The organism is Paenibacillus sp. sgz302148, assembly GCF_056120465.1.
Map to the genome: position 1 here is coordinate 634,386 of NZ_JBVYOJ010000001.1, position 57,671 is coordinate 692,056.

45 protein-coding genes and 3 pseudogenes (2 of these 48 cut by a window edge) are annotated in these 57,671 nt (G+C 48.4%); 9 read left to right on the plus strand and 39 right to left on the minus strand.

All coding sequences use genetic code 11. From position 1 onward, the window contains the following. The 3 genes from AC0LWM_RS02900 to AC0LWM_RS02910 all read right to left on the minus strand — a co-directional run. On the minus strand, window positions 1-740 hold the 5' portion of the coding sequence (locus AC0LWM_RS02900) for an ABC transporter permease (RefSeq protein WP_474673390.1). 232 nt of this gene lie to the left of the window's left edge; only the first 740 of its 972 coding nucleotides appear in the window; its start codon is at window positions 738-740; the stop codon falls past the left edge of the window. Window positions 741-858: 118 nt separating this feature from the next. Beyond that, window positions 859-2,562: a sensor histidine kinase gene (locus AC0LWM_RS02905; RefSeq protein WP_474673391.1), complete on the minus strand. Its 1,704-nt coding sequence runs from the start codon at window positions 2,560-2,562 to the stop codon at window positions 859-861. Further along, on the minus strand, window positions 2,559-4,106 hold the full coding sequence (locus AC0LWM_RS02910) for a response regulator transcription factor (RefSeq protein WP_474673392.1): 1,548 nt from the start codon (window positions 4,104-4,106) through the stop codon (window positions 2,559-2,561). Before AC0LWM_RS02910 ends, AC0LWM_RS02905 begins: the two co-directional genes overlap by 4 nt. Before the next feature lie 217 nt (window positions 4,107-4,323). Here AC0LWM_RS02910 and AC0LWM_RS02915 point away from each other — a divergent pair, with 217 nt between their 5' ends. Beyond that, window positions 4,324-6,078: a glycoside hydrolase family 35 protein gene (locus tag AC0LWM_RS02915; RefSeq protein ID WP_474673393.1), complete on the plus strand. Its 1,755-nt coding sequence runs from the start codon at window positions 4,324-4,326 to the stop codon at window positions 6,076-6,078. Window positions 6,079-6,176: 98 nt separating this feature from the next. Here the strand turns inward: AC0LWM_RS02915 and AC0LWM_RS02920 are convergent, their stop codons facing one another. The 18 genes from AC0LWM_RS02920 to AC0LWM_RS03005 form a co-directional block, all read right to left on the minus strand. Next, complete coding sequence (locus tag AC0LWM_RS02920; protein ID WP_474673394.1) at window positions 6,177-7,901, minus strand: sensor histidine kinase; 1,725 nt, start codon at window positions 7,899-7,901, stop codon at window positions 6,177-6,179. A 3-nt stretch (window positions 7,902-7,904) separates the two neighbouring features. Then, a complete protein-coding gene (locus AC0LWM_RS02925) occupies window positions 7,905-9,491 on the minus strand; it encodes a response regulator (RefSeq protein WP_474673395.1) in 1,587 nt (528 codons plus the stop codon). Window positions 9,492-9,556: 65 nt separating this feature from the next. Further along, window positions 9,557-11,179, minus strand: a complete 1,623-nt coding sequence (locus tag AC0LWM_RS02930; protein WP_474673396.1) for an extracellular solute-binding protein — start codon at window positions 11,177-11,179, stop codon at window positions 9,557-9,559. A 62-nt stretch (window positions 11,180-11,241) separates the two neighbouring features. Beyond that, complete coding sequence (locus tag AC0LWM_RS02935) at window positions 11,242-12,135, minus strand: carbohydrate ABC transporter permease (protein ID WP_474673397.1); 894 nt, start codon at window positions 12,133-12,135, stop codon at window positions 11,242-11,244. Window positions 12,136-12,159: 24 nt separating this feature from the next. Continuing rightward, window positions 12,160-13,035 (minus strand): ABC transporter permease, encoded by an 876-nt coding sequence (locus tag AC0LWM_RS02940; protein WP_474673544.1) that lies wholly within the window; start codon window positions 13,033-13,035, stop codon window positions 12,160-12,162. 80 nt (window positions 13,036-13,115) lie between these two features. Next, window positions 13,116-15,575 carry a glycoside hydrolase family 2 protein gene (locus AC0LWM_RS02945; protein WP_474673398.1) on the minus strand — a complete coding sequence of 820 codons (2,460 nt, stop codon included), beginning with the start codon at window positions 15,573-15,575 and terminating at the stop codon, window positions 13,116-13,118. Between the two features lie 177 nt (window positions 15,576-15,752). Further along, window positions 15,753-16,703 carry a sugar phosphate isomerase/epimerase family protein gene (locus AC0LWM_RS02950; protein WP_474673399.1) on the minus strand — a complete coding sequence of 317 codons (951 nt, stop codon included), beginning with the start codon at window positions 16,701-16,703 and terminating at the stop codon, window positions 15,753-15,755. Further along, window positions 16,700-17,476 (minus strand): HAD family hydrolase, encoded by a 777-nt coding sequence (locus AC0LWM_RS02955; RefSeq protein WP_474673400.1) that lies wholly within the window; start codon window positions 17,474-17,476, stop codon window positions 16,700-16,702. Before AC0LWM_RS02955 ends, AC0LWM_RS02950 begins: the two co-directional genes overlap by 4 nt. Before the next feature lie 31 nt (window positions 17,477-17,507). Next, window positions 17,508-18,311, minus strand: a complete 804-nt coding sequence (locus tag AC0LWM_RS02960; protein WP_474673401.1) for a DeoR/GlpR family DNA-binding transcription regulator — start codon at window positions 18,309-18,311, stop codon at window positions 17,508-17,510. A 9-nt stretch (window positions 18,312-18,320) separates the two neighbouring features. Then, complete coding sequence (locus AC0LWM_RS02965) at window positions 18,321-19,346, minus strand: ABC transporter ATP-binding protein (protein WP_474673402.1); 1,026 nt, start codon at window positions 19,344-19,346, stop codon at window positions 18,321-18,323. Continuing rightward, complete coding sequence (locus tag AC0LWM_RS02970; protein WP_474673403.1) at window positions 19,343-20,152, minus strand: ABC transporter permease; 810 nt, start codon at window positions 20,150-20,152, stop codon at window positions 19,343-19,345. Before AC0LWM_RS02970 ends, AC0LWM_RS02965 begins: the two co-directional genes overlap by 4 nt. Next, window positions 20,149-20,997, minus strand: a complete 849-nt coding sequence (locus AC0LWM_RS02975; RefSeq protein ID WP_474673404.1) for an ABC transporter permease — start codon at window positions 20,995-20,997, stop codon at window positions 20,149-20,151. Before AC0LWM_RS02975 ends, AC0LWM_RS02970 begins: the two co-directional genes overlap by 4 nt. Window positions 20,998-21,036: 39 nt before the next feature. Next, complete coding sequence (locus AC0LWM_RS02980) at window positions 21,037-22,146, minus strand: ABC transporter substrate-binding protein (RefSeq protein WP_474673405.1); 1,110 nt, start codon at window positions 22,144-22,146, stop codon at window positions 21,037-21,039. Window positions 22,147-22,337: 191 nt separating this feature from the next. Further along, complete coding sequence (locus AC0LWM_RS02985) at window positions 22,338-22,499, minus strand: hypothetical protein (RefSeq protein WP_474673406.1); 162 nt, start codon at window positions 22,497-22,499, stop codon at window positions 22,338-22,340. A 107-nt stretch (window positions 22,500-22,606) separates the two neighbouring features. Beyond that, on the minus strand, window positions 22,607-24,142 hold the full coding sequence (locus tag AC0LWM_RS02990; RefSeq protein WP_474673407.1) for a recombinase family protein: 1,536 nt from the start codon (window positions 24,140-24,142) through the stop codon (window positions 22,607-22,609). 69 nt (window positions 24,143-24,211) lie between these two features. Then, window positions 24,212-24,370 carry a hypothetical protein gene (locus AC0LWM_RS02995; protein ID WP_474673408.1) on the minus strand — a complete coding sequence of 53 codons (159 nt, stop codon included), beginning with the start codon at window positions 24,368-24,370 and terminating at the stop codon, window positions 24,212-24,214. Window positions 24,371-24,510: 140 nt separating this feature from the next. Beyond that, a complete protein-coding gene (locus AC0LWM_RS03000; RefSeq protein WP_474673409.1) occupies window positions 24,511-25,872 on the minus strand; it encodes a rhamnosyltransferase WsaF family glycosyltransferase in 1,362 nt (453 codons plus the stop codon). A 154-nt stretch (window positions 25,873-26,026) separates the two neighbouring features. Next, the gene (locus tag AC0LWM_RS03005) at window positions 26,027-26,683 is read right to left on the minus strand and encodes a class I SAM-dependent methyltransferase (protein ID WP_474673410.1); all 657 of its coding nucleotides are present in this window, start codon (window positions 26,681-26,683) and stop codon (window positions 26,027-26,029) included. A 217-nt stretch (window positions 26,684-26,900) separates the two neighbouring features. On the opposite strand from AC0LWM_RS03005, the gene AC0LWM_RS03010 reads away from it, so the two are divergent. Beyond that, window positions 26,901-28,064 (plus strand): glycosyltransferase family 4 protein, encoded by a 1,164-nt coding sequence (locus AC0LWM_RS03010; protein ID WP_474673411.1) that lies wholly within the window; start codon window positions 26,901-26,903, stop codon window positions 28,062-28,064. Window positions 28,065-28,078: 14 nt separating this feature from the next. Further along, window positions 28,079-29,062 carry a CgeB family protein gene (locus AC0LWM_RS03015; RefSeq protein ID WP_474673412.1) on the plus strand — a complete coding sequence of 328 codons (984 nt, stop codon included), beginning with the start codon at window positions 28,079-28,081 and terminating at the stop codon, window positions 29,060-29,062. Window positions 29,063-29,127: 65 nt separating this feature from the next. Here AC0LWM_RS03015 and rfbD read toward each other — a convergent pair whose 3' ends face one another. From rfbD to AC0LWM_RS03060, 9 genes are all read right to left on the minus strand, one after another. Then, window positions 29,128-29,970 carry a dTDP-4-dehydrorhamnose reductase gene (rfbD, locus tag AC0LWM_RS03020; protein ID WP_474673413.1) on the minus strand — a complete coding sequence of 281 codons (843 nt, stop codon included), beginning with the start codon at window positions 29,968-29,970 and terminating at the stop codon, window positions 29,128-29,130. After that, complete coding sequence (gene rfbB / locus AC0LWM_RS03025) at window positions 29,967-30,992, minus strand: dTDP-glucose 4,6-dehydratase (RefSeq protein WP_474673414.1); 1,026 nt, start codon at window positions 30,990-30,992, stop codon at window positions 29,967-29,969. The genes rfbD and rfbB overlap by 4 nt, the downstream gene beginning before the upstream one ends. Before the next feature lie 32 nt (window positions 30,993-31,024). After that, on the minus strand, window positions 31,025-32,257 hold the full coding sequence (locus AC0LWM_RS03030) for a glycosyltransferase family protein (protein ID WP_474673415.1): 1,233 nt from the start codon (window positions 32,255-32,257) through the stop codon (window positions 31,025-31,027). Continuing rightward, window positions 32,250-33,035: a hypothetical protein gene (locus AC0LWM_RS03035; RefSeq protein ID WP_474673416.1), complete on the minus strand. Its 786-nt coding sequence runs from the start codon at window positions 33,033-33,035 to the stop codon at window positions 32,250-32,252. Before AC0LWM_RS03035 ends, AC0LWM_RS03030 begins: the two co-directional genes overlap by 8 nt. A 17-nt stretch (window positions 33,036-33,052) precedes the next feature. Continuing rightward, on the minus strand, window positions 33,053-33,880 hold the full coding sequence (locus AC0LWM_RS03040; RefSeq protein WP_474673417.1) for a beta-keto acid cleavage family enzyme: 828 nt from the start codon (window positions 33,878-33,880) through the stop codon (window positions 33,053-33,055). A gap of 160 nt (window positions 33,881-34,040) precedes the next feature. Beyond that, the gene (locus tag AC0LWM_RS03045) at window positions 34,041-36,317 is read right to left on the minus strand and encodes a family 43 glycosylhydrolase (RefSeq protein ID WP_474673418.1); all 2,277 of its coding nucleotides are present in this window, start codon (window positions 36,315-36,317) and stop codon (window positions 34,041-34,043) included. Window positions 36,318-36,418: 101 nt separating this feature from the next. Beyond that, complete coding sequence (locus AC0LWM_RS03050) at window positions 36,419-37,963, minus strand: extracellular solute-binding protein (protein ID WP_474673419.1); 1,545 nt, start codon at window positions 37,961-37,963, stop codon at window positions 36,419-36,421. A gap of 35 nt (window positions 37,964-37,998) precedes the next feature. Further along, a complete protein-coding gene (locus tag AC0LWM_RS03055; protein WP_474673420.1) occupies window positions 37,999-38,892 on the minus strand; it encodes a carbohydrate ABC transporter permease in 894 nt (297 codons plus the stop codon). Window positions 38,893-38,896: 4 nt separating this feature from the next. Continuing rightward, entirely contained in the window at window positions 38,897-39,838 is a 942-nt protein-coding gene (locus AC0LWM_RS03060) for an ABC transporter permease (protein ID WP_474673421.1), read from the minus strand. Between the two features lie 563 nt (window positions 39,839-40,401). Between AC0LWM_RS03060 and AC0LWM_RS03065 the strand changes: the two genes are divergently transcribed. Next, complete coding sequence (locus tag AC0LWM_RS03065) at window positions 40,402-41,601, plus strand: MFS transporter (RefSeq protein WP_474673422.1); 1,200 nt, start codon at window positions 40,402-40,404, stop codon at window positions 41,599-41,601. 87 nt (window positions 41,602-41,688) lie between these two features. On the opposite strand, the gene AC0LWM_RS03070 is transcribed toward AC0LWM_RS03065, so the two are convergent. Continuing rightward, entirely contained in the window at window positions 41,689-42,132 is a 444-nt protein-coding gene (locus AC0LWM_RS03070) for an Lrp/AsnC family transcriptional regulator (RefSeq protein WP_155620600.1), read from the minus strand. Between the two features lie 171 nt (window positions 42,133-42,303). Here AC0LWM_RS03070 and AC0LWM_RS03075 point away from each other — a divergent pair, with 171 nt between their 5' ends. Further along, entirely contained in the window at window positions 42,304-43,470 is a 1,167-nt protein-coding gene (locus AC0LWM_RS03075) for a serine hydrolase domain-containing protein (RefSeq protein WP_474673423.1), read from the plus strand. Between the two features lie 106 nt (window positions 43,471-43,576). Here the strand turns inward: AC0LWM_RS03075 and AC0LWM_RS03080 are convergent, their stop codons facing one another. After that, the gene (locus AC0LWM_RS03080) at window positions 43,577-43,876 is read right to left on the minus strand and encodes a glycoside hydrolase family 95-like protein (RefSeq protein WP_474673545.1); all 300 of its coding nucleotides are present in this window, start codon (window positions 43,874-43,876) and stop codon (window positions 43,577-43,579) included. A gap of 6 nt (window positions 43,877-43,882) precedes the next feature. Continuing rightward, window positions 43,883-46,003: pseudogene (locus AC0LWM_RS03085) on the minus strand (glycoside hydrolase family 95 protein); the annotation flags it as partial. A 195-nt stretch (window positions 46,004-46,198) separates the two neighbouring features. Here AC0LWM_RS03085 and AC0LWM_RS03090 point away from each other — a divergent pair. Next, window positions 46,199-47,692, plus strand: coding sequence for an MDR family MFS transporter (locus AC0LWM_RS03090; RefSeq protein ID WP_474673424.1), 1,494 nt, complete (start codon window positions 46,199-46,201; stop codon window positions 47,690-47,692). A 136-nt stretch (window positions 47,693-47,828) separates the two neighbouring features. Here AC0LWM_RS03090 and AC0LWM_RS03095 read toward each other — a convergent pair whose 3' ends face one another. Continuing rightward, on the minus strand, window positions 47,829-49,136 hold the full coding sequence (locus AC0LWM_RS03095; protein WP_474673425.1) for a recombinase family protein: 1,308 nt from the start codon (window positions 49,134-49,136) through the stop codon (window positions 47,829-47,831). Window positions 49,137-49,228: 92 nt separating this feature from the next. Between AC0LWM_RS03095 and AC0LWM_RS03100 the strand changes: the two are divergent. From AC0LWM_RS03100 to AC0LWM_RS03110, 3 genes and pseudogenes are all read left to right on the plus strand, one after another. Beyond that, window positions 49,229-49,729, plus strand: a pseudogene (locus AC0LWM_RS03100) (DUF444 family protein); the annotation flags it as partial. Between the two features lie 3 nt (window positions 49,730-49,732). Beyond that, on the plus strand, window positions 49,733-51,181 hold the full coding sequence (locus AC0LWM_RS03105; RefSeq protein WP_474673426.1) for a SpoVR family protein: 1,449 nt from the start codon (window positions 49,733-49,735) through the stop codon (window positions 51,179-51,181). 135 nt (window positions 51,182-51,316) lie between these two features. Then, window positions 51,317-52,063, plus strand: a complete 747-nt coding sequence (locus AC0LWM_RS03110; RefSeq protein WP_474673427.1) for a YheC/YheD family protein — start codon at window positions 51,317-51,319, stop codon at window positions 52,061-52,063. Between the two features lie 22 nt (window positions 52,064-52,085). Here AC0LWM_RS03110 and AC0LWM_RS03115 read toward each other — a convergent pair whose 3' ends face one another. The 5 genes and pseudogenes from AC0LWM_RS03115 to AC0LWM_RS03135 all read right to left on the minus strand — a co-directional run. Next, on the minus strand, window positions 52,086-52,808 hold the full coding sequence (locus AC0LWM_RS03115; RefSeq protein WP_474673428.1) for an aspartate/glutamate racemase family protein: 723 nt from the start codon (window positions 52,806-52,808) through the stop codon (window positions 52,086-52,088). A gap of 176 nt (window positions 52,809-52,984) precedes the next feature. Continuing rightward, window positions 52,985-53,551: a Uma2 family endonuclease gene (locus AC0LWM_RS03120; RefSeq protein WP_474673429.1), complete on the minus strand. Its 567-nt coding sequence runs from the start codon at window positions 53,549-53,551 to the stop codon at window positions 52,985-52,987. A 41-nt stretch (window positions 53,552-53,592) separates the two neighbouring features. After that, window positions 53,593-53,994 (minus strand): DeoR/GlpR family DNA-binding transcription regulator, encoded by a 402-nt coding sequence (locus tag AC0LWM_RS03125; protein ID WP_474673430.1) that lies wholly within the window; start codon window positions 53,992-53,994, stop codon window positions 53,593-53,595. A gap of 44 nt (window positions 53,995-54,038) precedes the next feature. Further along, window positions 54,039-56,189 (minus strand): DNA topoisomerase III, encoded by a 2,151-nt coding sequence (locus AC0LWM_RS03130; protein ID WP_474673431.1) that lies wholly within the window; start codon window positions 56,187-56,189, stop codon window positions 54,039-54,041. Window positions 56,190-57,089: 900 nt separating this feature from the next. Next, window positions 57,090-57,671: pseudogene (locus AC0LWM_RS03135) on the minus strand (ABC transporter ATP-binding protein) (its annotated part continues 261 nt past the right edge of the window); the annotation flags it as partial.

Sequence of the window (57,671 nt, forward strand, 5' to 3'; positions counted from 1 at the left end):
ATCGACATGACGAGCATAATGCTGATGACCGGCATGAGCAGAGGAAGCGTAATATAAATCATTCGCTTGAACCGGCCTGCGCCGTCAACGACGGCAGCCTCGTGCAAATGCGGATCGATGCCCGTAATCGCCGCAAAATAAATAATCGAGCTCCAACCGAAGCTTGCCAAGATCGACGTTGTAACAAGAATCGACCGAAAATAGCCGGTGTCGGCCATAAACAAGATGCGATCGACCCCGAAAAGGCCAAGTATCGCATTGATCGGTCCATCAAGGGAAAGAATGCTCATGAAAATACCACCCAGGATGATCCATGAAATAAAGTGGGGCAAATAGGAAGCCGTCTGGACAACTTTCTTGAATTTGAGGTTCTTCACTTCACTTAATAAAATCGCGAATAAAATCGGAATGGGAAATCCCCACAGCATGCGGTACAAGCTGATCAACACCGTATTTTTAAGTACAAGATAAAAATCCGGATCTTGAAACGCTTTTTCAAAATGAGCGAGGCCGACCCACGGACTACCGAAAAAACCTTTCGTAATTTGAAAATCTTCAAACGCCAGCAATAGCCCGTAAATCGGCACATAATTGAAAATCGTGACGTACAGTACGGCAGGAATCATCATGATTAACAAGACCCGGTATTTTTTGAACGCGTAACGTTTGGACCCGGCATCCTTGGTTTCCGGCTTTTTTTTCCATTCAGGCTGTCCGGAAAGCGCTGCCGTTTTGCTCATTTTTTCATCTCCTAACTTTGTTTTATGAATGCGCATTCATTTCTTGGTGAAAGTATAGCATGGGGTGTACCTGGCTTCATTATCACTTATTTGATTTCCTTTTCGTTTTTTTGACCATTCAAACGGATGCCGCGTCCATCGCAGTCTGAGGGATCGTGATCATCATGGCTGTGCCCCCGCTCCCATAACTTCGAACGGTTAACCCGTATCCAACGCCAAAAAAAAGCTCGATTCTTTCGTGCACATTTCTCAAACCATATCCGGCGGAGCGAGGTGTCATCATCTTTCGGACAACCTCCTCTTCCATCCCGGGTCCGTTATCCATAATCGAAAATTGAACGGTACCTTCCCCAAGACAAGCTGAAATCGTGATGACCCCACGTCCATCGGTTTTCCGGTGAACGCCATGCTTGATCGCATTTTCCACGAGCGGCTGCAAGATCATATTGATCGTGTAAAATCGATTCACCTCTTCATCGATTTCGTAGATGACATCAAAGCGATAATCATCCGTGATAAGCATAATGTCCAAATACGATTTCACATTCTCCAATTCATTTCGAACCGTTGTAAAATTGTCCCCTTTGTTGAGCGCCGTACGGTAATACTTGGACAACGACGTCACGATTCGGCTTATTTCATACGATTTCGTTTTTAGCGCTTTCCAGTTGACGGACGAGAGCGTGTTATACAAAAAATGCGGATTCATCTGCGCTTGCAGCCGGTGCAGCTCCTTCCGGCGCACTTCCTGGATCAGCTCTTTGATACGGAACAGCATATTGCCGAATCGATCGATGAGCTCGCCGATTTCGTCTTTGGACGTATTCTGTATATCCAGCTCAAGCCCGCCGTTCTCCACGCGTTTCATCCAATGATTGAGCCGGTAAATGCGCCGCAGCATTCCATTAGCAAACAGAGAAATGATAATAAGCATAATCCCTATACAAATGCCGAGCACTATGTAGGTCGCGTACAATATTGGTGCAGCGTTTCCGGATATTTGGTCAATCGGCACGTAACAATGGATCGTCCAATCCGTATTCGGAATTTTTTTCTGGATCACCATCCAATCGATCCCGCCCGTCGTGGCGATATCATTCTCTTGACTTGGCAGAGCGGCTGAAGGAAACCAACTGTTCGCGCGTACATTTTTCAATAAAGTTGTACCCTTCGAATCCGAAACGATGAGTCCGTAATCATTCAGAAGCTTCATGGAATCCATAAAAATACTATCCGTATTCATATGCATGTATAATACATGGTGGCCTGGCATGAACGTTTCCGGAAATTTGCTCACCGCGTAAGCCGCGTGCTGTGGTTCATCATAATACCAGCGGATGCTGAATTTGCTCAGCGCATCGTTATACCAGCTTTGATCGGATACCGCTTCGGCCGAGCGCAAATAATCGCCGTATTCCGGAACGGGGCTTTCCGTATAGATCGTCAGCTTGTCAATCCCGTGGTAAGTCGTTAGCATCATGCTGAAATACGGATCCAAATATTCTTTTAACTGATGGGACATAGTCGATAAATCTGCCGCTTCGCCGTCAGGAATGGACACTATATTTTGAAGCATGCGATTAACGACAATCAATTGAATCAAATTATTGTACAAGTCCATTTTGTACGTAATGCTGTTCACGGCCGTGCCAATGTTTCTTTCGATGCCTTGCTTCGCTTGATTGCTGAGCAACTCCTTCGATTGACCGTACGAATAAATGCCAAGAACCATCATCGGTATGATCGTAACGATGAGATACGACATAAACAGCTTCTGCTTAAATTTGAAACGCGCGAAAATTCGGATCGACTTTGTCATCATAGGCCGTGCTCTTCCCTGTATTGAGATGGAGTTTTCCCATAGTTGTTTTTGAACAATGCCGAGAAATAAGCAAAGTTGGGGTAGCCAACCTCCTTGCCAATATCCGTAATTTTTTTGTTCGTCGTCAGGAGAAGTTCGCCCGCCTTTTCCAGCCTAATCGCCGTGATATGTTTGATAATGCTTTTTCCTTTGTACTTCTTGAACAGGCGGCTCAAATAACCCGGACTCAAATACACCCTTCCGGCGATGCTCTCGAGCGTGATTTCACTGCTGTACTCCCGATCGATCATGAGTACTACGTCTTCAATTACTCGGCGAAGCAGCTCCTGGGGCCGATCCGCGCTCGATACCAAATCTTCACCGATCGACTGCATCGCCTCCAGAAGCGCGCGAAGCGAAGAAGCATGATAGATTCTTTCCAGGCTCATCATGTATCCGTTTACATTTTGCTCTGTCGGACGGCCGATGATCGACTTCAATAGTTCGGTACACACATATTTGACGTAGTTTTCCGAGACGGTTTTTCCCCCTTGGAGCATCTCGATCAACAGAACGATTTTATCGCTTTCAACTTCGATTCCCTTCAACCACTCCACCATGTCCAGCAGAACGTTACGGGTGTATAAGGAAATGTCACGGTCTCCCGATCTGACCTCACCCGAGTACAACACAGCCCCTCGTTCCATAAAAAACCTATTGGCGAGCATCGTTTCCATCAGATTATATTCTCTGCTAATTTGCCCGAGATTTTCGATAAGCCCGCTGATGACGATCGTTACGTCAACATGATAATGATCTTTAAACCATCCGGCTAGAAACGTTCCCATCTGTATCAAATCGCCTTCGGTTTCCTCGGGTTTGCCTTCATACAATAACACGCTCTGGACCTCGTTCAAGTTCACGAGATCGGCTTTCCCGCCGGTCGCTCCCTCCAGAATCGGTTCAACTGCGCCAAGCTCGATCGTGTCAAAAAAACGGGTTCCCGCATGCATCATCGCCATCCGCACGTAGCGGTAACCGCTGAAATGGATGACCGTGCCCTCGCGATCTTCTTCCGCGGCAGCTCCCCGGCCATGAATCAAATCGTACAAAAACTTTTGTTTCTCGTAACGGATTCCTTTCCAATAAACTTCCTGGATTCTTTCGTTTTGCTTTTTTTGCCGCCGTTCTTCGTCGCACATTTCAATCACGCCCGACACGACACGCATAAATTCGCCGATTTCCACCGGCTTCAGGATGTAATGAATCGCTTTCAAATCGATTGCTTTCTGGGCATACTCGAATTCACCGTAGGCGCTCATAAAAATAATTTTGGTATGGGGCGACAGCTTCTTCACCTGCTGCGCAAGCTGAAGCCCGTCGAGCTCTCTCATTCGAATGTCCGTCAGCATCATATCGATATTCCCTGAGTCGCGGATGTATTCCAGCGCCGCTTCCCCGCAATCCGCTTCGGCGATTTCAAGTCCCCAGTTAAATTGCTCCGTCAAAAATTTGACCCCTTCCCTTTCGGAACGGTCGTCATCGACAACTAACATTTTATACATGGTTATTCACCCTTTCGCAGCATGATCGAAAAGATCGTAGCATGAATCGGCAGCCATCATCAATGACGGATTTCGAGACAACTTTTATCCTGATTTATGCCCGTTTTTGTAAATCGAAATTAAAAGTAATTATATGAAAATATACGAAAGGTATGATATACTATAAACGAAGTGATAAGTTCACAAATATACGTAAAAATAAACGGAGGGCTATTCTGTGTCTATATTTGCTGTGGAAGGGAATCAATTTGTTTTTGACGGCAAGCCGGTCAGGCTTATTTCCGGCGCAATCCATTATTTCCGCATCGTTCCCGAATATTGGCGGGATCGACTGCTGAAACTGAAGGCTTGCGGCTTCAACACGGTGGAAACGTATGTGCCGTGGAACTTACACGAGCCCAAGGAAGGACAATTCAATTTCGAAGGCATCGCCGACATCGTCAAGTTTATCGAGACGGCAGGCGAGCTGGGGCTGCATGTTATCGTTCGCCCAAGTCCGTATATTTGCGCGGAGTGGGAATTCGGCGGAATGCCGGCATGGCTGCTGGCCGATCCCGGCATGCGTTTGCGCTGCTACCACAAGCCGTTCCTCGATAAAATCGACGCTTATTACGACGTCCTGATGGCGAAGCTTGTTCCGCTGCTCTGCACGAACGGCGGGCCGATCATCGCGATGCAGATCGAGAACGAATACGGCAGCTACGGCAACGACATCCAATATCTTGAACACTTGCGGCAAGGCAAAATCAAGCGCGGCATCGATGTGCTGCTGTTCACCTCCGACGGTCCTGGAGATTTCATGCTGCAAGGCGGCATGGTACCGGGCGTGCTCGAAACCGTAAACTTCGGCTCCCGTCCGAAGGAAGCATTCGCCGAGCTGCGCATCTACCAGCCGGAAGGCCCGATCATGTGCATGGAGTATTGGAACGGCTGGTTCGATCACTGGTTCGAGAAGCATCATACCCGCGACGCGGCCGATGTGGCGAAAGTATTCGACGACATGCTGGCGATGGATGCATCGGTCAACTTCTACATGTTCCACGGCGGAACGAACTTCGGCTTCTGGAGCGGCGCGAACGACGACGGCACGTACATGCCGACGATTACAAGCTATGACTACGATGTGCCGATCAGCGAATCCGGCGATGTAACGGAAAAGTTCTACGCCGTGCGCGAAGTCGTATCCAAGTATGTCGACCTTGGGCCGCTTGAGCTGCCTGAACCGATCAAGAAAATTGCTTACGGCCAAGTCAACATGACGCAGCAAGCGCCGCTGTTCGACTCCCTGGACAAGCTGTCGGCGCCGGTGCAAAGAACGTGCCCGGATCCGATGGAGCTGCTGGGGCAAAACTACGGCTTCATCCTGTACACGACGCGGATTTCCGGCCCTCGCGGCGAAACGAAGCTGAACCTCCAGGACGTGCACGACCGCGCGCAGATTTTCGTAGACGGCGAGTATAAAGGTGTCGTCGAGCGTTGGAACAAAGATGCGGAGCCTGTTACTTTCAGTATCCCGCCTGAAGGCGTCACGCTCAGCGTGCTCGTCGAGGCTATGGGACGCAACAACTACGGCCCATACTTGCGGGACGTGAAGGGCATTACGGAAGGCATCCGCTTCGGGGCACAGTTCCTGTACCATTGGACGATCCACACGCTGCCGCTGGAAGATTTGTCGAAGCTGGAATATAAGCCGACGGCTGCACAATCGGACGGCAAACCGGCCTTCTACAAAGGCACGTTCCAGGTTGACGAAATTGCGGACACCTTCCTCGAGCTGAAAGGCTGGAACAAAGGCATCGCCTACATCAACGGCTTTAACCTAGGCCGCTATTGGGAAACGGTCGGACCGCAAAAAACGCTGTACATCCCGGGTCCTCTTCTCCGCCAGGGAGAAAACGAACTTGTACTGTTTGAGCTGCATGGCGCCGAAGAACCGGTCGTCACGCTTCGCGACAACGCGATTCTCGGGTAAATAACCCCACAAAGTGGGGCTTGGCTTCGAAGTTGATTCCCCGAAACTTATAATAGGATGGAGGGCTGATTCATCGGCTCTCCATCCTTTTCTCTGATTTAACTTCTAACAGACAACTCCCGATACAAAGGAATGACGATGCGAACCGTCGTCCCGAGTCCCACTCCACTTTGAATCGTAACGCCGAACGATTCCCCGAATTGCAGCTTGATCCGATCATTCACATTCCGAATCCCGTAACCGACGCTTTGATCCTTACTCCCGGAAATTTTGCTTATCGTCTCCTCGCTCATCCCGATCCCGTTATCTTTGACTTCCATCACGATCGTCCCTTCCTCCTGGTAAGCAACGATCTGTATATGAAGGCCCTCTTCGTACATGGCATGCTCCAAGGCGTTTTCCACAAACGGCTGCAAAATTAGCTTTAATGTATCGTATTCCAAGACAGAAAAGTGAATGTCAAAATCAACGTCAAGTCGGTCGACATGCTTAATCTTTTGGATGCCGATGTACGAACGGACCTGCTGTATTTCGTCGCGAATCGGGATGATCGATCTCCCCCGGTTCAACGTCAGACGGTAGAAAGTCGCCAGTTCGCTGACCATGCGGTGCAGCTTTTCCGTTTCGCCCAATCGGGCGAGCCGGCTGATCGAAGACAACGTGTTGTACAAAAAGTGCGGCTTGATTTGAGCCTGAAGCGCATCCAGCTCGGCTTCTTTTTTCTGCAGGTTGCTGATGTAGACCTCTTGGATGAGGTTTTCTATATTTTCAGCCATCTCATTGAACGCAGTGGCGATTTGCGCAAACTCATCATTGCCGGCATATCGGATTCGTTTCGCAAAATTCCCTTCCTGAAACGCTCGAAGCGAAAGAACAATTTTTTTGATATGCTTGGAAAAAGAATTGGATACAACCGCGCCGATCGCCACGAGTACCGCAAAACTGATAAAACAGACGAGCAGCGTGACGTTTCTTACTTTTTGGGCCGCATGTTCAAGCTCCTGAAGCGGAACAAGCGCCATCACACGCCAGTTCAGTCCTTCGATAGGCTCGCTAATCTGCATATAAGCCCCCGCCTTCGCTTTCCAATCCTTGGGGAGCGGATTGCTCCGGCTCTCGTAAACCGTTTCGTTCTTGCCGTTGATCACGGCCAAATTACCGGGGATGCCGTCTCCGCTGGCGCTATAATTCAGGTTTCCGAATATATCGTCCATTTTGACGGTAATCCGCATAATGCCGATCTCTGTGATCGTTTGAAAATCCATCATTTTTCGGAGCAATGAAACATTGCCGAACTTCGAATCCGTTTCGACCTGTGTCCATAAGGATTCCGAATGCATGTCTTGAAACTTCTTCACCCAATCCAGCTGCTCGACTCTTGTGTATTGAATCAGATCATACCGTTTTCCATGCAAGAGCGGGTCTTCGCCGGTCTCCGTATCATAGATTTCCGGCAGCGTTTCGTTATTCAAAAACAAATCGAGCGCGACGTTATTCGTCGACAAATTCAACGCCGATTCCAGCTTTGGAATGACGTTCTGGGTGATCGTCTGGTAACTGTCATATGGCTCAAGCCGTTTTTTTAATGCCCGCTGCAGCGATTGATCCAAGTACAGCTGGTTGTTGACCCTCTCCACCGTTTGCATTCTGCCCTCGATGTTGTCGCGGGCCTGCTTGAGCGTCCCTGTCACGTTCTGAATCGTCTGTTCTTTCACATACTGCACGGAAGTATAATAAGCATAATATCCGATGGATAGGACAGACGCCATGACCAGCAGCATATAGGAAGCCATCAGTTTATATTTGAAGGAGAACCGTTTCATTGATTACACCTGGCCTTGTTTGCGGTAATCGGCAGGCGAAAGACCGAAACATTGCTTGAAATGCCTGCTGAATAGGGTCAGATTCTGATAACCTACGAGGTGGGCCGCTTCATAGATTTTGAGCTTCGGGTCTTGAAGAAGCTTCCTGGCTTTGTCCATCCGTTTCTTCGTGACGAAATCGCCGAATTGTTCTTCGGTTGCCTCTTTAAACAAATAACCCAAATAGTTGGGCGAAAACCCGAACAACTTGGCTACATTCCGCAGCTGCAGCGATGTCCCAAGATTCGTTTCAACGTATCTTTCGATTTCATCGATCAGTTTTTGGTTCGGATTTTTCTTCTTGTTATGCAGATGCTCGGAGACTTCGTACAACTGCCTGCGCAGCCACGACTTGATATCGTCAATCGTTTCGAAATCGTAAAGCACGTTCAAATTTTTCAAATCGATGCTGAGCAAATCATACAAACTGACGTTCAGCGACTGCAGGAAAAAATCGGTTTTCGAAACGACAAACAAAGCAAAGTTATATACAGACGGCTTGTCCTTAAGGCTTTGCACCAATTCGAATAGCTGTTCCAAGCTGTCATGTATGAGCACAATGTCGTAGCTCGCCGTGGCCGCAAACATCTTCTCCATGATTTGCTCAAGGTCGAGCGATGTTTGAACGATTTCGCCCTCCGTTTGCTCCAGCGTAATCACCCGGCATTTGCCGACAAACATTTTTGTCGCGAGCGCCTTGCACGCTTTCCGATAGGAGTTCGGGGCGTCCTTCAGGGAGGCGACCGACGAACCTAGTCCAACCGTAATGGTCATGTTGGAATGGTTCCGGACATGATCGACCAAAGACTGCATCGTTTCCGCAGGATCGAGTCCCGAACCGCCCATGACGATGACAACCTTATCATCTCCCGTTTTGCAATACATCCCCAATTGCCGGACTTGAATATAATCGCTAATCAAACGAAAAACATGATCGATGGCGAATGCTCGCTGATCGTCGGAGAACGTCTTCAATTTCCAAGCCATGTCATCCAATTCGATAACGGCGACGCAGCTTTGTCCGCCATGCCAGAAAATGCCGCTTCCTTCATGAAACCGGTAGAGGATGCCGTAATCGATCGTTCCCCGCAGCCACTGATGCATCATTTCATTTTGCAGCAGCGGAATCGATGAATCCACTTGCTCTACCTTCTTCAATTGCTCCCGTTCATACTTCAATTGCTCTCTGACAAGCTGCAGCGTGTTCAGCAGCTCCTCATCATCCACAGGTTTGAGAATGTAAGAACTGGCATTCATCGAAATCGCTTTTTTTGCATATTGAAAATCGTCATGACCGCTTATAAAAATAATTTTCAGATGAGGAAGCAAGCTTCTTGCCTGCTCAGCCAGCTCCAATCCGGACATCATCGGCATTTTGATGTCACTGATGAGAATATCCACTTGTTGCTCCCGCAACAGACTTAAGGCGGCCGCCCCCCTGTTCACAGCCCCAACGATCGTCATATCAAGCTGCTCCCAAGGCGTAAATCGCTGCAAAACTTCCAAATCCAACTGTTCGTCATCGACAAGCAACACGTTATATATGGCCATCAGTCCTTATATAAAGGTAGAGAGTACACTCAACAAGTATACTCTCCCCCCCGGCAAACTTGAAGTTATTTACCGTTAATTTTAACTAGATTATCTTGCCATTTCTTCTCGACAAACTGAAGCACTTTAGGGAAGCCGGCGTTATTCATGTCTTCCTTCGCCTTGGTCAGAATCGCTTCCACTTCTTCGTCGGATTTGGCATAAATCATTTTGGAAAACGCCTGATCAAAAATGTCTTTCACGGACTGCAAAATAATGCCTTCTTCAGATTCTCCTTGCGGGTCCGTATTGGCAAACGCAGTGATATCCATCGACGTTTTCCAGGCGATATTCACTTGTGCATTTGTCTGGAAATCCCGCTGCTCCTCAGGCAGAAGGCTGTCTCTGGCTACTTTGGCCAGGTCGACCCAGGTAGCATTGCCGGCCATCATGTTGTCGGAGATTTGCATCTTGTCCAGCTCTGCTTTATCCATCGTTTTGTATTTGTCATTCGGAATCGGAATGCCGTTTTCATCTTTTTTATCCCACAGGAATCCAGGAGGTCCGAACCAGAGAACCGCTTGCCCCTCGTCGCTCGTAGCCCAATCCAGGAAAGCGAAAATACGCTCAGGATCTTTCGCTTTTTTCGTAATGACGATTTTGCCGCCGCCTTCTCTGCCGGTATAGTTCGGATATATTTTATTTTTGTCCAATCCTTCCTTGTGGATCGGCCAAATAAATTCGTATCCTGCATCCGGATCTTGGGCGCGCAGGGTAGAGTTCGGAACGCGAGCTCTGCCCGTTAAGCCTCCGCCAAGCGCCACGGCAACTTTGCCTTGGCTCAGCTTTTCAACCGATTGATCGGTTTTTTGGGTAAACACGTCCTGGGTCATCAGCTTGTCGCGGAACATACGGCTAGCGAACAGAATGAACTCTTTAAAAGCAGGATCTTCCGTAATTGCTTTCACCGTGTTGCCGTCCGGGTAGAACATTCTGCTTACAAAATACGGCGTGCTGTTTTCTTTAAATGCCGAATACAGCATCTTGATATCGTAAGGATTGCCGACCTCAAGCGGAATGACGTTCGGATATTTTTGTTTGACTGCACGCAGATAGCTCTCAAGATCGGTTAACGTCTCCAGCTTCGGCGAGCCCATCTCTTTGTAAATTTTCCGGTTCACGGCATAACCGCCGTTGCCGTTCAAGTGATCGCCGCCGACATACCAGTCCGGAATGAGGTAAAGCTTGCCGTCTTCAGAACGGTTGATATTGAGGATCATATCGCCGGCAGACTTCTTCAGATTCGGATATTTGTCAAGATACGGATCCAGCTCGACCAACTGGCCTTCGCTGATCAACCGATCCAGCTCAGGGCCTGGCCCAAGCGCAATGACGTCGGGCAGCTCGCCGCTGGCATACATGGCGTTGAACCTTTGCTTGGCGTTGCCGTTCGTCGGCAAATAGTTGATGTTGACCTTCTTGTTTTCCTGAATCCACTTCGTCGTAACGGTCTGTCCCCAAGGTGCAGGCTGCCATCCGTCATCAAAATTGTACATCGTAAAGTCAAGCGGCTGGTCTTGGCTTGCAGCTCCCCCGGTATTTCCATTCCCTTCGGCTTTGCTCTCTTCTTTGCTGCCGCAGCCGGCAATCAGCGTACTGACAGCCAGAACGCCGGCCAACATGCCGGTCAGCCATTTTTTCCTTTTCATGCATCGATACCCCTCTCGTATCATCTTTTTATATGTTATCGCCTTTTGGCTCGTAACATCCACTATTCTTTTAAGGACCCGACCAGTACCCCTTTGACAAAATATTTCTGCACGAAAGGGTACACCATAATGATTGGAATGGTCGCTACCATCGTTGTCGCCATAACGACCGATTTGTGCGTGACGCTCTGCATGTTCAGCAAAAATTCCTGTTTCGTCGCGCTGACCTGCGTGGAAGCATCAACCGACAAAATCGATTGTATCGTTTGGTTCAGTATGACTTGTAGTGGCAGCAGCTTTTGATTCGAAATATAGATGGAAGCATCAAACCATGAATTCCAATGACCGACCGCGGTGAACAGCGATAGCGTGGCGATAACGGGCCCGGATACAGGCAGAATAATTCGGAAAAACGTATTGATATGGTTGCAGCCGTCGATTCTGGCCGATTCATCCAGTCCGTCAGGAATGCCTTGGAAAAAGGTACGGAAAATGATCATATTCCAGACGCTGACGAGACCCGGGATAATCATGACCCAGAAGGTGTTCATTAGATGTAAATCCTTGATCAACAAATAACTCGGAATAAGTCCCCCGCTGAAATACATCGTAATGACGCAAAGGATCATATAAAACTTTTTGCCGATCAGGCCGCGCTTGGACATCGCATAAGCAAACATGGATGTGAGCATAATGGATAAAAAAGTGCCTACGACCGTTCTTGCAACGGTGATCCAGAAGGCATGAATCAAACGGCTGTCTTTAAACACATATTTATAGTTTTCCAATGTAAAATCCCTCGGCCAGAACGTGACGCCTCCGGCCGCCGTATCGTTTCCGCTGTTAAAAGAAAGGACCAGGGAATTCCAGAATGGATACAAGGTTACAAAGGCAAGTAATAGCAAGCAAACATATATCGTGATGTCAATGATATGATCTTCGATTGAGCGTTTCAAAGGCTGCCTCCTTTCTTAAAACCGTTACCATAAGCTCGAGTTCCCGAGTTTTCTCGCGATCCAGTTGGCGATCACAAGCAGACCGACGCTGATCACGCCCTTGAACAAACCGGCTGCCGTCGCATACGAGAAACGATAGTTCTCGATCCCCACGCGATAGACGTACGTATCGATCGTTTCCGCTACCGGTCTTAGCACAACGTTCTGACCTTGGTTGGTAAGCAGCAATATTTCTTCAAAACCCGCATTCAAAATTTGGCTTACCGCCAAAATGAGGAATATGATAATTACGGGTGCGATGGACGGAATCGTAATGGAAAACAATTTCCGCATCCGGCCTGCGCCGTCGATTTCAGCCGCCTCGTACATGTGGGGATCGACTCCCGCGATGGCCGCCAAATAAACGATGGCTCCGAAACCGATATCCTTCCAGATGCCCGTCGAAATCAGAATTCCCCAGAAGTACTCGGGTATCGATAGCCAATGGATCGGTTCTTCGATCAGATTTAGCTTCTCCAGCAGCAAGTTCACGCTGCCGTTATCAACGGACAACAAGGAGATGACGAACCCCGATACGATTACCCATGAAATAAAATGGGGCAAATAACTGACCGTCTGCACGATCCGCTTGAATGCCGCGTTTTTCACTTCGTTCAACATCAAAGCGAGAATGATCGGCGCCGGAAACGCCACAATCAGTTTGAGAAGGCTGATCACAATCGTATTCCGCATAATCTGCCAAAATTCCGGCGCGTTAAAAAACATCCTGAAATGTTTGAACCCTACCCAGTCGCTTCCGAAAAACCCTTTCGCCGGACTATAATCCTGAAACGCTGTAAGAATCCCCCACATCGGGAAATATGAAAATATAATGATCATGATGATCGCAGGAATGACCATAATCTGTAGATCCCACTGCTGTATAAAACGCTTCGCCAACCGGCTCACCTCCTGCTTTCCTATCCGTTTATTCTCTTTGTTTACTTTTCCTCAACAATTGTCATCTTGGTGACAGCATATGTTAATCCTTTGGCATAAGCAGTCACGATCACTTCCCCAGGTATTGGACGCGATTGCAGCAATACCGTCGCGATCCCTGCTTCCGCCTGCACCGGATTGTCGCCAATGATGACAGCGGAACCTTCGACCTCGAAAATGACTTCATGACCTGCGGAAGGTACGACGGTTCCGTTCGCATCCAGAATCTCGGCATACGCAAACACAAAATCGGAGCCGTCTGCGGAAAGCGCCTTGCCGCTCATATCGATTCGAATGGAAAGCATCTCCGGCTCAAGCGGCGTTTGCACGACAAATTCGGCTTGATCCATGCCGTCGATTCGGCCGATGGCTTTTAGCTCCCCCGGCTCGTAAGCCACCCCTTCAAACGTAAACGGCGCCCTCTCCAGATTGCGGCAATTCCCGCCGTCATGCGGAGATACTTTCAGGCTGGCGATATCGGTGTATAACCCTTGCGCCCCATCCTTGCCCTTATGCTGTTCCTCGTCCGTCAACCAATAATCGACCTCGTAACCCGTCACGCGTTCACCGTATTCCGAGTCGGGTCCCTGATCCGGCTTTTGTATGCCCACCAATTTTCCGTTTACGAATAGTTCTACTTCATCGCAGTTGGAAAATACGACAACCTTGGCCGGCGAAACGCGTTCCGTCCATTCGTTCGCAATGAACACCATCGGCCCGCTGTCTACAAGCTCGTGGATGACATCAGGCCTTCTCTGGCTCTGATAGAAGTAATAAACGTACTTGGGTAGACGGAATGTATCCAGGGCACCGCATTCCGACAGTCGCGGGTAACAGCCCCGGTTATGGTCAATGCCGACCCACGAAGCGTCCCCAAGTGACCACCGGTTGCCTCGGTTTCGGTTCAGCGACCATTGATAATTCCACGCTTGCAGCAGCAGCTTCTGCTCACCGGCCCCGCGCGGTATGCGGCTCGTACTCTCATGACCGCCGAATTCGTAATCCCCGTACTCTCTGTCGAAGCCTCCCTTGTCAGGCAGAGCCTCCTCCAGCGGGCGCGACAAGTCACTGTCTTCCCACATCGTATACGGCACGTCATAACCGACATAGGCGGGGTTAACCCTTCCGATCGTATCGCCCGATGTGTTCATTTGATCACCGGGATATTCTTCATGGGCGATCAGATGGCATTCGCGAAAAAATTCGTCCGTCGCGCCTTGACGCCGGTTATACGTTTCGTTCAGGCTGACCTCCCACATGATCATGCACGGATGATTCCGATCGCGGCGTATCATATCCCGGATATTTTGCTTGACGATGTCCTGAAATTCGCCTTCCTGGCAATATTGCCAACCTGGCACCGGCTCAACGGTCATCAGTCCGAGCTCGTCGCAAGCGTCTAGGAAAGCCGGGGACTGCGGGTAATGACCAAGCCGCACGAAGTTGAAGCCGCCTTCTTTCAGCTTCTTCGCATCGCGATATTGGGCGTTATTCGAAGCCGCGTTGCCGACATAAGGATATTGCTGGTGGCGGTTCGTTCCGCGGATAACCAGCCTTTCCCCATTGATCATAAAGCCCTTCGATTTGCTGAACGAAATCGTGCGAATCCCGATGCGGGTGTGAAGTTCATCCACCGTCAGGCCGTCTCCGTCGATGATTTCCGTCAACAAGGTATACAAGTATGGCGTATCCGGATGCCAAAGCTGCGGACTTGTTACCGTGATCTTTTGTTCAAACGTATGATCTCCGCTGGCAGCAACTGTTTCGCTCGAGCTTGAAGGCGAACCGACAAGATTGCCTTGCTTGTCCATGATCGATGTCACGACTCTAACAGCCTTGTCCGTTTCATACTCATTCAGCACATGGGTCTGAACTTCGACCGTGGCAGAGGCTTTCGAGACGTCGGAATACTTGACGAATATCCCGCCTCCCGCCGGTATCCCCGCATACACTGCATCCGTAACATGGAGTTTCTCCATAATATGGAGCTTCACATTGCGATAAAGTCCGCCGAAATACGAAAAATCGAGGCTCTCCAGCGGCTTGCCCGGCGGTATAGCTCCGTTGTCGCTGTTATCGAGCCGGACTGCAATTACATTTTCCGCTCCGAATTCAATATCTTCAGTGATGTCGATCATAAACGGCAAATAACCGCCTTTATGAATCAGCTTGAATGTTCCGTTGATCCAAACGTGAGCTTCATGCATGGCCGCTTCGAATTCAACAAAGATTTTTTTACCTTTCCACGCCTCATCGGCGATAAAAGGCTTGCGATACCAGCAAATCCCTTGAAAATGCAGATCGATATGAAGCGATTCGATTTGAGGCGTGTGCGGCAAACAAACGTTTTCCCAGCCGCTGTTTTGAATTTGCCTCTGCTCTGCTCCCGATTTATCCTCAAGAATGAACTTCCAATCCTTATTAAAATTCAATGTGCTTCTTCCGAGATTCGAATATTGCATTGTCGACAGCCTCCTTTAATGAACCATATTGTATAGTCTTTCGGCCTCTAAAACTACTTCACTCATCAACGATTTCTGCATTATATCAACAAACCCGACACGGAGCACAAAAAAAACGTCAAATCGTCTCCTATGGAATTGCTGAAGGAGAGTATTTGACGTTGTTACGATATCAAGTTACCTGCAATATTTATCTCTTAAAGCCAGCGTATATTTGACGGATTGCTCGACGCCTCTTGCTTGATCTTCAATCATCTGCTCCAAGAGCTCCTGTGGCGGATCATAATAATCCAGCGGCTTGATGACGGACAGGTCATAAGGAGGCTGCTCGACTTTAAACGCACCTTCGCCGACCGTGAACACGCCGCCCGCGCCCGGTTCTCTCTTGAACTGCGTGGCGTAAGGGAAACACATTTCTACATTGATCCGGGTTAATGTCGATTGCTCGACGAGTATTTTGAAGATTTGCTCCAAGTCGATGTTGCCCGTCCCGACCGGAACGCCGCATACCCGGTAATCTTCGCCGTCATGGACGATGATGTGGTCTTTGAAATGGGTGGTGAATGCGTACGGCGCCAGCTTCTTGACCGCTTCCACCGGATCTTCCCACGCCATCATGCCGTTGCCGATGTCGCAATGCGCGCGAACCCAAGGACTGTTCACTTCCTCGATGATTCGGATCACTTCGCTGGTCAGCTCTTCCTCGTGATTTTCAACGGCAAGCTTGATTCTGTACTTCTGCAGCAAAGGCACAATTTGCCGGATGTTTCCCGGAGCCTGCTTCAGTCTCTCCACATCGTAGGTCCCGAGGCAGGTGTAAGTCCGAATGACGTCCGCACCGATTTGATGAGCGACCTCGATCACTTGTGCTAAGTGTTCCGGATCGGTGCCGTTCGTGTCGATTTCGGCAAAAAAACCGTATTTCTGAATTTCGGCCTTCACCTTTTTCAAATAATCCGGTTCAAACGAGGCAAGCGTGCCCCATCCGGGCATATCCGGCCACTTCACGATATTGATCATGACCCCGTCCAAGCCGAGCTCTGCTGTTTTGCGAATAAACCCAAAAATATCCATTATTCCGGTAATAAACTGCAGGTGATAGCTCTCTGTTTCCAAACCGATTTTCATAACGTTCTCTCCTCCTGCTGCAAGCCATTGTGCCAAATCAATCGTCCGTCCGCCTGCACGATGTCCGCAACGGAGGGGATGACCAGATCGGCAATATCCTGCAGCTCGGATGTGCCGCTTACGCCGGAAAGAACTCCGATCGCAATGCCTGCCGAACCGTTTCTGGCAAAGCGGATATCCGTTACGGTGTCTCCCGCGACAGCCACTTCTTCCGCGTCCATGTCACAAGCCTCGCAAAAAGCGCGAAGCATGCTCGGACTCGGTTTTTTCTCGTAGCAATCCGATGTGCCGATAAAATCAAAATAAGAGGCGACCCCGGCATGCTCAAGGAAAAAATTCGTCGATTCCAGGTCATCCGCCGTTGCAATGCCGATTCGGAGCCCGTGGCGGCGAAGTTCCCCAAGCAAACGGTGCAAATCCGCAGTTGGCCGTAAATTGTGCCGGTTGGACATCGTGAGCCGGTAAAGTTCCCTGGTCAGCCAATTTTCCATATGTTCCAGCTTATCCGGGTTTACCTGCTTTTCCCGCAGCACCCGAACGAACGCTTCCGACATATCCTGAGTCGTGCCCCCGGCGAGTATCCCTTTGGGGTCAATTTGATTTCCATGCATGCCGACTGCGCCGAGCAATCTCTCTTTGGTCGAAGTATCGTCCTTCAAGCCTACGTCCTCGAGCAGAATATCGGCCATTTGCGTCGCGACCGGCACCCAACCGGAGTGAAAGTCGACTAACGTACCGTCCTTATCAAACAAAATGCCTTTGATTTGTTTCAACGTATGTTCACCCAGTCTTGGTTTCTGATTGTTAATTACCTTCATCCGCTGCGTTATCGCCCGCCGCGATCCAATCGATGTTATCCAAGTAAGGCTTCCACGATTCCGGCGCCTCTTGGTTGCATACGATGGCGTTTATTTGATCGAGCTGCGAAAATTTACATAATGCTTCCGCGCCGATTTTGGAATGATCTACGACGATGATCGCTTCTTTGGCGACCTGCATCATTTTCGACGAAATCGCGGACTCTTCCAGCGTATATTCCATTACGCCCGAAAGCGAAATTCCCCCGGGAGAAATAAATGCTTTGTTCACGCAAAACAAATCCATCATTTTTTCGCACACCGAGCCGCTTGACGAATATTGTTCCGCATCCAGCTCTCCCCCGAGCAGAATCACCTTGCCATGAAACAAGCCTTGGTTCAGCGAATCCAATAACGCATGTGCCGTAGGCAGCGAATTGGTCAGAACGGTTACCTTATTAACGCCGCGAATGCAATGAGCCATTTCCAGAATGGTCGTTCCTCCGCCCATCACGATCGTGTCGCCGTCTTTGACGAGCTGCGCGGCTCGCCCCGCCACTTTCTTTTTTTCCTCGTGTCGTACCTGTTTGCGCTGAACGAACGGCGGCTCGCCCATCTGATAATTGACTTTTACGGCACCGCCGTGCACGCGCTTGAGATAACCTTCCTTCTCCAGCACGTCGAGATCCCGCCGGATCGTTTCCATCGATACGTCAAGAAGGCGGGCCAACTCGGCCGCGTTCACCTTCCCGTAAGCTTGCAGCCGATCAAGAATCGCGGTTTTTCGTTCTACGGACAATACGGACATCATGCTTCCCCTCTACTCCAATAAAGTACATGCCGATTCCGGAATCCGCACGCTGATGAACAATCCTTCGTCCAAAGCGCCTTTATGCGGAACGTTCAGCTCGTCAATCGTCAAGGTCACATCCTGTGACTGAATCTGGTATCTGCGTACATTGCCGCGAACGGTCACGTTCGAGATAACCCCTTCGAGAGATAGTCCGCGATCAGGCGTATTGGCAAGCGCTTCGCCGTTCGGATACAGCTCCATGACCTCCGGTCGAATCGCATACGTTCCGTGCTTCATCGAATGACCCGTCAGGCGGAGCAGGTCCTTGTCCGTCATGACATTGTAACTGCCGATGAAACGGGCGACAAATTCATTTTTCGGCGAGGCGTAAATGTGTTCCGGTTTGCCCTGCTGAACGATATTCCCACCGTTCATGACAAAGATGCGATCTGAAATCGTCATCGCTTCTTCCTGATCGTGCGTGACGAAAATCATCGTCATCTTCAAATCCCGCTGAATGCTGCGAAGGTCGCTTTGCAAGCTTTTTCGGATTTTTGCATCCAGCGCGCTTAACGGTTCGTCCAGCAGAAGGATATCGGGTTCGGTGACAAGCGCTCTGGCAAGCGCGACGCGCTGCTGCTGGCCGCCGGACAACTGATGTGGATAAGAAGACTCCTTGCCGTTCAAATGCACAAGCTCGATGGCCTGCTTTACTTTCGCCGAGATTTGCTCGCGCGCCAGCTTTTTCATTTTTAGACCGAAGGCAATGTTGTCAAATACCGTCATATTGGGAAACAAGGCGTAAGATTGAAACACCATGCCTACATTACGACGCTGCGGTGGCAGATGGGAAATATCTTTTCCGTTCACGAGGATCGTTCCGCCATCCAGCGTCTCTAGTCCCGCGACGCAGCGCAGCAGCGTGCTTTTGCCGCAGCCGCTTGGTCCGAGCAAGGTGACGAGCTCCCCTTTTTCCACGCTTAGAGATACTTGCTGCAGAACGACCGATTTTGCGAATTGCTTCAATGCCTGATCGATTTGTACATAGCTCATGCCGCATTCTCCTTGATTTCTTCTGTCTTTCGGAAACGTGTGCCCAGCCTCAGCATCAGCCAAGATAGGATTAACACGATCGTGAAGTATGCAATAACGATGGCACTCGATAAATGCCCGTTTTCATTCAACCGCCGCATCAAATAAATTTGGATCGTTTCATAATTTCCGCCTAGCAGAAAATTGGCCATGACGAACTCGCCGATTAAGATGGAAAACGATAATAGGGCGGAAATTAATATTCCGTTTACGATGTTCGGCGCGATAACCTGCGAAAATGCCTTTATTTTGCTTGCCCCGAGTATTTCGGCCGCCTCCATGAGCCTTCTGGCGTCGATGGCGCGCAAGCTGTTGCGGATGCCTTGATACATATAAGGAATAATCATCACATAGTACGCACCGACCAGAATCCAGATGGTTCCTGATAATACGATCGGACCGCTGGAGTACACTTTGATCAACCCTACGGCGGCCACGACCCCCGGTACGGCGAAAGGAATCATTGCAAGTGCTTGCAGATAACGCTCAAACTTCGGCATATACATATAAACGACAAAAATAGTCAACGACATCGTCGCTACGCTCAGAGCAAGCGCGATTCCCGAAACGGTGAGCGTTCTCCCAACCGCTGATAGAAATCGCGAATCGGTTAGCAAATCCTTGTACCAGTCTAGCGTATAGGAAACCGGGAGCACCGTATGGCTCCATTCTTTGGCGATAGAATACATAAAGGTCGCCATAAGCGGCAATATAAGATAAATCATCGTTGCGATCACAACGAGAAACGATATCCATTTTTTCTTCATTGCAAATCTCTCCTGAACCGCCGCATCAGGCGTTCGTTGATCCACATCGCCCCGACCATCAGCAGACCCAAGATTACGGCGAGCGCGCTTCCGAGCTGCGGCTGGGTAGCTACGTCACCGGCAACAAGCGAGCCGATGCGAATCGTCATCAAGTTGTAGTTGCTGCCTACGAGCGCATAAGCCGTTGCATAAGCCCCCATCGCATTGGCTAACAGGATGCTGAAGGTTCCAACGACGCTTGGCAATAGAACGGGTATTCCGATACGCCGCCAAAATTGCCAATTCGAAGCGCCGAGCAAAGCGGCCGATTCACGCCAATGCTTATGAATGCCCGAGTAGGCTGGGTACAGCAGCAAAATGGCCAGCGGGACCTGAAAATAAACGTAAACGACGACTAGTCCGCTCCAGCTGTATAAACTAAACGTTTCCGACATATTCCATCCCCACTCCTTAAACAGGAGCGTAAACAGTCCGCTGTTTCCCAGCAAAATAATAAAGGCGAATGCAAGCGGCACGCCGGAAAAGTTGGATGTCAAATTGGAAAATGTAATCATCATCGTTTGAATCTTCTTCGGCATTTTCGTAATCGAGTACGATACGACGAACGCGATAACCAAACCAATGACACTGGAATATAACGAAATCATCAAACTGTTGACGATCCCTTTGGAATAATAAGGGCTCGTTAATGCGGTTTTGTACTGCTCGAGCGTATAAGTCCCGCCGTCGCCGGCGAGAAAGCTGTCGTTGATCATGGCGATCAACGGCAGCAGCAGGAAGCCGGCGACAAGCAGGGCAAACGGAAGAAGTGCAACGATGGCAAACAGCGTTACCTTGCGATTCATTCGGATAACCTCACTTGTCCTTTCATCAAGCTATGAAAGCTAGTTCATATGAATTAATACTTGCTCTTGCCACAGTTGTGGCAATTTTTTGGACGTTTCTTCCCAAGCCTTATAATCCTTGATCGGTTTCGCATTTTGATACTCTTCGGAAGGAATCAGCTTCTTGGCGACATCGTCCGGCAGCTTTACGTTTTCACGGATCGGACGGGCGTAGCCTTTCGCCAGGTTGATCTGCCCTTCGTCGCTCAAAATATATTCGCGCGTCAGCTTCGCGGCATTCGGATGAGGCGCATATTTGTTGATAATGGTCGTATAACCGCTCACCACGCTGCCTTCTTTGAGGATGCTGACTTCGAAACGGTTCGGGTCGATTTGGTCGCGATAGCCTAACGCGTTAAAATCCCACAGCAGCGCAACGGGTACCTCCCCCTTTTCCAAAACGCCGGTGTTGATTTCCAATGTAGCCAGTCTCTTCTGCTCGGCCAATTTCGCAAAAAAGTCCAAACCCGGCTGAATATTGCTCTCGTCTCCTCCATGAGCAATCGCGGCGGCCAATACGGCCATTTGCGCCTGCGTTCCTTTGGTTACGTCCGTGACTGAAACTTTGTAATCGCCTTTCAGCAGGTCGTCCCACGTTTTGGGCGGATTTTTCACCTGATTTTTATCGGTGATGACGGCGATCGTTCCTTGATACGCAACCATCCAGTGACCATCCTTGTCCTTCGCCCAATCCGGAATTTCATCAAAATGCGACGGCTTGTAAGGAATCGTCAGCCCTTTGTCCTTCGCGATCGGTCCGAACGAAATGCCTACATCGCCGATATCGGCTGTCGGATTGTTCTTCTCCACTTCGAATTTGGCGATTTCCTCCGCGCTGGACAAATCGGTATCCGAATGGGACAATCCGTATTTGGCCGTGATGTCGTCCCATGTCCCCTTCCAGTTGGCCCAGTTGTCGGGCATTCCGACGCTGACAATCTTCCCTTCCTGCTTCGCCTGCTTCTCAATTTCGGCAAGCGTCATTTCCTTGGCGGGCGCCGCGCCGTCGTTGGATGCCGGGGCCGCTTGCTCCGCGGAGCCGCATGCCGATATTCCCAAAGCCATCATACTAATGACAAGAGCTGCTTTCCATGAACGATGTTTTCTCACGTTGTTCTCTCCTTCATAAATTTTGGCAATATGTGCGTTTGTGTTGTTTTTAAGACAAACTCATTATGCAATCGCAACATTAACCACAAATCAACTGGAGGTAAAGGTTTTGTAAAGCAGCCTGTCAACAAACAAAAAGATCAGATTGCCGGTTTTCCGGCGAACCTGATCTTTTTTTCGAGCAATGGACGTTACTCTTTTTCCTCGTCCTGTTTTTCGATATGTCCTTTGATGGCTGCGAACGCATCCTCCGCGGCATCGTCGATCGGGTCGACCTTGTCGTCAACGATGCGCGAATTGTCGTACTTTTCGTTTTTGTTCGTTATAGGCGCGTAAACTTCTCTGTTGTCCATAGGTATCGTTCTCCTTTATGCGGCAATATGCGGCTTGCAGCCGAAACCCTTGCTTAGCATGTACAGAAGCTGGAAAAATTATACTTGCCGTGTGTATACCTAACCGATTACTTGCTAAAATCATAATGGTACTCGATATCCAAATGCTGATCGGTTAATGTAATGCGTTTAATTAACTCATGCAGCAGTACGCGAGTCCGTTCCGTATCATCAAGCTCCAATCGTTTAAACTCCTCCAAATAATGTTCGAGCGATGAGGACTCGGCAATTTGTTCAACCAAGCCCCCGATTTGTTTCTCCAATATCGCGATTTCATCTTCCAGTAAGCGGATCTGCCGTTTCATATCCAGCATTTGCTGCTCGTACGTCTCCTCGTCGAATAAATCCCTTTGGTGGAAAAGATCGATCTGGTCTTTTTTCCATTTTTCTTTTTTCTGCTGCTTCACTTTCATCTCTTGCTGCAGACGCTCGATGTCTTTGTTTTTGTTCGCCGTCATCATAAATAAATCATTCGGAAGCTTGTCCAGCCGGTTACGCACAATGTGAACGATGGTTCCTTCCAATTCATCTGCGTTTACATTTGCTTGGGAGCAAACATCGCGCCCAAATTTATGATAGGTTTTGCAAATGTAATACCGATATTCTTTGGCACGATGGGAGCGCTTCTGGCATATCATGCCCGCATTGCATTTCCCGCAGATTAAGATGCCGGTTAGCGGATGATAAGCTCTCCGCGGGCTCCGATTATGGCTTTTGGAAAGTAAAATGCGTTGAGCCGCGTAAAAAATCTCTTTATCGATCAAAGCCTCATGGGCATTCTCAACGACTTGCCACTCGGTTTTATGGATGCGAATTTGAACCTTCTTCTTCGTCATCTTGCCGCTATCGTCATATTCTCTCTGCAATTGATTCCTTCTCGTGCCATACACAACGCTTCCGATATACGCCGGGTTGCGAATCAGTTTATTCACGCTCTCCCTGCTCCATCGATTTCCGTTTTTCGTCCGAATTCCCTTGTTATTTAAATACTCAGCAACTTTAAAGGTTCCGAGCCCTTTCTCCACATACAGGTGAAATACAAGATGGGGAATCTCCTTGAAATCCGGGTCGACGATCAGTTTTTTCGTTTCCGGATTCACTTTATAGCCTACCGGCGGTTCTCCGCCCCACTGTCCCCTGCGAGCCTTCTGCTTCCTCGCGCTGCTGACCCGTGCCGATATTTTTTTGGATTCTTGTTCCGATAGGACCGATAAGATATCAAAGGTAATATTGTCTTTATTCAGCGTATCGTAATTATCGTTTATCGCGACGACCCGCACGCCGTATTGCTCGAACATGCCGATAATGGCAGGATTCTCTTGCTTGTCGCGGCCGACCCGGCTCACTTCTTTAAAAACAAGCAATTTAAATTTATGATTTTTGGCATCCTGGATGGCCTGTTTCATTTCTTGACGGTCAAATACGCTCGTATAATAGCCGGAAACGGCTTCATCCTTGTATAGGACAACATCAGTGCAGTCATACTGCTGCCCAAGACGGCTAATATATTCTTGACATTGGCTCACTTGGTTTTCGATCGAATCGCCTTGCTGATCGGTCGAAACCCTGGCGTAAATCGCGCATTTGATTTTATTTTGCTGCAAGGAGCTTCCTCCCTTCGAACCTAATGCCGTAGGCTGCTATTAGTCATTTATATACAACCCCAGCAAGCTTTATTCGGGCTTGTCATTAACGATGTTCGATTCGGCCTTTATATTGAAGCTGATTTCGATGTCCAACCCATATTTATGCCTGACAAATTCCGCCAGCTTCACGATCACCCAGTTTGAAATCGGTTGTTCGCCGTCTACTTCATTCACGGTAAAATGCAATGATTTCGCCTCCTTCAAACCCTCAACCAAAGTGTATGAAAGGAATCACTTGTCCTATGTTCCCGCTTTAATGGAACAGAAAAAAGAAAAAACCTTCATCGGAATTCATCCCGTGAAGGTCTTTCGCATGTATCATAAACTCAATATAGTTCATAGCCAAATATTTGTTCCATCGTATATTCAAATTGGGAGTCCCAGCTTGGTAATTGGGCTAGGGTCGTAAGTGCGTTATGAATCAGCCTTTCTCTTAAATCGTGATTTGTAAGTCCCATAATGACGGTCTCCGCAATACTTGAAGATGTAGAACTGGACAGCAAGCAATTCTCGTTATGCTTTAATAGCCATTCCTTCCACTTGGATCCATTCGTGATTAATAAACTACCGGAAGCCATAAGCTCAATAGGAGGATAAGACGTATGAGGGGTCATCATCAATGCCAATCCCGCATGACAGCTTCTATACAGCTCCCCTGTGTCTTTATAACTTAACCTTCCTACATTCGTAACGATCCCGCCAAGCTGATAGTCTTTTAAATTCCAAGCTCCTCCTGCACTAATAATATTCACTTGATTGCCTAATCGGCGTTTGATCTTCTTTAATGCCTCAACTGCAATTTCAAAGCAATTACGCACACCAAAAGGACGACCGTAAAAAAACAACCGATACGGATATTCATTCAAACGTTCCGCCCGGGGATAAAATACATTTCGATCTACCGAAGGACTAAAGTGCACCGCATTCCCGCCATAGGATTCATAGATCGTTTTTAGGGATACCGTATTGCAAATCCCCGTAAATCCGAATCGATACGTTTCTTCCGCCAAACCGTAAGTTGATCCTGCAGGATAGAACAAAGGTTCATTATCTTGCATGAAGTAAAGCTTTTTCTTCACTTTATTGCACTTCAATAATGGATAAGCCGTTTGCCACGCGGTGCAAATTCCTAGATCATGCGGCGGAATATGCCTTGTGCTGTCGTTCGGCAGAGGATAATAACGACTGCCCGCTAACATCGGGAATGCGCCTGCAATTGCGGCCGGCTGGTTCGTTATACGAGATACGCCTTGAATAGCGAATGTATTTTGAATTTGATACTTTCGGGTTAAAAAATCCGCATACCGGAATATCGTATGGATTCCTCCGTAATACGCATATAAGAATTGGGGGATGATCCATAAAGCAGTTCGAATGGGACCTTGAAACGGAGTCTCTACAACTTCCGCATTTCGTTGAAGGTCTCCCATTGAAAAATCATACCTCCGTGCAGCAAGTAAAGCATTTTTAGAATAATGGTCCACATACACGGTACGGATACCTTTTTTATTTCCAATTCTTCTTCGCTGTTTCTTCCTCAAGCCTTGAGCTTTCGGATTCGTTTTTCGAACAGCAGTCATCCGCTTGGGCCTGTTCAACGTTTTTGTCAACCTCATTCTTTTTTTGGCCCATGGGGACTTTCTCACTCTTCCTGTCACTCTTTTATATTTTCTAGATGTAGTTGCCATGGAATCTTCCCTTCTATTGTTGATGACATTCCAGCGTAATTATCCATAATCTATGGTTATTCCATTGGAAAAATTATGCAACCGACAGTAACCTACTAAACTTCGTTATAGCAAAAAAAAGACGCCCAAAGTTAGAGCGCCTTCCTAGATTTGTTTACCAAGATGGAGTACCGGACGCTGCGGGTAAAGGCCTTTCGCGAGGTCTCTTCTCGATGACGATGATACTATCGTAATAGCTTATTGACCAGGCGGATTCTGTGAAGCTATCTACCGACAACCGCGGATCTTTGGAATGCCAAGCGTTCAACTTATCGATCAGGTGTTTGGAATATTCCACAAAACTTTCTGAGCGTTGATACCCGCCTCCAAATTCCGGCCAGTAACTCGTATGCACGTCTTCGACAAGATAAACCCCATGCGAAGAAAGCAGCGGGAACATCGCTTCAAAAGTAACCCTCTGCTGATCCATTGAATGCCCTCCGTCATCGATAATGATGTCGAATACCGGCAACGAAGGTTTGATATGGGACCAAAAATCCGGATTGCCTTGATCGCCTAGAAGGATTCGTGTGTGATCATTCTGAAAAGCTGCGGTTCTAGCGTCGATGTCTACTCCGTATATCATCGCCTTGTTTCCGAAATAATGTCTCCACATCTGAAGCGATCCGCCGTGAAGCACGCCGATCTCCATGAGATTGATTGGCTTTCCTACAAACCGTTCAAAATGTCTTTCATAAATATCGAAGTAATGCATCCACTTATAAATTAACCGTCCTTTATTTTCCGTAAAATAATCCTGAAGAATTCCCATATTGGATATTCGACCTCTCCTTATCCCTAAGTTGTACCAATATCGTATGCACAACTTGTTCCTGTTGTTTGGGTAAAAGAAGTTTATTTTCGTATGAAAGTTGGGTTATGAAACAAGAGCAATCCATACGATGGTCATATCCTGTTATATGCTGTACCAAAGGGAAACTACCAATTCCAAACAATCCAAATCAGATGGAGAGTGATTATAACAAGTTATGCATAAAGACAGATATATCGAGGATGCTCTTTATTATGCTCCAAGGTTCGATTTTTCGAACGATGATCTTCAAAAAAACGGGGAAATCGTTAACCGCGCGGGTTCACGTTCTACAAAGCACCGTACTGCACTATGGGTCATTCCTCATTTTTTATATGCCTATTACGGGGGAATTCATACCATTTTGAGATTTGCCGATTTCTTAACCCGAAATTACGGAATCCGAAACTCTTTTGCCGTGCTCGGTGTATACAACATTACTTTTCAACCCGAATTAATTCGCAATGCTTTTCCGTCACTCGCAAGCAGCAGTTTCTATCCTGTTACAAATGAAGACCTCAGTTTATCCCATATACCGGATCATGATATTGGATTTTGTACGGCATGGCAAACCGCATATCCGCTGTTGAAGTTCAACAGACTGAAGAAAAAGTTTTATTTTATGCAGGATTATGAGCCTTATTTTTACCCTGCCGGTTCCATAAGCGGCCTTGCTGAAGCGACATACCGCTTTGGTTTTACAGCGATATGCAATACGATTGCGTTAAAAAAGACTTATGAAGAATATGGCGGAACAGCTGTACACTTCTCACCCGTGGTAGACCACAGTATATTTTACCCCCCGGAAGTTATCGACACGCGAAAACCAGTATACAACATCATGTTTTATGGACGCCCGTTTGGTGTGAGGAATTGTTTTGAAGTGGCTGCCGAGGCCATGAAAAAAGTTAAGCAATACTTTGGCGCCAGAGTGCGTATCGTGAGCGCCGGAGGCGAGTGGAACCTGAATGAGTATGGATTGCAAGGCATTGTCGAAAATTTGGATCGGTTACCTTATGAACAAACCGGCCATCTATTCAGAACTTGCGATATCGGTTTGGCCATGATGATGACGCGACATACTTCCTATATCCCGATCGAACTTATGGCTTGCGGCTGTCTTGTCGTTTCCAATAAATCCAAGTGGAAAGATTGGCTCCTGAAAGACAGGAAAAATTGTCTGCTTGCCGAACCCAGCGCATCCTGCATCGCGGAGTCCATTGTCGAAGGATTATTGGATCAAGAACTACGGAAAACATTAGTGCAAAATGCGATAAAAAATATTCAAGAAAGACCAGGATGGGATGAACAGTTTCATTCCGTCGTGCGGGAAATCTTTTGAGGGAGGTGTCACGTGTGAACACATGCGGGAAAACATGGAACATAAAGGTTGTTTATATCCCATGCGGAATGGCTACGATCGACTTCGGAGTCGTCAATGATTTAAAAAACTTGGTCAACGAAGTCATCCGAGTGGATCGGATGCAAGATTTTGCGCATGTAGTCGCCACACATCGTCCTGAGCTTGTCCTCGTGATGGATCGAAACGATCCTGACGTATTAGAAGTATTGGATAAGCATCGAGGCAGAGGTCATCGAATCACGGTTTGGTGCGTAGATCAGCCCTACAGGATCGATAAGGATATAAATTTTGCTCATCATTACGAATATATATTTACGAATGAACTCAGTTGTTTGCCCGTATATCTTGAAAGAGGGTTTAATGCGAATTATTTGCCATTAGGAGTCAGCCGCAGTATTTTTTATCCTAAAGCGGTTGAGCCGGCTTTTCATACGGAAGTCTGTTTTATCGGAACTTCGGGGTCGAACAGATTAACGTTAATGGATCAAATAGCACCGTATCTATCGAATAAAAATGTCATCATTTCAGGTTGGTTCTGGGAAAGATTGCACAACTTTAACCTCTTGAAGGATAAAATTCGACACGATAAATTACAGTTTCCGAATTGGATGAATTCAGAAGAAACATTGAGCTATTATAGTGGAACAAAGATCTGCTTGAATATGCACAGGGATCCGGATGAAACTTTAAACAGCCGCCGTTTGCCCGCATATTCCATGAATCCGAGAACCTTCGAAATATGCGCATCCGGCGCATTCCAACTGACCGACATAAGAAATGAATTGCCTAACCTGTATACGTTGGGCTACGAAATCGAAACGTATTCGAGTGCCGAAGAATTAATAGAAAAAATAGAGTACTACTTAACGCATGAAGAACAAAGGAAAAAAATCGCCTTACGCGGATATCACAGAACGATACGTGATCACACTTACGAGAATCGATTATTCCAAATGCTGCAAATCATATTTGGCTGATGTAAAAAGTGGTTGAACAGGATTAACTCCTGTCCAACCACTTTTATTATGCATCAAGCAGATCGCTACTTCATTGTTTGCAAAAACCGTCGAAGCGAGTCGCGCCAATGCGGAAAGTCTTCAAAGCCGTTCACCCGAATCGCGAGATGATCCATGACGGAATATTGGGGCCGAGGCGCCGGCCGCGGAAATTGTTCCGTCGTACAAGGATTCACGGTTATCGGGATGCCGCTTTCTTCGAAGATCGCCTTCGCAAAATCATACCATGAGCAAGTACCGGTATTCGAGGCATGATATATGCCGTACCGCTCGGTCGCCACAAGCTTTAATAGAAACGCCGCCAAATCCGCGGAATACGTCGGCGAGCCCACTTGATCCGACACGACGGCAAGCGACGTTTGTTCCTCCGCCAAGCGAAGCATCGTCTTGACAAAGTTATTGCCGTGCCCGCCATACAGCCAAGAAGTCCGTACGATAAAATAACGGCTGGACAAACTTTGAACAAGCTGCTCTCCGGCAAGCTTCGATTTGCCGTAAATACTAAGCGGGTTAACCGGATCGTATTCGCGGTTAGGCGTCGTGCCCATCCCGTCAAATACATAGTCCGTACTGATAAGACAAAGCTTGGCCTGCACCTCTTCCGCCGCGATGGCCATATAACTCGCGCCAAAAGCATTCACCGCAAACGCCTTGTCCGTTTCCGTTTCCGCTTGGTCAACCGCCGTATAAGCCGCACAATGAATAATCACGTCCGGCATGAACGCAGCCACGACGGATTTCACTTGCTCGAGATCGGTCACGTCAAGCTGAGAGCGTCCGCAAGGAAGTACTTCCATACGATTCGCTTTGCATGCATGAACCACATCAACCCCTAGCTGTCCATTCGCTCCAGTAACAAGCACCTTCATTCGACATTCCCCAAACGATCCCCATATTGCTGTTCGTAATACCGCAAATAACCGCCGGAAAGTATCGTCTGCCACCAATTACGGTTTTCTACGTACCAGCAAACGGTTTGCTTGATGCCGTCATCAAATTGGAATCGCGGCTTCCAGCCGAGCTCGCTGCGAATTTTCGTCGCGTCGATCGCATACCGCAGGTCGTGTCCCGGGCGATCCGTCACGTGCTGGATAAGCGACTCCGGCTTATTCAGCTCTTGCAACACCCGTCTTACGACATCGAGATTCGTCCGCTCGTTATTGCCGCCTATGTTGTATACCTCGCCGCTTATTCCATGATGCAGCACCAGGTCGATCGCACTGCAATGATCCTCGACGTACAGCCAATCGCGTACCTGCAATCCGTCGCCGTAAATCGGGAGCGGACGGTCCAGCAACGCATTCACGATCATAAGCGGGATCAATTTTTCCGGAAAATGGTACGGTCCGTAGTTATTCGAGCATCGGGTAATATTAACCGGGAGCTTGAACGTCTCGTAATAAGCGCGAACGATCAAATCCGCCGATGCTTTGCTTGCCGAATAAGGGCTGTTAGGCGCAAGCGGCGTCGTTTCCGAAAACAACCCCGTGGCTCCCAGCGTGCCATAAACTTCATCCGTAGAAATTTGTACGTACTTCCGCACTCCGAACCTCTTCGCCATATCGAGTAAAACCTGCGTACCTAGCACATTCGTTCGAATGAACAGGTCGGGATCGAGAATGCTCCGATCAACGTGGGATTCCGCGGCGAAATTGACAACGTATTCGATCCCATAGTTCGCAAACAAAGTCTCGACAAGCTGACGGTCTGCGATATCGCCCTTGACGAACGTATAGTGATCCGATTCCGCTACGTCTAGCAAATTGCCTAAATTCCCTGCGTACGTCAATGCATCCAGATTCACGATTCGATACGACGGGTATTTCTCCTTCATGTATTTGACGAAATTGCTGCCGATAAACCCGGCTCCGCCGGTAACTAAGAGGTTCAATTCATCTCCCCCTTACGATCGAAGGTTAATTTTCAAAAACGTCTCGAGTCCATCAGTTCGTCTGCCAGCTCGTTATTCACGGCTACTCGGTAAACCGTATCCGAATTTTTGTGCCGGGCGATACACTCTCTTAATTTATTCGCATTGTTGAACAAAGCAACCAGTTCTTGTTCGGAATCCAAAACAAGTCCATTTCGAAAGTGCTTGGTCTGATCTGCAATATTGCCGCTGTTTTTATATGTGATCACAAAACAGTTTGCCGCAACACTTTCGTAATACGTATAATTGTATGTGCCGAACCAGTTTGACCAGAGCAGGACAACATCAATTCCATGTTCGATCAGCCTTGATGTCGTATCCTGCGAAGAACCCTTGTGGAAACTCGTGTCAATAAAAGTCGTCTCGGGCAATGTAGTCTTCACATATGAAAAATGATAAAATTCATAATCCGATTTATTGGAAATCTCATTCAACTTGACCCAAGCATCCCATCCTTTATATCTGGAGGGATAGCCGGGAAAGGCGACTCTTATTCTACGATTTTCAACTGAATCGGAAGAAGCAATTTTTCTCGATGGTATGATATTTTGATGGGGAACTACGCGAACATTCGGCTCCAGGTGCGGAAATGCACGTAAAAATATCCTTTTTCCATTTTCCGAAGGTGCCACGATGACTGCTTTATGTTTGACAAATAGCTCATGGATCCGATCATATCGCGCTTCGCGTCCCTCCCCGTGACGACAGGTTGCACAACGAGACGAACCGACTGGGGCCGGGCCGCAAAATTCCTCATCGTTATAAAATAAAAAAATATTGCTGCAAATGGAGTAATAGTCATGCAAAATATGAAGGAACTCTATATCTTTTCTTTCTTTGATTCCGCTGACGATCTCATCAATGATTGCGATATTCATACCGGATAAACTATTGAGAAAAATGCGCAAGAGATTGATTTTGTTTGCGGCAATCAGATTTCCAAAGCAACGTCCCACTTCCCTTGCCGCCAAAAAGCAAGTTGTCACGCCATCAATCGCAACTTCAACTAGCAATTGATCGGGCCCGGTGTTATGCGCATCCTGATTGCAGACAGGGAATAAGGCAACATTCGAAATGTTGCGGTCATTCATCATTTTTTGAAGTTCCGCTTCGTATTTTTGTGCCCCGCCGGTAATCTTTCGGTAGTCGTCATGACAAAATGAAATCACGCAGTCCTTATAGGTTAAGTGATTCAATAAGATCTTCTGGGCGACCCCGCTATACATCGATTCTCAAGCACCCTCTTTTTGAATCGTCCATAAATTGCATCAGCTTCGTTAACATCTCGCATGCTTGAAATTGCCTCATTAGCTTCGCTCTGTCTTCATCATTCAAAGAAGGATAGGAGCTTTGGGCAAGCGCATCTAGAATGCGCTCCAATTGATGGAGCTGTTCGGCGGTGAAGCCTTGTTTTTCCAAGCCGACTTTGTTTATTTTTTTGATCAGCGCAGGATTGCCATCTGCCAGTAAATAAGGCGGGATATCTCTGACCACCTTGGCCTTTGCGCCGATCATTACATATTTGCCTATTTTCGAAAACTGATGAATAAACGCAGACATACCGACGTGGGCATAATCGTCGATTTCGGTGTACCCGGAGATCCGCACATGGGCGGACAATGTGGTTGAATTCTTTACGATCACATCATGGCCCAAATATGCGCCGTGACCGATATGATTGCGATTTCCGATGATCGTGTTCTTGTGCGGATCTTTTGACCTCGCAATGACGGTATGATCATGGATCGTATTATGAGAACCGATCATAAGTCCGGATTCGATGGTGTGATCAAAACCTTTGAGATTGGGCAAGGCACCTATCGAGCAAAAACTCCCGATCCATGTACCGGTTCCAATGGAAGTGTTGGAATGAATCTTTGTATGGCTGCAGATCGTTACTCCGTCGCCAATACTCACATGATCGCCGATAATTGAAAATTCGCCGATGCTGACTTTTTCTCCAATCCTTGCATCATGGCCAACATACGCGCTCTCATGAATCACTTTTTTGCCAACCCCATTTATTTTCGTCCCTTTACTCCCAATTTGTTCGCCATTTCAAAGGAATCGGCCACTTCACACCCTAACATTCGAATCATCGTCACCGATCGATTTACAAATTCTACATTATTTTTTGCCGGAATCCCTTTTAATAAATACCGATTATCCTCCATCCCTGTCCGTATCACATCACAGCCGTTTAAGATGGTAATGAAATTAACCGGCAACTGCATTGCTGCAATCCCGGCCGCAGACCAAATAAAACCTGTGCGAACGGAGTCGAGAATCCATTGAATGTTTCGATAGCTGGGCTTCATCCCGCCGACCGAACCAATGATAAATTGGATAAAAGCATTGTCTTCAATAAAACCGAGCTCGACGAGGCGCATCAGTTCTTTGAACATGGTAGGGTTAAAAATCTCGAATTCCGGCTTAACATCATACTGTTTCATCGCTTGCAGCATATCGATGACGAATTTTTTCGTGTTTTTAATGCCGCCGTCAGGTCGTTTGAGCGAAGTGACTTCAAGCGATGCCAAATCCGGCTTTAATTCCATTAACCGAATCCGTTCCTTATCCGACACAGTCACAAGATGATTTGAGGTAGAAATGCATACAAGGATGTCGCTTTTTTCACGAATTCCGGTCAACACTTCCTTGTATAATGAAGCATCCATCGACGGTCTTCCATCCTTGTCGCGAACATGGACATGAACCAACGCAGCCCCTGCACAGGAACATTCATGCGCACAATCGATGATTTCATCAACGGTAACCGGAAGCCCGGGCATCGTTTCTTTTTTGGTCATGGAGCCGGTAATCGCCGCACAAATGCCGATTTTCTTCATTGTACTCCTCAGGTGTTCGGATTTATAACAAAAGTTTGGACACCTTCATTTTAACGAATGAATTCGCGAAATCATATGAGTATCGGCCTAGACAACTAAAAAATGGAGCAGTTGCCGCGGCAACTGCTCCCCTGTGAACAAAGTTCATCGTATCAAATCATTATTCAACTTTAACTTCATGGCTCCATTCACTATAACCTGCAAAGTTGCCGGCTCTTACCTTTACGGTATGGCTAGAGCGCGGTGCTAGACCTGTTTGCGAGAAGTCACTCGTAACATGATTTATTATTCTGTCATCAAACATGATGTCGTATTGCAGCGCTCCTGGTGAATCATCCCATTTCATATTTACAATAGATTCGCTTGTGCTCATAACAGTCAAATTTTCCGGAATAGGAGGTATTTGAGGAAACTCTCCCGAACCAAACATAAACCAGTTCAGTTTGCACATATTTTGACTCGCGCCATGAAACACGAGATATATCTTATGCTTTCCGGTCACTTTGTTTGCAAGGTCGCTCTTCACATTGACATACTGATTGATATCGCCTGTATTTGGAATATGAAGGGTACTTATTAGTTCACCATTCATGTGATCCATTATTACCTCAATCGTACCCCCGGTTAACGAGCTTGCTACTCTTGCATTAAACCATGCCGCATCGCCGGCGCCAAAATCGACTTGATCATATTGCAGCCAATCGCCGTCTTTTAAATTCGATATGCATAGATCATATTCACGGTTTCGATCATCGGTCATCCATTCGGTTTTGGGGTTGATCTGGAGTTCCTTATCTGAAACAAATATTTGATCATCATAGCGCGCAGCATCGATTTTTCGATTGATCCCAAACAGATTGCCCTGATTTTCCGTCGTCGTTAGCTCAAAGGACTCTACATCGACGTATCCGCCAAGCTTGATTGTCGCATAGTTAAAAATACCAAATCGCATGCCGACGTAGGTTCCATAACGCATATCGTATCTTCCGCCAAGTCGCGTAAACCGGGTCCCGTCTACACTATAGGAAAACTCCATTTTATATTCATGTCGTGGAATATCGGCTCTGAACCATACGTTTTGAATATCTGAAGATAAAGCCACGGATACATGTTCAGTATTAAGATCGTTAATGACGATCGAACGATTGCCATCTGCATTTTTTACCCCAATGAAGGTAAAATCTCTTTGCATGATACATAAACCTGCCGTATCGCCATCCGCCATATGACTCACATCTAACTTCACGGTCCCTATACAATCCGGGCCAACAACCCGCTGTGTAAGCGTGTTTCTTGCAAAGGTCAAGTTATCGGTTACGCTTGAGGTTTTAAGCCTCATATGCCCCGGTCTTTCTTCAAGACTCCATTTGCTGTTATCCGGATTGTGATTCCATTGCCACTGTAACCCTAACGTATTCGTGCTAAAATCATCCGAAGTTGGAAGTGCCTTAGGTTCAACATGACCTAAATTCGGGATATGAGGCTTTCGATACGTAACGACCGCTTTTTCACCGTCGACTTCCCCCATGTACGGCCAACCGTTCTTCCATGTTACCGGCTGCAGGGTAGGCACCCTTCCAAGTTTCGATCGATCCTGGAATATAATCGCCCACCATTCTGAGGTACCGTCTTCTTGAGGAACATCGACAATTCCCCCTTGATGAATGCCGTTGTCCCAGAAATTCATAAAGCTTGTCATAATATCCTCAACTTCATATGGTCCGTTCGCCAAATCCTTGGTTCGAATGGCAACTTCTTTTTTGGAGCCATGCCTCCAAACCGGCGTCGTTAAAATATAGTAGAGGTCATTGATTTTATATACATGAGAGCCCTCATTATACCCATGGTAACGATAATAGGGAGACTGATAAGTGTGTATCTTTTTGCCGTTTTTTGTGGCACCAGGCTCTCGCTTGGATAGGATCGATAATTGGCCTGTTTGTTCATCCACGATCTCTAACTCGCTTAAATAGAGTTCTCCTTGCCCATGAACAACATAAATTTTGCCATCGTCGTCAAAAAATAATCCTGGATCATAAAGCTCGTCTTCAAGTTTATAGAGTGTCCACGGCCCCTTAGCTTGATCTGCAATGCTTACATAGGCAGCATCATGATTGATATTAAACATGAGGTAAAACTTTCCATTATGGTATCTTAAACTCGTCGCCCATGGACCTTCATCATAAACATCGCTATCGATAAGGTCGTATTGATCGCCTTCCATCCGATCAACAGCATAACTTTCATATTCCCAATTCACTAAGTCCTTTGAGCTCATAATCGGACAACCCGGAAATAAATGCATGCTCGTTGAAGACATATAATAAGTATCGCCAACTCTGATCACATCATTATCCGGATAATCCCCCCACATGATCGGATTTGTATAGGTACCGTTTCCATTGTCGGCAATCCATCCAGATGCAACTTTTCTCATTTTCTGTAATCCTCCATTTTTTTAGAAATAATCCATTTTCATCCAAACTAAAATGTAAGAAGCGTGAGAACATCACGCTTCTTCGTTTAACTCAAGTTATATTATTTCTTAAATGTCTCGTCATAGGCTTTATTGATGAGTTCCAGAGCTCGGTCAGAGCCAAGTTTTTTAACCTGTGGCATAACTTCCGAATCCCAGGTATCAATTTTTTGCTTACCGATGATCACATTTACCGAAGCTTCCTCTACGTAGGTATCAATAGCCGTTTTGAGGTCGGTATATTCTTTTTTCTCATTCGTATCGGTGAATTTTGCATCAAAAACCGGCTTGCCAAAACCTTTGTTTTCTTCCAAAAATGCTACTGACTTTTTCATGGCAGCGCCATTTAACTCAAAAGTATTAATAGCAGCTTGATTCACAACGCTGAAAAGTTCTTGGGTATTTAGCCCAGCATTCTTGATGGAACCATTTGGTGTAGCAGGAGTTTGGAAATCCTTCAAAAATTTAATCGTACCATCGGAATTCTTTTGATAAGATTCGCCTTCGATACCAAATTGCATCGCATCGATACCTTCCGGGCTGTACATCCAATTCAGAAAATTAACCAATTCATCTTTGTATTTCGATTGGTTTGAAATTACCTTATAGTTTGCGAAATAGCCGCTTAAAACAGCGGTACCTACTCTTTTATTGTTGTAACCAGGTTGAAGCATAGCCGTAAATTCAAAGCCCTGCGGAATTTTGCTTCCCATTTGCCCAACAATCTCGTCGCCGACTTGCGGGTAGTCAAAGGTCACAAAACCTTTATTTGTTACTAAAAGTTCATTCCATTCTTCATCTGTAATCGTAGCAAAGTTTGGATTTAATAAGCCTTCGGAATACAATTTATTCAAGTAAACCAACGTATCCTTGTAGGCTTGGCTTTCTGGACCGAATACATATTTTTGTTGCTCTGGGTCAAGATAGAAAGAGGTGTTCGTTCCTCTAAAGTAAGCTTGGTTAGCTATTAAGTGATTTGTACCCCACCTTACGAAATATGGGTAAGAATCCGGGTAAAGTTTTTTCAGTTGAACTAAGGTGTTGTATAAATCGTCAAACGTTTCGAACTTCGTGGAAAGATTGTTTTTTGCAAAAATATCAGTCCTGCCCAACATCACTTCGTCGGCACGATATGGTACATCATATATTCTTGGGAAACCATAATATTTGCCGTTAGGCGAACGGGTCAGATCCATAGCTGGCGGATATTTTTCCAACATGGCTTTGTAATTATCGAGCTTCCCTGCTTCCATATAAGGCGTTAAATCTAAGAATGCTCCTTGTGGGCCATAACGGTCCGCATTATCTCTTCCTAACGTAATCAAATCCGGTAGCGAACCAGATGCTAACATGGTATTCAATTTTTGCGTATAGTCTGCACGGGCTACGCTAATCGGTTTGATTTTAATATTTGTGTACTTTTGAATTGTCTTAAAAATTTCCTCGTCGCCAGTATACGGGGTATTAGACTGGAAAAACCAAGATACTTCAATCGGTTCTTTGCTAGATCCCTGTGATGGTTCTTTGGCAGATTCGCTTGGCTTGCTGCTGCACCCTACAACAAACAAAATAGCGGCGATTACAGATAAGACCAATAATCTTTTCATGATAAAACCTCTCCTCTTTTAATATATTTTATGAATTATCCTTTTATGGAGCCAACCATAAGGCCCTTGACAAAGTACTTTTGTATAAAAGGATAAATACACATAATAGGAAGGGTGGTGATGACAATGGATGCCATTTTTAAAGATTCCGTTGCCGAGTGAGATATCTGAGAATAAGCGTCTTTTTCGGCTGGATTGAAGGTTGCAGCTACCAAAATACCTCTTAAAATCATCTGCAAAGGATATTTTTCGGTGTCATTTAAGTAAAGCAACGCATTGAAATATCCATTCCAAATGCCAACAGCCGTAAATAAGCCGATGGTTGCCATAATTGGCTTGGAAAGCGGCAAAATAACTTTTACTAAGATTTGAGGATCAGTGGCCCCATCAATGTAAGCGGATTCACTTAGGCTTTCCGGTATATTCCTAAAGAAGGATCTCATGAGAATAATGTTCCATGCGGTTAACGCCCCCGGAAGAACCATAACCCAAATGGTGTCTAATAAATGCAGGGACTTATAAGCCAGATAGGTTGGAATCATACCGCCACCAAAAAACATGGTTATAATGTACACCTTGGAGAGAAATGAACGCATTTGAAACTTATCTTTGGAAAGCGGATATGCTGTTATGGCTGTGAAAAACAAGGTGAACAACGTTCCAAGCGCTGTATACACAATCGTATTTTTATATGCCGTGAAAAAAATAGGATGGTTTATCATGGTCTTGAATGCACCTAGGTCAAAGCCTAATGGATAAACAGTAACATTTCCTGCAATGACTTCTGTAGGATCGCTAATCGACACAGATACAACGTAAGCAAAGGGATAGAGCATCGCTAGTACAACAATAGCCAAAATGATGTACACAACGGAAACAAATACCCGATCTCCCATTGGTTCTTTGATTTTATAAGGATTTTTTTTCATGACATCACCATAGACTTTCTTTTAGGAGTTTTCTGGAAAAATAGTTTGCTCCTAATAAAAAAACAATGGAAACCACGCTGTTAAACAACCCAATAGCACTTGAAAATCCATAATCTTGGTCGATGATACCTTTACGGTAAACATAAGTAGAAATAACATCGGCAACATCATAAGTGGCAGGGCTATACATTAACAGAACTTTATCGAATCCAACGCTGACAATACCGCCAACCGCTAAAATGAACAAAGTAATGATCGTTGGGCGGAGACTAGGCAGGGTGATGTGAAACATCTGTTTTAACTTAGAACAGCCATCCATCTTAGCCGCCTCATACATTTCTGGGTCAATCCCTATAATGGCCGCCAAGTAGAGTATGCTGGAATAACCAACTCCCTGCCAAATACCTGAGCCAATATACAAGCTTCTGAAGAAACCGGATTCGTTAAAAAATTGGATCGGGTCAACACCGAAATTGGCTAACAATTCATTTACAATACCAGTACCACTAAAAATGGATTTCATTATGCCCACAATAACAACAATCGAAATAAAATAAGGTAAATACGTAACGGTTTGAATAAATCTCTTAATTTTTGGATGTACCACTTCGTTAATCAACAAAGCTAGAATAATAGGTGCGGGAAAAGACCAAAGCAAGTCATAAAAACCAAGAAGAAACGTGTTTTTTATAATTCTAAAAAAGTTTGGATCATTAAAAAACCGAGTAAAGTTGTCAAAGCCAATCCATTCAGAGCCGCTAACCCCTAAAAACAAACTGTAATTTTGAAAAGCAGTTACGATACCGACCATGGGATAATAAGCAAACAAGGCAATCATGATTAACCCTGGAAGCGACATCAGCAAGAGAAAACGATTACGCTTCCAATCGTGATTTAGGTTGGAAAAAAATGACTTCCTGGGTATTTTTTCAGTAGTCGTTGACAAGAGATCACCTCGTCCCTTTATTATGTTTTACGTACAGCCTCTTATTCTATTCTCGCGAACGAAACCGGCAGACTAACCGCAACCGATCCCCGTTTGAGTCAATTGCATACCAAGACACCACCTTTCTTTTACAAACTCTCTTAGATGTAAGCGGTTAATATTATCGATACAATTAATAATATGTGGAGAGGGGTGACATGACTAGATAACAAACCAACGAAAATTAGACTTTATCAACGAAAAGTCGCTGCAGCTTCACTATTGATATTAAATGTAAAAAGAAATCTCCTTTATTTCCAGAATGCCAGAGCGGCCACAGCGGCAGCCGGATCTCAACCGCACGTCTCAAGCTCGTCGATTACGACTTATTATTAGGCGGCATCTGACATTGCTGCTTTTTCGCCTTTAAAATCATGGAATTTCTATAAAAATAAAAGTATTTTCCTCTTAATTCGCTTCATCCTCCTTTAATCATCCATGTAAAAAAATGTTTTATTTATATATGCTTATACGAAAGCCAAAGCTTTTTTAAGCGGCAAAAAATAAAAAAAGGAGATTTTTTCGTGAACTCAAACACTGCTCTTATAAGAAAAGGCGGAGCAAATGTGTCGTCTTCCAAACGTCTTCCGTGGGTCGGTCTGCTGGCCTTAGCCATGGCGGGCTTCATCTGCATTCTTACGGAAGGCCTGCCTGCTGGATTACTGCCGCAAATTGCACAGGATCTTGGGGTCACAGAAGCTCTTGCCGGACAGTTGGTCACTCTCTATGCGGTTGGATCTCTTCTGGCCGCCATTCCTTTGACAACGGCTACCCGCGAGTGGAGGCGCCGGCCGCTTCTGCTGCTGTGCATCATCGGCTTTCTTGTTTTTAACACCATCACCGCGTTATCTTCCGTTTATGTGCTGACGCTTGTCGCGCGTTTCTTCGCAGGTGCCTCGGCAGGTGTACTGTGGGGGATGACGGCCGGTTATGCGCGGCGCATGGTGCCTGATTTGTTGAAAGGAAGAGCGATGGCCGTAGCCATGGTTGGCACCCCGCTGGCATTGGCGCTGGGCGTTCCGCTTGGCACTTTTTTCGGTACATATACTGGGTGGCGTTTCATTTTCGGAGCTGTATCATTACTGACTGCAGCCCTTATTGGCTGGGTGCTCTGGAAGGTGCCGGATTATGCCGGTGAGCCTGCCGGTGATCAGCTCCCTTTTCACAAGGTTTTCCTGATTCCCGGTGTACGGCCGATTCTGTTCGTCGTTTTGGCATGGATACTAGCACATAATGTTTTGTGCACCTATATTGCACCGTATCTTGCGGAAACCGCGTTTGCTCAGCGAGTGGATTTGGTTCTTCTTATTTTCGGAATTACCTCGGTTGTCGGTATTTGGGTGATAGGCATGCTGATTGACCGTTTTCTAAGAATACTGGTTTTAATCAGCATAACGGGATTTGCTTTGGCTTCTGCAGCCTTGGGAATCGGAATGGATCAGCCTGCAATCATCATTCTTGGTGTTACGGCGTGGGGGCTTACGTTTGGCGGGGCAGCCACTTTACTGCAAACAGCAATAGCACAAGCTGGGGGAAATAGCGCAGATATAGCCCAATCGATGCTGGTCACCGCGTGGAATGTGGCAATCGGCGGAGGAGGGATTATCGGCGGGTTTCTTCTCGAACTGTTTGGAGCCGGATTCCTTCCGGGCTCATTAATCATTCTGCTGCTTCCCTCCTTGCTTGCAGCTTGGCTTGCTAAAAAGCATGGCTTTCCTTCCTAAATGAATCCACGAGTATGTGTAACATAAGCAAAAAAATGAATCCGCTGCAAAGGCGGATTCATTTTTTTGGGATTATCGAATTACATCTTACGCGAGCAAATTCGTTTCTCCAATGAGATTTTTATAAGCGATCGGTGAAGACATTACGATCAGAGTCGTATAGGTTCCGTATTGATCGCATCGGTTTTCAAACTCCTCCAGCTCCTGGGTTGTTTCCGTTAGGACCTTCAATAAATAATTATGCTCACCGCTTATCCGATAACATTCCGTGACCTCCGGCGATGAACGACAAAAATCAAGGAAAGGATAGCAATTCCGTGTCCGAACAAGCATATAGGCTGTGCATTGCTTACCCACTTTTTGCGAAGAAATGACGGTTCGGTATTCCTCGATAACCCCCTTTTCTTCCATGCGTTTTACGCGTTCAGTTACGGCTGGCTGAGACAGTCCCACCAGCTTTCCTAAATCTGTCATTGATAATCTCGCCTGGTTCTGCAAATGGAGCAGGATGTTTTTATCGATTTCGTCCAAGAAAATCGCCCCCCTTTAATTTATAAGTTATTTCTTTTAAATGCCTTTAGAATCATCGAAAATTTCTTTATCTAACTTGTTTGTTTTATGTAAGGAAGCAGAAATTATTTATATAATAAACACAGTTGCTATAAATAATCAAGTAAATTACAGCAGGAGAGGATGAGAAACATGAGAAATATAGATCTGGAATTGGTGCATAAAAGCGTCAATGAGGTAATTGACCGCACACTTGAGGAAAAAAGGATCGTGGGTACCGTCGTCCAAATTGCATTAGGCGGAAACCTCGTTTACAGCAGGCCTGCTGGTTGGGCCGATCGCGAGCAGAAACGGCCGATGCAGGAAAATGCTTTGTTTAGATATGCTTCGGTAACCAAGCCGGTCGTGTCAACGGCAGCCTTAGTATTAATTTCGCAAGGGAGATTGCAGTTAAACGATCTGGTGGAAAAATGGTTGCCCGCCTTTCGTCCCAAACTGCCAAACGGACAGTATGCCTCCATGACCGTTCACCATCTGATGACGCATACCGCCGGCTTAACCTACCGTTTCTTCCAGGAAGAAAAGGGAACTTATGAGCTTGCCGGGGTATCGGACGGCATGGATCTGGCGGGAATTACACTTGAAGAAAATCTGCAAAGACTCGCTTCTGTCCCGCTTCTATATGAGCCGGGGAAAATGTGGAGGTATTCCATAGCAACAGACGTGCTCGGAGCGGTCATCGAAAAGGTTACTGGAATGCCGCTTAGTGAAGCTGTACGGATACTTGTAACTCATCCGCTTTCCATGATGGACACGGATTTCAAGGCCGTGGATACGGACAGATTGACCACGGCATACGCAGACAGCGTTAGAGAGCCCCGGCGCCTGCACGATTTTGATACCGTTCCTTTCGTAGAGGGGACGGCAGGATTCCTCCTTTCACCCAACAGGTTTACCGATAAGACAGCTTATCCTTCCGGGGGAGCCGGCATGATTGGTAGCGCAGGAGACTTTCTTAAACTGCTGGAAGCTTTGCGGCAGGGAGGGAATCCGATTCTGCCGAGGGCTCTTGTCACAGAAATGACAACCAATCAAATTGGTAACCTTGTGATGCCCTATTGGCCGGGGAGAGGCTTTGGACTTGGTTTCACGCTGCTTAAAGACCCAGCGGATGCCAATACACCTGAATCGCCGGGAACGTGGCGGATGGGCGGCACCTATGGTCACTCCTGGTTTGTTGATCCGAGTGAGGAGCTTAGTGTTGTAGCGTTCACCAATACGGCGCTTGAAGGAATGTCAGGCAGGTTTACTACGGAGCTGTGCGAATCTGTCTACAAAGGTATTCGAGGAGTTAAGTAAAGAGTACGAACAATCCGTCTTTCAACTAAACGTTTCTTCGGACATTAAAAATTACTTTTTTAACGCAATTATCCCCCTTGCCACACGATGGCAAGAGGGATTCTTATTAAAACCGGAGCGTTACTTTCTGATCCTTGCAAACTTCCAGGGACAGATACCCCTCGATCGGATCAAGGGTCCGGTCTACCTTTCCTTCCTCGCAAACAACTGCCGGTTTATTGGATTTAACTCGAAACGTATTGTCGACACAGCAAGCGACATCAAGTTGGCTGACTTGCATACGATCCCAGGATACGGATAGTTCGAACCCTCCGCGAACGCGAACGCCGGTTAACGACCCGCTCTGCCAAGCGGAAGGAATCGCAGGCAATAATTCGACATACCCTTTGTGGGATTGAACGATCATCTCCGCAATGCCCGCCGTATAACCGAAGTTTCCGTCAATTTGGAAAGGAGGATGGGAGCCGAGCAGATTCGGATATATACCGCTGCCTCTTTCCCCATATGCCGTAACGACATTTAAAAAGCGCTGAAGCAACTGCCAAACCCGTTCCCCATCCTTCAAACGAGCCCATAAACAAACCTTCCACCCGAGACTCCAGCCGGATCCGGCATCGCCGCGTCTGTTCAACGTTTGCCGGACTGCATCCATCATAACATCCTCCGACAGTTGATTTCCTGGATAAAGTCCGTAAAGATGAGAGACATGGCGATGGTCCTGATATTCATCCTCGTAGTCTAGGAGCCATTCCTGCAATTGGCCGTATTTGCCGATTTGCATCGGATGCAGACGTGCTTTTGCCGCAGCCATCCGCATCACCCATTCATCCTCCACGCCAAGAACGGCAACCATGTTCAAACAATTTTCAAATAAGTCGCCGATGAGTTGAAGATCCATCGTCGCCCCTTGGGTGACCGCTCCCAACTGACCGTCATTCGAATAAAAATGATGCTCCGGCGATGTCGACGGCGACGTTATCAAATATCCGCTTTCATCCTCCACGAGCCAGTCCAGGCAAAATTCAGCCGCGCCTTTCATAAGCGGATACGCTTCTTCGACGAGAAACCGTTTATCCTGCGTGTACTCGTAATGCTCCCACAAGTGGCGGCACAGCCAAACCCCGGACATCGGCCAAAACGCCCACGCCGGATCTCCGTGTCGCTCAGCGCCTACAGGCTGTGCATGTCTCCATAAATCCGAGTTGTGATGCGCCGCCCAGCCGTTTAGCCCGAATCGCTCCTTGACCATTTTCCCGCCGTTTACCGAAAGCTCCTAAATCGCCTTCAGCAGCGGACGGTGGCATTCGGACAAATTCGTCACTTCCGCAGGCCAATAATTCATTTCCGTATTAATATTCACCGTATAATTGCATCCCCAAGGCGGCCGCACCATGTCGTTCCATATCCCTTGCAGATTGGCCGGCTGCGTCCCTTCCCGGGAAGAGGCGATCAGCAAGTAGCGCCCGAAATGAAACAACAAGGCAACGATTGCCGGATCGCCGGCGCCGTACTTTCGGATCCGCATATCGGTGTCAAGCGCCTCGTTCCCCGGGGTAGCATCGCCTAGAGTCAAATCGACTCGATCAAACAGCTCGCGGTAATCGCGTATGTGTGCTTCTTTCAATTGATCGTACGAAATTTCCATCGCTTTCGAAAGAATCGACTCATTCCGGCGGGCCAATACGCCAAAATCGGTGCCGGGCAATTGATCATAGCCGTTAAAGGACGTCGCGGCCGCAAAATAAAGAACGACGTTCGTCGCGTGTTGAACGCATAGCTTGCCATTTCGGTACGCAGCTTGGCCGTCTTCGACCTGCGCGCCCAATCTCCCCTCGAAATGAATCGCTTTCGTATCGCCGAAATCCCCGTACACAATCGGCTGCAAATCCTCTTCGTAATAACCCGGTGCACAGTATTCGGGACAAATCCCTTGCAAAAACAATGCATGATCGTCTTGCATCGTATAGGATTTGTGCGGACTGTCCAAGGTTACCTCGAAGTTAAGCTGCTTCGGAACGGAGCTGGTCAGCCGGATGGCCAATACCTGATGGGGGCTTGAAATAAAAGCCTCGCGCGTATATTCGACCGGGCCGATCGCGTATGATACCGAGGAAAGCGCGCGTTCAAGGTCCAGTGACCGCTTGTACCGCCGACCTTCCTCGCCATGCATATGGCGAATCGTCAAGTTCCCAAGAGGCATATACACTTGCGCGTACGGGCCGAACATGTTTTTCGTTTCCTCGTCCGCCTCGCCGTATTTATGCTCTCGAAGAAGCTGCCTCACTTTCTGCAGCGATTCCCGATCGTCATGCGGCTTGTGACGGCTTGGGGGGCCCGACCACAGCGTATCTTCGTTCAGCTGAAAGCGATCCTCCCCTACGCCTCCAAAATGCATGGCGCCTATTCTTCCGTTGCCAAGCGGCATTGCCTCTGTCCAGTGCATCGCAGATTTACTGTATAATAAACGTTTCAAATCGTTCCCTCCTGAGACTATCCCCAGTCTTTTTTTTAATGAAATTTTAGCAGTACGCAAGTTTGAATAATACCTACGCCATCAACGAAAAGTGTACTTTAGCAACAAAGTTACTTCTCCTTAACAATTATCATCCTGGCGATATCCCACGAGTATTGCCGTGTGCCATCACAAGAGTTACAATACATATTAGTCTGTATAGTATTTTTATTACGAAATGGCGTCCCGCAGTTCAACTCAAAATGGAGGATTTCTATGCAAACGAATAGAACGATGGTCATGTCGTCGATTATGGTCGCAACGTTCCTGACTGCAATCGAAGGCACGATCGTCAGTACGGCGATGCCTAAGATCGCCAGCGAGCTTCATGGATTGGAATACATGAACTGGGTGTTCGCCGCTTATCTGCTCGTATCGTCCGTAATGGTTCCGATCTTCGGCAAGCTGTCCGATTTGTTCGGACGAAAGGGTGTCTTTCTTACCGGTATCATCGTGTTCCTGACGGGCTCCACCCTCTGCGGGTTCTCGCAAACGATGGAGCAGCTCATCGCGTTTCGGGTTCTGCAAGGAATTGGCGCAGGCGCGATATTGCCGGTTACGACGACGATCATCGCCGATATTTATCCGTTTGAGCAGCGTGCGAAGATGATCGGATTTATGGGCTTCGTCTGGGGGGCCGCCGGTATTGTCGGGCCGCTCGTCGGCGGGTTTTTCGTCGATCAGGTGACATGGCACTGGATCTTCTTTATGAACATTCCTTTTGGCCTAATCTCCATCGTGATGCTGGCGGTTTATTTGAAGGAAAACATTCAGAAATCGAAGAAAAAAATCGACATCGCGGGCGCATTGACGTTCTCCGCGGCGATGCTCGCCTTATTGTACGGCGTTCAGCGAGGCAGCGACCTCGGTCAATGGACTTCACCTTCCGTATTGCTGTTGTTCGCCGCTTTTATCGTATTGATCGCGTTGTTCATCTGGATCGAATCCAAGGTGAGCGAGCCGCTTATCCCGTTGTCATTATTCCGCTCCCGAACGATTTCGGTCGCCAACGGCATCTCGTTCCTCGTCAGCTGCGTGCTAATGGGCATGATCGTTTACGTCCCGATGTGGGTGCAAGGCGTATCCGGTTACGGCGCGACCGCATCCGGCCTCATCCTGGCTCCGATGGCGATAACATGGACCGCGGGCTCCTTTATCTGCGGCAAGCTTCTGTTGACCCGAAGCGTAAGATTCATCTCGATCATCGGGGCTTCCTTGCTGCTTCTAAGCGCCTTATGGCTTTCCGCGATTCAATTGGCCAGCTCGCAAGTGTATTTTTACCTGATTTCGGCGCTCATCGGCATCGGCTTCGGCATCACGTTGACGTTGTTTACGGTGACGGTACAATCCGCCGTACAGCCGACGATGCGCGGCGTTGCGACGGCCTCCAACATGTTTTTCCGCAACATGGGACAGACGATCGGCGTTTCGCTGCTCGGCAGCTTCTTCAACTCCATGATCGCCCGCCATTTAGCGGAACATCCTGCGGGCAGCACCGTTCAAGCGGATAAGCTGAATATCCTGGTGAACCCTCAGACTGCGGGTCAACTGCCGGCGGCCGAGCAAACCGTATTGCGCGAGGTGCTCGTTTCGGGGCTGCACGATATTTTCCTCGTTCTTATCGTCATTACGGTTGTGGTGTTATTGTCCACCTCTCTTGTACCGGTTAAAGCGAAATCGAGTCAAGCCGAAGGACAAATCGCTTCATAGCAAAATCGTGATGGAGATATCACATCACATTTGAAGTCGTTTACGGGAGCCGGTTCAGCCGGCTCCCGTTTTGCTTATCGGCACGGAAACACTTGGACAACAAATTGCTTGCCCTGCGCAAATCCTAGCCTTCGCCTTACTTGGTAAAATCGTATTGGTACTCGATGTGCAGCATCCCTTCAGTCAGCGTCATGTCCCGGATTAGATCGTGAAGCAGCGCCCTCCGTTTTTCCGGTTCGTGTCCATCCAATCGCTTGAACTCTTGAACTTTCTGCTCGAACGAGGCTCTTTTCGTTTGTTCCTCACGAAGCTCCGCTAATTGCCGGTTGACGGACGCCGACGCGTGTTCCAAAAATTCGATTTGCCGCTTCAGATCCAGCATATGGCGGCGATAGGCTTCCTCCGCGAATAGGTCGCGCTCTTGGAACAACTCGATTTGCTTCTTTTTCAGCTTCTCCATCTTCGCTTGCTGTCGCTTAGCCTCCAGCTCAAGTATCATCATATTCCGCTCCAAGTTCTCCGCAATGAAAAAAAGCTCCGTCGGCAGCAGCTCCATCTTCTCGCGGATGATCCCGAGCACCTTATGTTCAAGTACATCAGCGTTCACACCCGCCTGCGGGCAGGCAGTGCGGCCATATTGTTGATACGTCTTGCATATATAATAACGGTATTTCCTGCCGCCGCCAGTACGCTCCCGGCATACCATCTTTTCGCCGCATCCTCCGCAACGCAGGATTCCCGTCAGTAGTTGCTGCGCCTGCCGCGGCGAGTCCGCACTCCCTTTGGCCGACAGCCTCGCTTGCGCATCGTCGAACAATTCCTGTTTGACAAGCGGTTTATGGCCGAATATCTCGTCGCGTTCCCGTTGCAACTGGTTGATCCGCACCCCATACCTGCCCCGCCCGACATACGCCGGGTTGCGCAGCACTTTACCGACCGCCTCGCGGCTCCACCGGTTGCCGTTCCGCGTCCGAAAGCCGCGCGCGTTTAAATATTCCGCCACTTTGAACGTGCCTAACCGCTTATTGACGTACAAATCGAAGATCAGTTGCGGGATATGGCTTGTCTCCGGATCAGGAGCAAGCTTCTTCATAACTTTGTCGACCTTGTAACCGATCGGCGGGTCGCCCTGCCATTCACCGCGGCGCGCCTTCCGTCTGCGGCCGTTACCGAACAGGGCAAATATTTTTTGGCTCACCTGCTCCTGCTCCTGCTCCTGCTTCCGCTTCTGCTTCTGCTTCTGCTTCTGCTCCCGATCCCGATCCGGCCACTCCGACAAAATATCGAACGTATCGTTATCGCGGCCTCGGCTTACCTGGTTTTCGATCGAGTCGCCCTGCTTGTCCGTGCTGACCCGGGCGTAGATTTCGGATCGGATCGGTTCGTCCGGGTTGTCCGGCATATCCGGCATATCCGGCATGTCCGGCTTGTCGTTCATCGGCATTTCATCACCTCCCGAATCGAAGTCCTTACCACATATATATACAAAACAGGCCTCCGCGGTGCTTGCTTCGATCCGTTGTTCATTGTGACAATCCCGAATCGATGGGGGCATTTGAGAAATATATCGCCCGCAGCTTTTTCTTCTGGATGACCCGTTTCTTGCGCCACAAATACGAAAAGGTCGAAATCGTGTTCATCGCCCACCACACCGAAGCGAAGGAAGTAACCGAAGAGGAATTTTTCACCCGCGGCGAAAGCGGAGGCACGATCTGCTCGTCGGCTTACATGAAAGCGATCGAGATCATTGACCGACGTTACCCGCCGAGCAACTACAACATTTATCCGTTTCATTTCTCCGACGGCGACAATTTGACGTCGGACAACGAGCGGTGCGTCAAGCTGATCGAGCAGCTGCTCGAGCGCAGCAACATGTTCGGCTATGGCGAAGTGAACCAGTACAACCGCAGCAGCACGCTCATGTCGGCCTACCGGCACATCCAGCTGCCGCATTTCCTCTATTCCATCATCCGGGAGAAAGGAGAAGTGTATAAAGCGCTCAAAACCTTTTTCAAAAAAACGACGGCGGAGGTGTGACGCATGACTTCGGACGAAATACGCGAGTTGGAATATTCGATCGATGAGATCATGGAAATCGCCAGCGGCTTCGGCCTGGATTATTATCCGATGCGATACGAGATCTGTCCCGCGGACATCATTTATACGTTTGGCGCTTATGGCATGCCGACCCGGTTCTCGCATTGGAGCTTCGGGAAAACGTTCCATAAAATGAAAACACAATACGACTTCGGGCTCAGCAAAATTTACGAGCTCGTCATCAACTCGAACCCTTGCTACGCCTTCCTGCTCGACGGCAACTCGCTCATCCAGAACAAGCTTATCGTCGCGCACGTCTTGGCACATTGCGATTTTTTCAAGAACAACGCCCGCTTCTCGCGGTCGAACCGGAACATGGTTGAGAGCATGTCGGCCACCGCGGAGCGCGTCAGCCAGTATGAGCTGGAGCATGGCTCCATCGTCGTCGAGAAATTTATCGATGCCGTGCTCGCGATCCAGGAGCATGTCGACCCGGCTCTCATCAAACCGTATCGGTTCGACAAACGCCGGTATATGGAGCAGCAGCTGAAGCAAGAGAAAGAACGCGGCACCCCGTCGGCGTTCAAAACCGACTACGACGATTTGTGGTCGCTTGATGCCAAGCATGGCGAACAAAAGGCCGATACTTCTTCCGGCGGCGAAGTCCGGAAATTTCCGCCGCAACCGGAGAAGGATTTGCTCTGGTTCATCGAGGAATATTCGCCGATTCTGGAAGATTGGCAGCGCGACATTCTGACGATGCTGCGCGATGAGATGCTGTACTTCTGGCCGCAGCTCGAGACGAAAATCATGAACGAAGGCTGGGCTTCGTATTGGCATCAGCGCATCATCCGCGAGCTCGACCTCACCTCGGAGGAGACGATCGAATTCGCCAAGCTCAACTCCTCCGTCGTCCAGCCGTCGCGGCACAGCTTGAACCCGTATTATTTGGGGCTCAAAATATTCGAGGACATCGAGCGGCGATGGGATAACCCAACTGAGGAGGAGCGCGAGAAATACGGGCGGGTGCCAGGACAAGGCCGGCAAAAAATGTTCGAGGTACGCGAGTTCGACTCCGACCTGTCGTTCATCCGCAACTATTTGACGAAGCAGCTGACGGACGAACTCGATCTCTATATTTTCGAGAAGAAAGGTCCGGAATGGAAAATAACCGACAAATCGTGGGAGGCGATTCGCGACCAGCTCGTTTACTCCCGCGTCAACGGCGGCTTCCCATATCTCGTCGTGGAAGACGGCGACTTCCTGCGGAGCGGGGAATTGTACTTGAAGCATGTATACGAGGGCATCGAGCTCGATCTGAAGTACTTGGAAAAAACGCTGCCGTACGTGTTCCAGCTCTGGGGCAAAACGATCCATCTGGAAACGACCGTAGAAGATAAGAAGGTCGTATTCACCTACGACGGGAAAAAGCATCAGCGGAAGTTCATGTAAGAGCGAGTAGGTTGGCCGAAATATGCGCCGATAAACCCAGTCGGTTTCCGGTATATTTTCGTATACTGTATGACGCCGCGGAATTCGCGGCGCACCTCGGTCAGCTGCTCACCTTGACATGGGAAGTGATGGTGCTTGGAAGTATCCGATAAGAAACATATTAGAAGCAAGCTCGCAAAAACCCGGGTTCTGCTGGATCACGATCGGCTCGTTCCCCATATCCCCCGGACGAAGCGCTTCAGCAGCGATACGCTGAAGGAAATGTTGGCCCGATATGAGATGGTCTATCTGAAGCCCGACAACGGCTTAAAGGGAAGAGGCATCATGCGGGCGAAACAAAAAGGAACGAGGTACGAGCTTCGAAAAGGAAAGTCTTCGGCAAAATACAAAAGCGCTCATTCCTTGTACTTATCGGTCCGCAAGAAGACTCGAGGGAAAACGTATCTGGTCCAGAAAGGGATCCGGATGCTCCGGTATCACGGCCGTTCGTTTGATTTTCGCATCATGGTGCAGCTCAATGAGGAAGACAATTGGGAAGTTACGGGTATTGTCGGCCGAGTTGCTCCGCCCCGTTCGATTGTGACGAACCGAAGCCAGGGAGGAAAATGTCTCCCGGCAAAAGTGTTATTGCGTTCTTATATGAGCGAATCCGAAATCCATCGATATGTGGGCTCGTTATTCCGTATGTGTCAGGACATCGGTAAACAGCTCCGTCGCGTATACCCCAGAGTCCGTGAGCTCGGCGTTGACATTGCGATAAGCAACAAGATGTGGCCTTGGATTCTGGAGGTCAACACCAGTCCGGCCGTTACTCCATTCGTCGAGCTGGGCAACAAACGTATGTACAACAGAATCATGCAGTTGAAGCGACTACATGATTAAGACCTGCTCATCCGGGTCTTTTTTACTTTACATTGCTTTTGTTATAATACCGGTCAATTAATTTCTCTACGGCTACCTGGATCGAATCGATGTACGGCAGATGCAGGTCCGCCTTGGAAATTAACAAAGGCAGCTCCGAGCATGCGCCAATAATCGCTTCTGCGCCCATATCGAATAATTTATCGCAACCTTCAAGCAAACGTTGTTTCAGATGGTCGTCCTGATACCCGGCTTTAATCCCTTGGGCGCCGTAGATTGCGTCGTCGAAACAGTCTCTCTGATACCGATCGGGAAGCACGATCGCATGGATCCGCCGTTTATCGAATTCCTTGTTCCAAAGCCCTGATTTCAATGTGCCTTCGGTAGCGAGAATTCCTACTTTTTTGATAGAAGGATACATGCTGCAAGTATACTCGGCGGTTTCTCGAATGATATGAAAAATTTTCGCTTTGTTTAACGATTGTTCGAGTTGATCGCTATAATAATGAGCGGTTATGCAAGCGAGAACGATCGTCGTAGCTCCGCAGCTCTCCAGCAATTTTACGGATCTTAGTAATTCGGGAAGCGGATCTTCGCCATGATGGACGATTCCTTCCGTCCGATCAGGAATGCGAGTATTGTTATGAATAAGCATTTCCATATATTCTTGATCTTTTGTTGCGGGAGACGTGCTGATGAGCTGCCGAAACAGGGACACCGCCGCGTGCGAACCCATGCCGCCTACAATTCCTATCAAATCCTTCACCCGGGCTCCACCACTCTCTCATCCTGCATCTTGATCGTCATCTCTCTACATAACATATTAAATTGATGACAGGAGCTCGACGGCATTTGATAGGGGTGATATGTTTGTTTTGCTGCTAGAAAAAAAACCCACGGCTGCTCCAATGAGCAGCCGTGGGTTATCATTTTGCAAAGGCCTTATTCAAGACCGAACAGCCTGTTCATGGGCACCTGCAAATCATTAAATATAACGGATCGGATCGTTTCCTGCTCCGTAAACAAATGTCGTACCTGGTAACTGCCATCCTGCAGCGCATACACATGAACCGTTCGATTGCCGGGGTCGACAATCCAATATTCCTGTACTCCATATTTCTGGTATAGGTTAAATTTTTCATTAAAATCCTTCAATGCGGTGGATGGCGACAGCACTTCAATGATGACGGTCGGTGCACCTTGACAGCCGTCCCTGGAAATCTGTTCCTTCGAGCAAACGACTGAAAGGTCGGGTTGCACGACATGATCGGGCGCCTCAAAATTTCCGCTTTCGCTAAAAAAAACATCAAACGGAGCAACAAACACGAAACAGCTCTGATTCTGAAAAAACGCCCGCAAGGCGAAATGAAGCTCTCCTACAATAAGTTGATGCAAAGAGGTCGGAGCCGGAGACATATTATAAGCTCTTCCATTAAGTAATTCCCAAGATCCATCCCAAGTCAGCCAATCCTGATAGGTATGGATTTTCTTCTCATCCGGATTTGACATGACATTCGGCCTCCTTCTGTTTTTGCTTTCTAATTATATCATCATTTTTCACGAATTTCCTCCATCGCGGCGACAATCACCTGAACTCCTAAATTCCGTATCCGCTCCACAGCCTCCGGGTCGGCATCCCAATCTGTGATAAGCAAATCCAAGTCCCGAGTCGATTCGACTTTGGCAAAACCATCATTGCCGAGCGCTTGACGAGTTATCATGCCAATGCTGCGCCTGGAAACAGCCATGATGGCCCTCCCGAATGCCGCTACTTCCGGGGTAGCTACGTAAATTCCGTTTTCAGAAATGCCTCCGCCGGTTACGAAGCTGATATCGAATTTGAACTGACGGACAAATTCATTCGCAATCACGTCCGTTATGTTACCCGATGGCTTCACCCGTCCTCCGATTAAAAAACGGCGAATGCTCGCCAAATCAGGCAAGACAATCACCGTTTTTACATCACATTCACTTAGGATGGTAGATATGAAAGCCGCTATTCCTTCTTCTCCATTGCCGCTTTAAGCGCATCAGCCAAACTGTTGGTGAGCGGCGCATCGTCGGAGTATTGCCGAATTAGCTTCGCTTGCTCACGCTTATTGACTCGGCCGCTTCCCTCGCCTAACTGTTCGACAACGTTACATGAGCGGCATTGCACGTACTTGCCGGCTTTGCCCTCATGCAGCTCCATCTTCTTATGGCATTGCGGACAGCGGCGATTGACCTTCGGCGCTTCCGTCGCATGGCGGTAGCCGCATTCGCGGTCGGAGCAGACGAGCATTTTGCCGCGTTTGCCGTTCACTTCGAGCATCGGCTTGCCGCACTCCTTGCATTTGGAATGCGTTATATTATGATGCTTGTAGCTGGCGCCGCTGCGCTTGACCTCCTCGACGAGCCGCACCGTCTGGCTGCGAATGCCTTCCATGAACTTCTTCGCGTCTCCGCTGCCTTTGGCGATTCGTTCAAGCTCTTGTTCCCACTTCGCGGTCAATTCCGGCGAACGCAAGTCGGCAGCGACGAGCTCGATCAGCTGCTTGCCTTTGCCGGTCGGATACAGCTTGTTTTGCCTTCGCTCGATCGTTTCGGAGGAAAGCAGCTTCTCGATAATATCGGCGCGAGTGGCCGGAGTTCCGAGTGAAAACTTCTCCATCTGCCCGAGCAGCGAAGATTCGGTATACCGCCCCGGCGGCTGTGTCGCATGATCGGTCACGCGGCTGCGGGCGATCGGCAGCTGCTGGCCTTTCGTCAGCTCCGGCAGACGTTGGGACGACGTTTCGCGGTCGTCTCGGTCAGCGCTTTCCGAATCGTCGTCGTCATCGCTGCTGCCCTGCGGAACGGCCGAATCGTACAGCGCCTTCCACCCGGCGTCGCGAACGATTTTTCCTTTGGCATAAAACGATTCCCCGGCCGCCTCCAACACAACGCTCGTTTCGTCGTACCGGTAAACCGGGTAAAACACGGCGATAAAACGCCGAACGATCAAATCGTACAGCTTCCGTTCTTCGTCGGTCAAGTCGGCGATGCGCACGTGCTGATCGGTCGGGATAATCGCGTGATGATCGGTTACCTTGCTGTCGTCGACTAAACGTTTTGTTACGTTGAGCGGCTTGGCCAGCACCTTTTTCACGAACGGCGCGTAGGAACCGAACGCGATCCGTTCCAGCCGGCCTTTGAGGGTCGGTACGATATCCGCGCTCAAATAACGGGAGTCGGTGCGCGGGTAAGTGACCAGCTTATGCTGTTCGTACAAGCGCTGAAGGACGGAGGACGTCCGTTTCGCTGAGAAGCCGAGCCGTTTATTCGCATCTCGCTGCAGCTCCGTCAGATCATAAGCCAGCGGCTGGGGCTCGTTTTTTTCCGCCGTTTGCAGCTTCGTTACGGTTGCCTTCGCTCCCTTGATCTTGGCTGCCACCGCTTCCGCCTGACTGCGCTCATACGCGCGGCCGTCATGCTTTTCGTCGCGGCGCCACACTGCTTGGAACGAGCCAAAGTCTGCCGTTACCCGCCAATAAGGAACAGGCTGGAACCGGTTAATTTCATTTTCGCGCTGCATGATCATCGCCAGCGTCGGCGTCTGAACCCGTCCGGCGGACAGCTGGGCGTTGAACTTCGTCGTGAGCGCCCTCGTCACGTTGAGGCCGATCAGCCAGTCCGCTTCGGCGCGGCATACCGCCGACGCATATAACGCGTCGTACTGCCGTCCCGGCTTCAAGTTCGCGAACCCTTCGCGGATTGCCTGGTCGGTCTGCGACGAAATCCAGAGCCGCTTGAACGGCTTGCGCCAGTGCACCAGCTCCATGATCCAGCGGGCGACGAGCTCTCCCTCGCGCCCGGCGTCGGTAGCGATAATGATTTCACCGATGTCGTTGCGCTTGCACAGCTGGGCTACCGCCTTGAATTGATGCGACGTCTCGCGCATCACCTTCAGGTTCATTTTCTGAGGCAGCATCGGCAGGTCGTCGAGATTCCATGTTTTATATTTGTTATCGTAGTCCTCGGGCTCCGCGAGTTCGACCAAATGGCCGAGCGCCCACGTAACGACCATCTTCGGCCCTTCGTAATATTGCTTCTGTTTGTTCGTGCATCCGAGCACGCGCGCAATTTCTTTGGCCACGCTCGGCTTTTCGGCAAGTACAAGCGATTTCATGACATTCTCCTTCTATAGCTAAGCTTTGCCTGCATTATCCGATATCGGTGGCGGATTGTCAATTCGCGGAACGCCATTCGCCATTCACCATAAAGACCTGTAGGCAGCGACTTCGTACTACGATTGAGGAATAACTGGAAAACATGCATATAATTCGAGAGGGGTAAAGGTTTGGATAATGAATAACTGGAAAATATGTATATAAATTTGTCCGAATTCGCCAAAATCGCCGTTCACGACAAAAATAAATACATGTTTTCCAGTTAATTACGCGATAACGAACGAGTTCGATTAAAATAACTGCATGTTTTCCCGTTATTGGTAAAGAGATTCCCTCCGTGCTCAGACGAACGACCTGCAGAGATAAAAAAACAATCAACATCACAGCATTGTGGTGTTGATTGCTTTTTAAATGTATTAAGCCGATGCTTCCTCGTCCGATACGAAGCGGATGACGCGTTCCGGCGGCAGCTCGAGTGCGAGCTTGTCGTTTTTGCGGAGCTTGAGCCGTTCTGCCGTTGGAGAGGGCAAGTCGACGGTAATCGTCGATTGCCCTTCGGCGGCGCCGGCATCACTGGACGGGTCCAGCACGATGCGGTAAAACGAGCCGCGGTACTCCATATCGCGCACGACGGCAACGATGCCTCGATTCGGCCGAGCCGCGTCTTCACCGGGCGCGGCCGGCTCCGGCTCGCGCGTCGCAAGCGCGGCTGCGGAAGGCCGCGCGGCATAAGCCGTGTCGGCGGCCGCCGTGCTTGCGCTTGCTGTGCGCACTGCGCCGCGCGCTTCCAACGCCGCGTCTGCGTCGCACCCTACATGCGACGCGCCCTCGGCCGCGCGCATGCCGCCGCCGGCTTGCTCCGCGTCAGCCGCGGCACCTGCGCCGTGTGCGGCTGGCACGGCCGCGGGCGCTTCCGCGCCGAGCACGAGGACATGCTCCGGGCGGATCGCCAGCAGCCCCGGCACCGCGCCGTGCCCGCCCGCCGCAGCGGGATCGCCGCCGCCGACGGGCACCTCCGGCACAAAGCTGACCGCGCCGATGAAGTCGGCGACGAACGGGCTGTTCGGCCGCTCGTACACATCCTGCGGCGTGCCCACCTGCACGATCTGCGCATGGTTCATGACCACGATCCGGTCGGCCATCGTCAGCGCCTCCTCCTGATCGTGCGTCACCATGATCGTCGTCATGCCGAACCGCTCATGCAGCTGGCGGATTTCCCGGCGCAGCTTCGCACGCACTTTGGCGTCCAGCGCCGACAGCGGTTCGTCGAGCAGCAGGCAATCCGGCGATAACGCCAGCGCCCTGGCCAGCGCGACCCGCTGCTGCTGACCGCCCGACATTTGCGAAGGCAGCTTGTCGCGGGCGGCCTGCAGATCCATCATGCCGAGCAGCTCGCTCACCTTGCCCTCGATATCCCGCTTCGGCATGCGTCCTTTTAATCCGTAAGCGATATTTTCCGCCGCAGACATGTTCGGGAACAG

What these genes read in the sequence shown, in the direction of transcription:
- AC0LWM_RS02905 (WP_474673391.1), bottom strand. Translation starts at nt 2,562, where the DNA reads ATGATGACAAAGTCGATCCGAATTTTCGCGCGTTTCAAATTTAAGCAG.
- AC0LWM_RS02910 (WP_474673392.1), bottom strand. Translation starts at nt 4,106, where the DNA reads ATGTATAAAATGTTAGTTGTCGATGACGACCGTTCCGAAAGGGAAGGG.
- AC0LWM_RS02920 (WP_474673394.1), bottom strand. Translation starts at nt 7,901, where the DNA reads ATGAAACGGTTCTCCTTCAAATATAAACTGATGGCTTCCTATATGCTG.
- AC0LWM_RS02925 (WP_474673395.1), bottom strand. Translation starts at nt 9,491, where the DNA reads ATGGCCATATATAACGTGTTGCTTGTCGATGACGAACAGTTGGATTTG.
- AC0LWM_RS02930 (WP_474673396.1), bottom strand. Translation starts at nt 11,179, where the DNA reads ATGAAAAGGAAAAAATGGCTGACCGGCATGTTGGCCGGCGTTCTGGCT.
- AC0LWM_RS02940 (WP_474673544.1), bottom strand. Translation starts at nt 13,035, where the DNA reads ATGGTCATTCCTGCGATCATCATGATCATTATATTTTCATATTTCCCG.
- AC0LWM_RS02945 (WP_474673398.1), bottom strand. Translation starts at nt 15,575, where the DNA reads ATGCAATATTCGAATCTCGGAAGAAGCACATTGAATTTTAATAAGGAT.
- AC0LWM_RS02950 (WP_474673399.1), bottom strand. Translation starts at nt 16,703, where the DNA reads ATGAAAATCGGTTTGGAAACAGAGAGCTATCACCTGCAGTTTATTACC.
- AC0LWM_RS02960 (WP_474673401.1), bottom strand. Translation starts at nt 18,311, where the DNA reads ATGATGTCCGTATTGTCCGTAGAACGAAAAACCGCGATTCTTGATCGG.
- AC0LWM_RS02965 (WP_474673402.1), bottom strand. Translation starts at nt 19,346, where the DNA reads ATGAGCTATGTACAAATCGATCAGGCATTGAAGCAATTCGCAAAATCG.
- AC0LWM_RS02970 (WP_474673403.1), bottom strand. Translation starts at nt 20,152, where the DNA reads ATGAAGAAAAAATGGATATCGTTTCTCGTTGTGATCGCAACGATGATT.
- AC0LWM_RS02975 (WP_474673404.1), bottom strand. Translation starts at nt 20,997, where the DNA reads ATGAATCGCAAGGTAACGCTGTTTGCCATCGTTGCACTTCTTCCGTTT.
- AC0LWM_RS02985 (WP_474673406.1), bottom strand. Translation starts at nt 22,499, where the DNA reads ATGGACAACAGAGAAGTTTACGCGCCTATAACGAACAAAAACGAAAAG.
- AC0LWM_RS03000 (WP_474673409.1), bottom strand. Translation starts at nt 25,872, where the DNA reads ATGGCAACTACATCTAGAAAATATAAAAGAGTGACAGGAAGAGTGAGA.
- AC0LWM_RS03005 (WP_474673410.1), bottom strand. Translation starts at nt 26,683, where the DNA reads ATGGGAATTCTTCAGGATTATTTTACGGAAAATAAAGGACGGTTAATT.
- AC0LWM_RS03010 (WP_474673411.1), top strand. Translation starts at nt 26,901, where the DNA reads ATGCATAAAGACAGATATATCGAGGATGCTCTTTATTATGCTCCAAGG.
- rfbD (WP_474673413.1), bottom strand. Translation starts at nt 29,970, where the DNA reads ATGAAGGTGCTTGTTACTGGAGCGAATGGACAGCTAGGGGTTGATGTG.
- AC0LWM_RS03030 (WP_474673415.1), bottom strand. Translation starts at nt 32,257, where the DNA reads ATGTATAGCGGGGTCGCCCAGAAGATCTTATTGAATCACTTAACCTAT.
- AC0LWM_RS03040 (WP_474673417.1), bottom strand. Translation starts at nt 33,880, where the DNA reads ATGAAGAAAATCGGCATTTGTGCGGCGATTACCGGCTCCATGACCAAA.
- AC0LWM_RS03045 (WP_474673418.1), bottom strand. Translation starts at nt 36,317, where the DNA reads ATGAGAAAAGTTGCATCTGGATGGATTGCCGACAATGGAAACGGTACC.
- AC0LWM_RS03050 (WP_474673419.1), bottom strand. Translation starts at nt 37,963, where the DNA reads ATGAAAAGATTATTGGTCTTATCTGTAATCGCCGCTATTTTGTTTGTT.
- AC0LWM_RS03055 (WP_474673420.1), bottom strand. Translation starts at nt 38,892, where the DNA reads ATGAAAAAAAATCCTTATAAAATCAAAGAACCAATGGGAGATCGGGTA.
- AC0LWM_RS03075 (WP_474673423.1), top strand. Translation starts at nt 42,304, where the DNA reads ATGAGAAATATAGATCTGGAATTGGTGCATAAAAGCGTCAATGAGGTA.
- AC0LWM_RS03080 (WP_474673545.1), bottom strand. Translation starts at nt 43,876, where the DNA reads ATGATCGTTCAATCCCACAAAGGGTATGTCGAATTATTGCCTGCGATT.
- AC0LWM_RS03090 (WP_474673424.1), top strand. Translation starts at nt 46,199, where the DNA reads ATGCAAACGAATAGAACGATGGTCATGTCGTCGATTATGGTCGCAACG.
- AC0LWM_RS03095 (WP_474673425.1), bottom strand. Translation starts at nt 49,136, where the DNA reads ATGCCGATGAACGACAAGCCGGACATGCCGGATATGCCGGATATGCCG.
- AC0LWM_RS03105 (WP_474673426.1), top strand. Translation starts at nt 49,733, where the DNA reads ATGACTTCGGACGAAATACGCGAGTTGGAATATTCGATCGATGAGATC.
- AC0LWM_RS03120 (WP_474673429.1), bottom strand. Translation starts at nt 53,551, where the DNA reads ATGTCAAATCCGGATGAGAAGAAAATCCATACCTATCAGGATTGGCTG.
- AC0LWM_RS03130 (WP_474673431.1), bottom strand. Translation starts at nt 56,189, where the DNA reads ATGAAATCGCTTGTACTTGCCGAAAAGCCGAGCGTGGCCAAAGAAATT.